The sequence below is a fragment of the Streptococcus infantis genome (assembly GCF_047463635.1).
Lineage (GTDB): Bacteria > Bacillota > Bacilli > Lactobacillales > Streptococcaceae > Streptococcus > Streptococcus infantis_W.
In genome coordinates this window covers 57672-115342 of the sequence record NZ_JASHDL010000004.1, presented here as the reverse complement: position 1 = coordinate 115342, position 57671 = coordinate 57672, and the positions used below count along the sequence as shown (strand labels likewise).

Annotated in this window: 64 protein-coding genes and 1 pseudogene (2 of these 65 cut by a window edge); 15 read left to right on the top strand and 50 right to left on the bottom strand. The window is 39.2% G+C overall.

The features are described 5' to 3' along the window. The 4 genes from QM867_RS04115 to QM867_RS04100 form a co-directional block, all read left to right on the top strand. On the top strand, positions 1-2231 hold the 3' portion of the coding sequence (locus QM867_RS04115) for an AAA family ATPase (RefSeq protein WP_414315216.1). The gene continues 22 nt to the left of window position 1, outside the view; 2231 of the gene's 2253 nt are visible here — the last part of the coding sequence; the start codon falls outside the window, past its left edge; the stop codon is at positions 2229-2231. Between the two features lie 88 nt (positions 2232-2319). Continuing rightward, positions 2320-2769, top strand: coding sequence for an NUDIX hydrolase (locus QM867_RS04110; protein WP_075231556.1), 450 nt, complete (start codon positions 2320-2322; stop codon positions 2767-2769). 63 nt (positions 2770-2832) lie between these two features. Next, complete coding sequence (locus QM867_RS04105; protein WP_000767183.1) at positions 2833-3132, top strand: DUF1827 family protein; 300 nt, start codon at positions 2833-2835, stop codon at positions 3130-3132. 118 nt (positions 3133-3250) lie between these two features. Beyond that, on the top strand, positions 3251-4636 hold the full coding sequence (locus QM867_RS04100) for an IS1182 family transposase (RefSeq protein WP_414315215.1): 1386 nt from the start codon (positions 3251-3253) through the stop codon (positions 4634-4636). A 128-nt stretch (positions 4637-4764) separates the two neighbouring features. On the opposite strand, the gene metK is transcribed toward QM867_RS04100, so the two are convergent. Together metK and QM867_RS04090 are read right to left on the bottom strand one after the other, a co-directional pair. Beyond that, positions 4765-5955, bottom strand: a complete 1191-nt coding sequence (metK, locus tag QM867_RS04095; RefSeq protein WP_414315214.1) for a methionine adenosyltransferase — start codon at positions 5953-5955, stop codon at positions 4765-4767. Between the two features lie 238 nt (positions 5956-6193). Continuing rightward, complete coding sequence (locus tag QM867_RS04090; RefSeq protein WP_248034584.1) at positions 6194-6892, bottom strand: GntR family transcriptional regulator; 699 nt, start codon at positions 6890-6892, stop codon at positions 6194-6196. 140 nt (positions 6893-7032) lie between these two features. On the opposite strand from QM867_RS04090, the gene guaA reads away from it, so the two are divergent. The 5 genes from guaA (at position 7033) to QM867_RS04065 (ending at position 13376) form a co-directional block, all read left to right on the top strand. After that, positions 7033-8595, top strand: a complete 1563-nt coding sequence (gene guaA / locus QM867_RS04085) for a glutamine-hydrolyzing GMP synthase (RefSeq protein WP_248034583.1) — start codon at positions 7033-7035, stop codon at positions 8593-8595. A gap of 246 nt (positions 8596-8841) precedes the next feature. Continuing rightward, positions 8842-9615, top strand: coding sequence for an ABC transporter ATP-binding protein (locus tag QM867_RS04080; RefSeq protein WP_004251193.1), 774 nt, complete (start codon positions 8842-8844; stop codon positions 9613-9615). Continuing rightward, positions 9605-11659 (top strand): FtsX-like permease family protein, encoded by a 2055-nt coding sequence (locus QM867_RS04075; protein WP_414315213.1) that lies wholly within the window; start codon positions 9605-9607, stop codon positions 11657-11659. Before QM867_RS04080 ends, QM867_RS04075 begins: the two co-directional genes overlap by 11 nt. 42 nt (positions 11660-11701) lie before the next feature. After that, positions 11702-12385, top strand: a complete 684-nt coding sequence (locus QM867_RS04070) for a response regulator transcription factor (protein ID WP_316108336.1) — start codon at positions 11702-11704, stop codon at positions 12383-12385. Continuing rightward, positions 12375-13376 (top strand): sensor histidine kinase, encoded by a 1002-nt coding sequence (locus QM867_RS04065; RefSeq protein ID WP_414315212.1) that lies wholly within the window; start codon positions 12375-12377, stop codon positions 13374-13376. The genes QM867_RS04070 and QM867_RS04065 overlap by 11 nt, the downstream gene beginning before the upstream one ends. Before the next feature lie 500 nt (positions 13377-13876). Here the strand turns inward: QM867_RS04065 and QM867_RS04060 are convergent, their stop codons facing one another. The 8 genes from QM867_RS04060 to QM867_RS04025 form a co-directional block, all read right to left on the bottom strand. Continuing rightward, complete coding sequence (locus QM867_RS04060; RefSeq protein ID WP_414315211.1) at positions 13877-15079, bottom strand: IS110 family transposase; 1203 nt, start codon at positions 15077-15079, stop codon at positions 13877-13879. Between the two features lie 154 nt (positions 15080-15233). Continuing rightward, positions 15234-16627 (bottom strand): IS3 family transposase gene (locus tag QM867_RS04055; RefSeq protein ID WP_414315210.1). Its coding sequence is split into 2 segments (ribosomal slippage): positions 15234-16186 and positions 16186-16627, totalling 1395 coding nucleotides; the frame shifts between segments, so codons are not numbered across the junction. Between the two features lie 221 nt (positions 16628-16848). Next, positions 16849-18114 (bottom strand): site-specific integrase, encoded by a 1266-nt coding sequence (locus QM867_RS04050; RefSeq protein WP_261026652.1) that lies wholly within the window; start codon positions 18112-18114, stop codon positions 16849-16851. Between the two features lie 96 nt (positions 18115-18210). Further along, a complete protein-coding gene (locus tag QM867_RS04045) occupies positions 18211-18474 on the bottom strand; it encodes a MerR family transcriptional regulator (protein ID WP_049538669.1) in 264 nt (87 codons plus the stop codon). Positions 18475-18552: 78 nt separating this feature from the next. After that, positions 18553-19803 carry a replication initiation factor domain-containing protein gene (locus QM867_RS04040; RefSeq protein WP_261026649.1) on the bottom strand — a complete coding sequence of 417 codons (1251 nt, stop codon included), beginning with the start codon at positions 19801-19803 and terminating at the stop codon, positions 18553-18555. 308 nt (positions 19804-20111) lie between these two features. Beyond that, the gene (locus QM867_RS04035) at positions 20112-20864 is read right to left on the bottom strand and encodes a cell division protein FtsK (RefSeq protein WP_261026648.1); all 753 of its coding nucleotides are present in this window, start codon (positions 20862-20864) and stop codon (positions 20112-20114) included. Between the two features lie 12 nt (positions 20865-20876). After that, on the bottom strand, positions 20877-21347 hold the full coding sequence (locus tag QM867_RS04030) for an RNA-binding protein (RefSeq protein ID WP_261026646.1): 471 nt from the start codon (positions 21345-21347) through the stop codon (positions 20877-20879). Between the two features lie 47 nt (positions 21348-21394). Beyond that, a complete protein-coding gene (locus tag QM867_RS04025) occupies positions 21395-21691 on the bottom strand; it encodes a hypothetical protein (protein WP_261026645.1) in 297 nt (98 codons plus the stop codon). A 410-nt stretch (positions 21692-22101) separates the two neighbouring features. Between QM867_RS04025 and QM867_RS04020 the strand changes: the two genes are divergently transcribed. Continuing rightward, on the top strand, positions 22102-23013 hold the full coding sequence (locus tag QM867_RS04020; RefSeq protein WP_261026644.1) for a hypothetical protein: 912 nt from the start codon (positions 22102-22104) through the stop codon (positions 23011-23013). A gap of 30 nt (positions 23014-23043) precedes the next feature. On the opposite strand, the gene QM867_RS04015 is transcribed toward QM867_RS04020, so the two are convergent. Further along, positions 23044-23379, bottom strand: coding sequence for a helix-turn-helix domain-containing protein (locus QM867_RS04015; RefSeq protein WP_047206714.1), 336 nt, complete (start codon positions 23377-23379; stop codon positions 23044-23046). Between the two features lie 154 nt (positions 23380-23533). Between QM867_RS04015 and QM867_RS04010 the strand changes: the two genes are divergently transcribed. Next, positions 23534-26158 (top strand): SEC10/PgrA surface exclusion domain-containing protein, encoded by a 2625-nt coding sequence (locus tag QM867_RS04010; protein ID WP_414315209.1) that lies wholly within the window; start codon positions 23534-23536, stop codon positions 26156-26158. Positions 26159-26437: 279 nt separating this feature from the next. Here QM867_RS04010 and rpmG read toward each other — a convergent pair whose 3' ends face one another. The 4 genes from rpmG to QM867_RS03990 form a co-directional block, all read right to left on the bottom strand. Next, positions 26438-26587, bottom strand: a complete 150-nt coding sequence (gene rpmG, locus QM867_RS04005) for a 50S ribosomal protein L33 (protein ID WP_001265622.1) — start codon at positions 26585-26587, stop codon at positions 26438-26440. Between the two features lie 15 nt (positions 26588-26602). Further along, positions 26603-26785: a 50S ribosomal protein L32 gene (gene rpmF, locus QM867_RS04000; protein ID WP_000290417.1), complete on the bottom strand. Its 183-nt coding sequence runs from the start codon at positions 26783-26785 to the stop codon at positions 26603-26605. A gap of 148 nt (positions 26786-26933) precedes the next feature. Beyond that, the gene (locus QM867_RS03995; RefSeq protein WP_000796543.1) at positions 26934-27134 is read right to left on the bottom strand and encodes a PTS ascorbate transporter subunit IIC; all 201 of its coding nucleotides are present in this window, start codon (positions 27132-27134) and stop codon (positions 26934-26936) included. 2 nt (positions 27135-27136) lie between these two features. Continuing rightward, positions 27137-28144, bottom strand: coding sequence for an SPFH domain-containing protein (locus QM867_RS03990; protein WP_414315208.1), 1008 nt, complete (start codon positions 28142-28144; stop codon positions 27137-27139). Between the two features lie 184 nt (positions 28145-28328). On the opposite strand from QM867_RS03990, the gene ilvD reads away from it, so the two are divergent. Beyond that, positions 28329-30032, top strand: coding sequence for a dihydroxy-acid dehydratase (ilvD, locus tag QM867_RS03985; RefSeq protein ID WP_248035870.1), 1704 nt, complete (start codon positions 28329-28331; stop codon positions 30030-30032). Between the two features lie 105 nt (positions 30033-30137). Next, positions 30138-30506, top strand: a complete 369-nt coding sequence (locus QM867_RS03980; RefSeq protein WP_414315207.1) for a glyoxalase — start codon at positions 30138-30140, stop codon at positions 30504-30506. Between the two features lie 189 nt (positions 30507-30695). Here QM867_RS03980 and QM867_RS03975 read toward each other — a convergent pair whose 3' ends face one another. From QM867_RS03975 to tgt, 3 genes are all read right to left on the bottom strand, one after another. After that, entirely contained in the window at positions 30696-31037 is a 342-nt protein-coding gene (locus QM867_RS03975; RefSeq protein ID WP_153225650.1) for a metal-sulfur cluster assembly factor, read from the bottom strand. 265 nt (positions 31038-31302) lie between these two features. Then, on the bottom strand, positions 31303-33120 hold the full coding sequence (locus tag QM867_RS03970) for an acyltransferase family protein (RefSeq protein WP_281335202.1): 1818 nt from the start codon (positions 33118-33120) through the stop codon (positions 31303-31305). Positions 33121-33252: 132 nt separating this feature from the next. Further along, positions 33253-34395, bottom strand: a complete 1143-nt coding sequence (gene tgt, locus QM867_RS03965; RefSeq protein WP_248035875.1) for a tRNA guanosine(34) transglycosylase Tgt — start codon at positions 34393-34395, stop codon at positions 33253-33255. A 436-nt stretch (positions 34396-34831) separates the two neighbouring features. On the opposite strand from tgt, the gene QM867_RS03960 reads away from it, so the two are divergent. Both QM867_RS03960 and QM867_RS03955 read left to right on the top strand, forming a co-directional pair. Then, entirely contained in the window at positions 34832-34981 is a 150-nt protein-coding gene (locus QM867_RS03960) for a hypothetical protein (RefSeq protein WP_173390505.1), read from the top strand. Positions 34982-35122: 141 nt separating this feature from the next. Then, positions 35123-35302, top strand: a complete 180-nt coding sequence (locus QM867_RS03955) for a hypothetical protein (RefSeq protein WP_070677362.1) — start codon at positions 35123-35125, stop codon at positions 35300-35302. Positions 35303-35391: 89 nt separating this feature from the next. Here the strand turns inward: QM867_RS03955 and QM867_RS03950 are convergent, their stop codons facing one another. The 32 genes and pseudogenes from QM867_RS03950 to QM867_RS03795 all read right to left on the bottom strand — a co-directional run. Then, positions 35392-36396, bottom strand: coding sequence for a GH25 family lysozyme (locus QM867_RS03950; protein ID WP_075229511.1), 1005 nt, complete (start codon positions 36394-36396; stop codon positions 35392-35394). Positions 36397-36405: 9 nt separating this feature from the next. Beyond that, a complete protein-coding gene (locus QM867_RS03945) occupies positions 36406-36684 on the bottom strand; it encodes a phage holin (protein WP_414315206.1) in 279 nt (92 codons plus the stop codon). 2 nt (positions 36685-36686) lie between these two features. Further along, positions 36687-37103 (bottom strand): phage holin family protein, encoded by a 417-nt coding sequence (locus QM867_RS03940; protein WP_075229513.1) that lies wholly within the window; start codon positions 37101-37103, stop codon positions 36687-36689. A gap of 14 nt (positions 37104-37117) precedes the next feature. After that, positions 37118-39244, bottom strand: coding sequence for an SGNH/GDSL hydrolase family protein (locus QM867_RS03935; RefSeq protein ID WP_075229514.1), 2127 nt, complete (start codon positions 39242-39244; stop codon positions 37118-37120). Beyond that, entirely contained in the window at positions 39245-40597 is a 1353-nt protein-coding gene (locus QM867_RS03930) for a phage tail protein (RefSeq protein ID WP_075229515.1), read from the bottom strand. Continuing rightward, positions 40597-41205 carry a phage tail protein gene (locus QM867_RS03925; protein ID WP_414275139.1) on the bottom strand — a complete coding sequence of 203 codons (609 nt, stop codon included), beginning with the start codon at positions 41203-41205 and terminating at the stop codon, positions 40597-40599. The genes QM867_RS03930 and QM867_RS03925 overlap by 1 nt, the downstream gene beginning before the upstream one ends. Before the next feature lie 103 nt (positions 41206-41308). Further along, positions 41309-44440, bottom strand: a complete 3132-nt coding sequence (locus QM867_RS03920; RefSeq protein WP_075229517.1) for a phage tail tape measure protein — start codon at positions 44438-44440, stop codon at positions 41309-41311. A gap of 275 nt (positions 44441-44715) precedes the next feature. Continuing rightward, positions 44716-45135 carry a hypothetical protein gene (locus QM867_RS03915; RefSeq protein ID WP_075229518.1) on the bottom strand — a complete coding sequence of 140 codons (420 nt, stop codon included), beginning with the start codon at positions 45133-45135 and terminating at the stop codon, positions 44716-44718. After that, positions 45135-45740 carry a major tail protein gene (locus QM867_RS03910; RefSeq protein WP_138030402.1) on the bottom strand — a complete coding sequence of 202 codons (606 nt, stop codon included), beginning with the start codon at positions 45738-45740 and terminating at the stop codon, positions 45135-45137. The genes QM867_RS03915 and QM867_RS03910 overlap by 1 nt, the downstream gene beginning before the upstream one ends. A gap of 13 nt (positions 45741-45753) precedes the next feature. Next, a complete protein-coding gene (locus QM867_RS03905; RefSeq protein WP_075228926.1) occupies positions 45754-46077 on the bottom strand; it encodes a hypothetical protein in 324 nt (107 codons plus the stop codon). Further along, a complete protein-coding gene (locus QM867_RS03900; protein WP_075228927.1) occupies positions 46074-46427 on the bottom strand; it encodes an HK97 gp10 family phage protein in 354 nt (117 codons plus the stop codon). Before QM867_RS03900 ends, QM867_RS03905 begins: the two co-directional genes overlap by 4 nt. Continuing rightward, positions 46408-46725 carry a phage head closure protein gene (locus tag QM867_RS03895; protein WP_054365589.1) on the bottom strand — a complete coding sequence of 106 codons (318 nt, stop codon included), beginning with the start codon at positions 46723-46725 and terminating at the stop codon, positions 46408-46410. The genes QM867_RS03900 and QM867_RS03895 overlap by 20 nt, the downstream gene beginning before the upstream one ends. Further along, the gene (locus QM867_RS03890) at positions 46722-47000 is read right to left on the bottom strand and encodes a hypothetical protein (protein ID WP_075228928.1); all 279 of its coding nucleotides are present in this window, start codon (positions 46998-47000) and stop codon (positions 46722-46724) included. Before QM867_RS03890 ends, QM867_RS03895 begins: the two co-directional genes overlap by 4 nt. Positions 47001-47003: 3 nt before the next feature. Further along, positions 47004-47285: a hypothetical protein gene (locus QM867_RS03885; RefSeq protein ID WP_075228929.1), complete on the bottom strand. Its 282-nt coding sequence runs from the start codon at positions 47283-47285 to the stop codon at positions 47004-47006. Positions 47286-47295: 10 nt separating this feature from the next. Next, positions 47296-48711 (bottom strand): phage major capsid protein, encoded by a 1416-nt coding sequence (locus QM867_RS03880; protein WP_075228930.1) that lies wholly within the window; start codon positions 48709-48711, stop codon positions 47296-47298. Next, a complete protein-coding gene (locus QM867_RS03875) occupies positions 48677-49285 on the bottom strand; it encodes an HK97 family phage prohead protease (RefSeq protein WP_054368725.1) in 609 nt (202 codons plus the stop codon). The genes QM867_RS03880 and QM867_RS03875 overlap by 35 nt, the downstream gene beginning before the upstream one ends. Beyond that, a complete protein-coding gene (locus QM867_RS03870) occupies positions 49257-50477 on the bottom strand; it encodes a phage portal protein (RefSeq protein WP_138030405.1) in 1221 nt (406 codons plus the stop codon). Before QM867_RS03870 ends, QM867_RS03875 begins: the two co-directional genes overlap by 29 nt. Then, positions 50474-52210 (bottom strand): terminase large subunit, encoded by a 1737-nt coding sequence (locus QM867_RS03865; protein WP_075228931.1) that lies wholly within the window; start codon positions 52208-52210, stop codon positions 50474-50476. The genes QM867_RS03870 and QM867_RS03865 overlap by 4 nt, the downstream gene beginning before the upstream one ends. Further along, positions 52207-52569: a P27 family phage terminase small subunit gene (locus QM867_RS03860; RefSeq protein ID WP_075228932.1), complete on the bottom strand. Its 363-nt coding sequence runs from the start codon at positions 52567-52569 to the stop codon at positions 52207-52209. Before QM867_RS03860 ends, QM867_RS03865 begins: the two co-directional genes overlap by 4 nt. Before the next feature lie 109 nt (positions 52570-52678). Next, complete coding sequence (locus QM867_RS03855) at positions 52679-52960, bottom strand: HNH endonuclease (RefSeq protein WP_263480687.1); 282 nt, start codon at positions 52958-52960, stop codon at positions 52679-52681. 55 nt (positions 52961-53015) lie between these two features. Next, a complete protein-coding gene (locus tag QM867_RS03850; protein ID WP_138030406.1) occupies positions 53016-53225 on the bottom strand; it encodes a hypothetical protein in 210 nt (69 codons plus the stop codon). Between the two features lie 305 nt (positions 53226-53530). After that, positions 53531-54079, bottom strand: a complete 549-nt coding sequence (locus QM867_RS03845) for a site-specific integrase (RefSeq protein WP_054365603.1) — start codon at positions 54077-54079, stop codon at positions 53531-53533. 208 nt (positions 54080-54287) lie between these two features. After that, positions 54288-54689: a transcriptional regulator gene (locus tag QM867_RS03840; protein ID WP_414315205.1), complete on the bottom strand. Its 402-nt coding sequence runs from the start codon at positions 54687-54689 to the stop codon at positions 54288-54290. Positions 54690-54866: 177 nt separating this feature from the next. Continuing rightward, the gene (locus QM867_RS03835; protein WP_075228936.1) at positions 54867-55127 is read right to left on the bottom strand and encodes a DUF1372 family protein; all 261 of its coding nucleotides are present in this window, start codon (positions 55125-55127) and stop codon (positions 54867-54869) included. Then, the gene (locus tag QM867_RS03830) at positions 55124-55321 is read right to left on the bottom strand and encodes a hypothetical protein (protein ID WP_075228937.1); all 198 of its coding nucleotides are present in this window, start codon (positions 55319-55321) and stop codon (positions 55124-55126) included. The genes QM867_RS03835 and QM867_RS03830 overlap by 4 nt, the downstream gene beginning before the upstream one ends. Before the next feature lie 12 nt (positions 55322-55333). Beyond that, positions 55334-55669 (bottom strand): hypothetical protein, encoded by a 336-nt coding sequence (locus QM867_RS03825; protein WP_414315204.1) that lies wholly within the window; start codon positions 55667-55669, stop codon positions 55334-55336. Further along, on the bottom strand, positions 55670-55927 hold the full coding sequence (locus QM867_RS03820; RefSeq protein WP_061665042.1) for a hypothetical protein: 258 nt from the start codon (positions 55925-55927) through the stop codon (positions 55670-55672). Next, complete coding sequence (locus QM867_RS03815) at positions 55927-56214, bottom strand: hypothetical protein (protein ID WP_061665041.1); 288 nt, start codon at positions 56212-56214, stop codon at positions 55927-55929. The genes QM867_RS03820 and QM867_RS03815 overlap by 1 nt, the downstream gene beginning before the upstream one ends. Beyond that, on the bottom strand, positions 56214-56714 hold the full coding sequence (locus tag QM867_RS03810) for a DUF1642 domain-containing protein (RefSeq protein WP_054368734.1): 501 nt from the start codon (positions 56712-56714) through the stop codon (positions 56214-56216). The genes QM867_RS03815 and QM867_RS03810 overlap by 1 nt, the downstream gene beginning before the upstream one ends. Positions 56715-56831: 117 nt before the next feature. Next, positions 56832-57143, bottom strand: a pseudogene (gene ssb, locus QM867_RS03805) (single-stranded DNA-binding protein); the annotation flags it as partial. Positions 57144-57229: 86 nt separating this feature from the next. Continuing rightward, positions 57230-57553 (bottom strand): 3-dehydroquinate synthase, encoded by a 324-nt coding sequence (locus QM867_RS03800; protein WP_083312399.1) that lies wholly within the window; start codon positions 57551-57553, stop codon positions 57230-57232. After that, positions 57550-57671, bottom strand: partial view of a hypothetical protein gene (locus QM867_RS03795; protein ID WP_180364490.1) — the 3' portion only. Its footprint extends 28 nt past the window's final position; 122 of the gene's 150 nt are visible here — the last part of the coding sequence; its start codon lies off the right edge, out of view — the gene reads right to left on this strand; its stop codon occupies positions 57550-57552. Before QM867_RS03795 ends, QM867_RS03800 begins: the two co-directional genes overlap by 4 nt.

Here is a 57671-nt window from a genome sequence, read left to right as displayed (position 1 = left end):
TCAATGACTCAACGATTCATCTTTATACCAATCTCAATGGACAACAAAAGCAAATCGATCTTTGTCAAAATTGCTACAAAATTATCAAAACAGATCCTAACAATAGCTTATTCAAGGGCATTACAGATTTAAACAACCGTGATTTTGATCCCTTTGGAGACTTCTTTAACGATCTCAACAACTTTAGACCTTCTTCTAATAACAACAATATCCCCCCAACCCAGTCAGGGGGTGGATACGGTGGAAATGGTGGCTATGGTTCCCAAAATCGTGGTCCTGCCCAAACCCCACCACCAATCCAGGAAAAAGGACTCTTGGATGAATATGGTATCAATGTAACTGAGATTGCTCGTCGTGGAAATGTTGACCCTGTTATCGGTCGTGACGAGGAAATCATCCGCGTCATTGAAATTCTTAACCGTAGAACAAAAAACAACCCAGTCCTTATCGGAGAACCTGGTGTTGGTAAGACAGCCGTTGTCGAAGGTTTAGCTCAGAAAATTGTTGACGGTGATGTCCCTCATAAACTTCAAGGGAAAGAAGTTATTCGCTTAGACGTTGTTAGCCTAGTTCAAGGCACAGGTATTCGTGGTCAATTCGAAGAACGCATGCAAAAACTCATGGAGGAAATTCGCAAACGCGATGATATCATCCTCTTCATTGACGAGATTCATGAGATTGTTGGAGCTGGTTCTGCTGGAGACGGTAATATGGATGCAGGAAATATCCTCAAACCAGCCCTAGCTCGTGGCGAACTCCAACTTGTTGGAGCTACTACCCTCAATGAATACCGCATCATCGAAAAAGATGCTGCCCTTGAACGTCGTATGCAACCGGTCAAGGTTGATGAACCAACTGTTGAAGAAACCATCATTATTCTGAAAGGTATCCAAAAGAAATACGAAGATTACCACCACGTTCAATATACCGACGGCGCTATCGAAGCAGCTGCTACTCTTTCAAATCGCTACATCCAAGACCGTTTCTTGCCAGACAAGGCCATTGATCTTCTAGATGAAGCTGGTTCAAAAATGAACTTAACCTTGAATTTTGTAGACCCTAAGGTCATCGACCAACGCTTAATCGAAGCAGAAAATCTCAAGGCACAAGCAACCCGCGATGAAGATTTTGAAAAAGCAGCCTACTTCCGTGACCAGATTGCCAAATACAAGGAAATGCAAAAGACCAAGGTAACGGATCAGGATACCCCAATCATCAGCGAAAAGACGATTGAACACATCATCGAACAAAAAACTAATATTCCAGTTGGTGATTTGAAAGAAAAAGAACAATCTCAACTCATCAACCTAGCAGATGACCTCAAGGCTCATGTTATTGGTCAAGATGATGCAGTTGATAAGATCGCTAAGGCTATCCGTCGTAACCGTGTTGGACTCGGTACTCCAAACCGTCCAATCGGTAGCTTCCTTTTTGTTGGTCCTACCGGTGTCGGTAAAACAGAACTTTCTAAACAGCTAGCCATCGAACTCTTTGGTTCTGCTGACAGCATGATTCGCTTTGACATGAGTGAATACATGGAAAAACACAGCGTGGCTAAACTCGTTGGTGCCCCTCCAGGATACGTAGGCTATGATGAAGCAGGTCAATTGACTGAAAAAGTTCGTCGTAACCCCTACTCACTGATCCTCTTGGATGAAGTTGAAAAAGCCCATCCAGATGTTATGCATATGTTCCTTCAAGTCTTGGACGATGGTCGTTTAACGGATGGTCAAGGTCGTACCGTTAGCTTTAAAGACGCCATCATTATCATGACCTCAAATGCAGGTACAGGTAAGGCAGAAGCTAGTGTTGGATTTGGTGCTGCTAGAGAAGGCCGTACTAACTCTGTTCTTGGAGAATTAGGCAACTTCTTTAGCCCAGAATTCATGAACCGTTTTGATGGCATTATCGAATTCAAGGCCCTCAGCAAGAAAAATCTCCTTCAAATCGTTGACCTTATGTTGGATGATGTGAATAAACGTCTCTCAAGTAATAATATCCATTTGGATGTAACAGATAAGGTTAAAGAAAAACTTGTAGACCTTGGTTACGATCCAAAAATGGGAGCTCGTCCACTCCGTCGTACAATCCAAGATTATATCGAAGATGCGATTACAGACTACTACCTTGAAAATCCAAGCGAGAAAAACCTCAAGGCTGTCATGACTAGCAATGGTAAAATCATGATTAAATCAAAAAATAAATTGGAAACAGTTGACTCAAATGACTAATTCCACATACTAAAAGAATGTTCTTACTTGACAGTAAGAGCATTCTTTAATATGATAGAAAGAAAGCGCACACATAAAGGAGAAATTTATGACGAATCCAACCTTTGGAGAAAAAAAAGAGGGTGTAACCTACAAAAATAGATATGGTGTTTATGCAGTCATCCCTGACTCAGCACATGAAAAGATTATCCTCGTTCAAGCTCCAAATGGTGCATGGTTCTTGCCTGGTGGCGAGATTGAAGCAGGCGAAGATCATTTTGAAGCTCTCAAACGAGAACTAATTGAAGAATTGGGTTTTACAGCTGAGATTGGCACTTATTATGGACAAGCAGATGAGTATTTCTATTCCAGCCATCGCGATACCTACTACTACAATCCAGCCTATCTCTACGAAGCTACTTCTTATCAAGAAATCCAAAAACCTTTGGAGGACTTCAATCATCTAGCTTGGTTCCCAATCGATGAAGCCATTGCTAACTTAAAGCGTGGCAGTCATAAATGGGCAATTGAAGCTTGGAAAAAACAGCATCAAGTTTAAATTAACTTTTCCAATTTTTCCAAAAAGTGCTATAATAGAAATAGAAACACAGGAGGAAAGCCTATGAAGCTCATCAACACTACTAATTCTCACTCAAACCTTGTTAAAAGCCAACTGGAGAGTACCGACGCTACACTCGTAGAAGTCTACTCTGCAGGCAATACTGATGTTATCTTTACTCAGGCACCGCTTCATTATGAAATCCTCATTTCCAATAAACATCGTGCTATCCGCGAACAAGAAATAGAAAAAATCCAAGAATTTTTCTTGAATCGCAAGATCGAAAAGCAAAATATCGATGAAGCTAATATCAAGACCCTCTACTCTGAAAAATTGATTGAAATCTCAATCCCAACAAAATAAAAATCAGTTTAACAACTGATTCAGATAGAAGACAAAGTCCTTGGAACTAAAGTTTCTAAGGGCTTTTCTTTGTGTAAAGTCGTATAATAGAGGTAAGAAGAGTTGTGAGGTGTTCCCTATGTTTCACAAAGAAAAACCTGATTATAATCGTAAGCAATATGGTTTCTATACAATAGACGAATTGGTCCCTAAAGATCACTTTCTTCGACAAGTTGATTCAAAAGTTGATTTTGACTTTATTTATGATTTGGTAGAAGATACCTATAGTCCAAATAACGGTCGTCCTAGTCTTGATCCCGTCATGTTAGTCAAAATTCCTTTGATTAAATGTTTTTATGGTATCCGTTCCATGCGCCAAACTATGAAAGAGATTGAAGTAAACGTGGCCTATCGTTGGTTTCTCGGACTAACTTTAGATGATAAGGTTCCTCATTTTACTACCTATGGGAAAAATTACAGTCGTCGTTTTCAAGATAAAGAACTCATTTCTGAGATTTTTTCCCAAGTTCTCAATCAAGCTTTGTATGCAGGTTTAATTGATCCTTCTGAAATATTTGTGGATGGTACCCATATTAAAGCGGCAGCTAATAGTCACAAGTATCGTAAGGAAATGGTGAACCAACAAGCTAAATTTATGAGTGAACAATTGGCAGTTGAGATTGATTTAGATCGGAAAAAACACGCAAAAAAGTCCTTAAAGCCCGCAAAAGAAAGTGAGGCAAAAGAAAAGAAAATCTCAACAACAGATCCCGAGTGTGGTTGGTTTCACAAGGGTGAACACAAGGAAGTATTTGCCTATTCTGCCCAAGTTGCTTGCGATAAGCATGGTTGGGCCTTAGCTTATACGGTTGAAGCAGGAAATGTTCATGACAGTCAGGCTTTCCCTGCCTTATTTTCAAAGTTAGAGCCTTTCTCCCCCCACTATATTATTGCGGATTCAGGCTACAAAACCCCAACTATTGCCCATTATTTATTAGAACGTAACATCATCCCTGTCTTCCCTTATACTCGTCCAAAGGGAGTAAAGGGGAACTTAAGGCCTAGTAATTTTGTTTATGATGCAAGTCATGACTCTTATGTCTGTCCAGAGAATCAAGTATTAAGCTATCGCACTACCACTCGAGAAGGCTACCGTGAGTATAAGAGTAATCCCAAAGTATGTGTTAATTGTCCCTTATTATCCGTTTGTACCCAAAGCAAGAATTTTCAAAAAGTAGTAACGAGACATGTCTGGAAAGATGCCCTTGAATTTTGTGAGGAGATTCGTCACCAAAGAGAAATGAAAGAGCTCTATAAGAAGCGCAAAGAAACAATTGAACGGCTTTTTGGGACGGCTAAGGAGTACCATAATTTGAGATACACTAGAGAGAAAGGAAAGTCCAAAATGGAGGATCAGGTTGGGCTTACTTTGGCGTGTTTAAATATCAAAAAACTGGTGAAATGGATAGAGAATATCCCTTTTTATTTTGTTCTAAATCCGATTTTTGAATGGAATATCAGATGATGAGACAACATATTTTTGAAAACAGAAAAATACAAACGCCAAAAATGACGTTTGTCTTCGTTCTGAATCAGTTTAACAACTGATTTTATATGCAAAAAGATTGGTAGTTGTACCAATCTTTTTTAATATTATTTAACTGCTTCTTTCAAGGCGTCAACCTTATCCAAGCGTTCCCATGGAAGATCGATATCTGTACGTCCCATGTGTCCATAAGCCGCTGTTTGACGGTAGATTGGACGTTTCAGATCCAGCATTTGGATGATTCCTGCTGGACGAAGGTCAAAGATTTGACGCGCTGCTTTTTCAAGCTTGCTTTCAGCTACTGTACCAGTACCGAAGGTATCGATACGAACAGATACAGGTTGGGCTACACCGATTGCATAAGCCAATTGAACTTCTGCTTTCTTAGCAAGTCCTGCTGCAACGATGTTTTTTGCAATGTAGCGAGCTGCATAAGAAGCTGAACGGTCAACCTTAGTCGCATCTTTACCAGAGAAGGCACCACCACCATGACGTGAGTATCCACCATAAGTATCCACGATGATCTTACGACCTGTCAAACCTGAGTCTCCTTGAGGCCCTCCAATAACGAAACGACCTGTTGGATTGATAAAGAATTTAGTCTCATCGTCAAGATAAGAAGCTGGAATGACTTCTTTGATAACCTTGTTAATCACATCTTCATGAATTTGTTCATTGCTCACTTCTGGATCGTGTTGAGTTGAAATAACGACTGTATCCACGCGCACTGGCTGGTCATTTTCATCATATTCAACAGTAACTTGAGATTTAGCATCTGGACGAAGATAGCTAATTTCACCAGACTTACGTAGTTCTGCCAAGCGACGAACCAACTTATGGCTGAGTGAGATTGGCAATGGCATGAGTTCTTCAGTTTCATTAACCGCAAAACCAAACATGAGACCTTGGTCTCCAGCTCCAATCAAATCAAGTGGATCTTGATCAGCATTTCCACGAACTTCCAAGGCTTCATTAACACCTTGGGCGATATCAGGAGATTGTTCTACCAATGATGGGTGAACTCCTACGGTCTCAGCAGAAAATCCATACTCTGTATTAGTATAGCCAATCTCTGCAATCGTATCACGTACCACACGGTTAATATCTACATAGGCATTGGTCGAAATTTCACCAAAAACATGAACTGAACCAGTATAAACAGCTGTTTCAGCAGCAACGTGGGCTTCTGGATCTTGCTCTATAATAGCATCCAAGATAGCATCTGAAATTTGGTCTGCAATCTTATCTGGATGCCCCTCAGATACAGATTCAGACGTGAATAATTTACGTTCTGACATAAAAATGTCCCCCCTTAAAAAATATTCGTTATAGAGTTACAAAGTACTGGTAGAGAATCGATAAACGACGTTCACTACCACCTTATCGGGACCATATAACCTAACTATTATAACACGAATCTTTGAAAAATACTCGTATGATTACTATTTTTCTCAGAAGGAAAATATTTTCTAATCCAAACCAACTAAAAAAACTCTTAAAGTAGATCTGATTTTACTCCAAGAGTATTGTTAAAAACTAATTATTTTCTAGATAAAACTCAAAACGTTCTCCGACGTATTGGCTCTTTACATACTCGAAAGCTGTACCATCATCAAAGTATGAAACCTGAGTAAGCCCTAAAATAGCATGTCCCTTTTCCACTTCCAGATAATGAGCAATTTTTTCCTTGGCTAAGCGAGCATATATAGTCTGGTGAGATTTACCAATCCGATAACCATGTTTCTGCAAGGTTTGAAAGAAGTGCTTGGTTACTTCTTCTTTCTTAAAATTTTTGATAAATTTCTCAGGGATAGAAGCCACCTCGTAGACTACAGGAACTTGATCTGCATAACGAACACGTTCCATCCGGATAATATTTTCAGTAGCCTTAATCCCTAATTTTTCAACTTCTTGCTCATTAGGAATCGTTCGACGATAGGAAATCAGATGACTCGATGGTGTTTTACCCTGTGCTTTTACAATCTCCGTAAAACTAGTTGTTCCACGCATTTTTTCCTGAACACGAGTACTAGAAACAAAGGTCCCACTACCCACACGACGCTCCAAAACCCCCTCCTCGACCAAAAGGGAGATGGCTTGACGCAGAGTCATACGGCTAACTTCAAATTCCTCAGATAAATCTCGCTCACTTGGAAGTCTTTCCCCAATTTTCCAACTTCCCTCATCAATGTCTTTCTTGATTTGGTCGTGGATTTTCATATAAGCTGGTAACATGCTTGCTCACTTCTTTTCTTTATTTTTTCCATTGTACCCTATCTCATAGGGAAAAGTCAAACCGCACTTGTTTGGTTGGTAATTCTAACCCTTTTATGATAGAATATTCAAGAAGATATTTCTTTTAAGAAAGGGAAAAGATGAGCAACATTTCAACTGATTTGCAAGATGTCGAAAAGATCATCGTACTGGACTATGGTAGCCAGTACAACCAACTCATCTCACGTCGTATCCGTGAGATTGGTGTCTTTTCAGAACTAAAAAGTCACAAGATTTCGGCTGACGAAGTCCGTGCTATCAATCCTATCGGGATTGTACTTTCAGGTGGTCCAAACTCTGTTTACGAAGAAGGATCGTTTGATATTGATCCAGAGATTTTTGAACTTGGAATTCCGATTTTGGGAATCTGCTATGGTATGCAGCTATTGACTCACAAGCTTGGTGGTAAGGTTGTTCCTGCAGGCGATGCTGGTAACCGTGAATACGGTCAATCAACATTGACTCACACAGAATCAGCTCTTTTTGCGGGTACTCCAGATGAGCAACTTGTCTTGATGAGCCATGGGGATGCTGTTACAGAAATTCCTGCTGATTTTGTCCGTACTGGAACTTCTGCTGACTGTCCTTACGCGTCTATTGAAAATCCAGACAAGAAAATCTATGGTATCCAATTCCACCCTGAAGTTCGCCACTCAGTACACGGTTATGATATCCTCCGAAACTTTGCCTTGAACATCTGTGGTGCCAAAGGCGACTGGACAATGGATAACTTCATCGATATGCAAATCAAACAAATCCGTGAGAAAGTTGGAGACAAACGTGTTCTCCTCGGACTTTCTGGTGGTGTTGACTCTTCTGTTGTTGGGGTTCTTCTCCAAAAAGCCATCGGGGATCAATTGATCTGTATCTTTGTAGACCACGGTCTTCTCCGTAAAGGTGAAGCTGACCAAGTTATGGATATGCTTGGTGGTAAGTTTGGTTTGAACATTGTCAAAGCAGATGCTGCCAAACGTTTCCTTGATAAATTGGCTGGTGTATCTGATCCTGAACAAAAACGGAAGATTATCGGTAACGAGTTTGTTTATGTCTTTGATGACGAAGCAAGCAAACTAACAGATGTGAAATTCCTTGCTCAAGGAACTCTTTATACAGATGTGATTGAGTCTGGTACTGATACTGCTCAAACCATCAAGTCTCACCACAACGTGGGTGGACTTCCTGAAGATATGCAGTTTGAACTCATCGAGCCTTTAAATACTCTTTACAAGGATGAAGTTCGTGCCCTCGGTACTGAACTTGGCATGCCAGACCACATCGTATGGCGCCAACCATTCCCAGGTCCAGGACTTGCTATCCGTGTCATGGGTGAAATCACTGCAGAGAAACTTGAAACAGTTCGTGAATCAGACGCTATCCTTCGTGAAGAAATTGCCAAAGCAGGTCTTGACCGCGATATCTGGCAATATTTCACTGTTAACACTGGCGTTCGTTCAGTAGGTGTTATGGGAGATGGCCGTACTTACGACTATACCATCGCTATCCGTGCCATCACTTCTATCGATGGAATGACAGCTGACTTCGCTAAGATCCCTTGGGAAGTCCTCCAAAAGATCTCTGTCCGCATCGTAAACGAAGTTGACCACGTTAACCGTATCGTCTACGATATCACAAGTAAACCACCTGCAACCGTTGAGTGGGAGTAGAGTTTCCTATAAAATAATAAATAATACTGCTGGAGCATGGACTACAGTGGTATTATTTTTTATAATTTCAATATTAGGAAAATTTCTCGACTCTCAACTCCTCTTTTTAAATCCTTGAAACCATGCTATAATATAGTAAGTATAGCTCCAATAACCTAATGATAAAGATTTCTTACATCATCCGTAAGTGTTATTCTACTCTGATTCATATTATAATGAAAGTAACAAAAGATGGAGGTGTTTCACATGGAAACAATTTTACGAGTAGAATCATTAAAAAAGCATTATGGAAAAGAGCCGAATATCACCAAAGCCTTGAACGGTATATCTTTTCAAGTTGTCAAAGGTGAGTTCTTAGGGATTATGGGGAGCAGTGGTTCTGGGAAAACAACCCTTCTTAACTGTCTCGCTACTATCATCAAACCAACTGACGGCTCCATTCAAATGCAAGAAAAAGATTTAGGTCAGTTAAAAGGTAGTCAGTTAGCTGATTATCGTGGCAAGGAAATTGGTTACCTCTTTCAAAATTTTGAGCTTTTGGACAATCTGACAGCCAAAGAAAATATTTTACTCCCCTTGTCTTTGCACAAGGTCGATGCCAACGAAAGCAAGGTTCGGTTAGAATTGCTTTCCCAATATCTAGATATTTCTGAACTTCTGGATAAGTTCCCATCTCAATTATCAGGTGGTCAACGGCAAAGGGTAGCTGCTGCGCGTGCCTTGATTTTAGACCCTAAGATTGTATTTGCAGATGAGCCCACAGGAGCTTTGGATTCAAAAAATGCGACCATTTTGATGCAAAAATTATCCGAAATGAATCAAGTGGAAGAAACCACCATTCTCATGGTGACCCACGATTCAGTCGCTGCCAGTTTTTGCAACCGCATCTTGTTTATCCAAGACGGAAAACTATTCCATGAAATTCGACGCGATTATCCAAGAGAAAGTCAAGAAGATTTTTACCACAGAATACTAAAGGTCATGTCTGCACTGGCTGGAGGTGATGGCAATGTTTTCTAAATTAGTCTCAAGAAATAGCAAGAGGGATCGAAAGAATAATGGCTTGTATTTCAGTTCCATGGTTCTTTCTATTATCTCCTTTTACATCATCCTTTCTTTGTCCCATCAAGATGTGATGATCTTTCTCAAACAAATAGAGAGTGACGCTGTAAATAAACTCTTTAGCATGATTCCCATTCTTTATGTAGCAACCCTCTTTATTCTCTTTTTTCTAGTCTACTTCGCAAGCAGTATGCAGATGGAAAGGAGAAAACATGAATTTGGTGTCTATCTCACACTGGGAATGCGAAGAAGCAAACTGTTCCTGCTACTCCTACTCGAGGATTTGAGAAACAGTGTCCTTGCCCTTGGAATAGGCCTTCCAATTTCTATCTTGATTTCAGAACTAATCAGCCTAATAACCGCTAAAATTGTGGGACTAGGGATTATTGAACATCAATTTTCTCTATCTACCACAGCTCTACTCTATACAGTCATCGGCTTCCTAGCCGTAAAATTAGCTGTTTTTGTCCTTTTAAGTGCAAAGACGGCCAATATGGAAATCGGAAACCTGCTTACCTATTCACCCTCTGGAATGAAGAAACTACTCCCCAAGGGGGTGTACCTTCTTGCTTCTGTCCTCGGAATTTTGCTTCTAGGAACAGCCTATTACATGGGTATGAGTGGACGAGCTTGGGAGAGTGTCATAACCATGGGCATCACTGTTTTCTTGGGGACTCTAGGAACTATCCTCCTCTTCTTTGGTATGCGTTTATTTATAGACTTTTTGGTCAAGCTTGGAAACAATCGAAAACTTCATGCCTATAATTTTAGACAGATTCAGGAATTAGTTATCCAGCGCTCAACTATACTGGCCATCTGCTCCCTCTTAATCTTCTCTGCCTTGTGCCTCTTTGGAGCAGGTGTTGCCATTGCAAGTGGCAATTCAGGCAATCAAACCCACGTATTTGATTATACATTTAGAGATAGCAAGCAGGATACAGATGAAAATCTTGATGTAAGTACAGTAAAAAAAGAGCTTGAAGCTGCTGGACTAGAATCACAGTTTTCAAAGATTCTGCAAATTAAAGTAGGCAAACCAAAAGAACTCGAGTCCGTGTCCTTTGAACAGTTCATCAAGGTATTGAAAGAGCAAAAAGAAAGTAAAAACAAGGAAGTCTTAGTCCATAATTTCCAGAAGTATATAAGTTGCCACCTTTTGCCACTCTCTGAATACAATGAGCTTAGAAAGGCTGCCAGTCTCCCTCCTCTAGAATTAACAAACAAGGAAGCCTACTTGTATATGGGGAAAGATTTTCTCCCAGATGAAAGTCTCGTCAACTCTGTTCTGAAAACAAATCCTCAAATCAAAGTCATGGGAAATGATGTAAAATTGATTGGCGAGGTGGAGTCTTTGCCAATCGTAACGGATCGTGAGATAACCCTCTCTGTCGCTCTCATAGTCCCAGATGAAGTCTTTATGAACTATACAGACGGTCGCTACTCGAACTATGTCAGCGGTATCTTAGCTCCTGAACTAGTCAAGGAAAAAGGCCTGATGAGAGCTATCTCAGATACCAATGAAAAGCTAAATCAAACCTCTCTTGGTTATGAAAGCTATATACAAAATATGGGAAGACAATTATTTTACATTATCTCTGCCAGCTATATCACCATCTATCTGGCTATCATCTTCCTTGTTGTCGCAAATACAATTATCGGCGTTCAGTTTTTGATGGGACAAAGACAATCCTACAGACGATACCAGACCTTAATCCATCTTGGAGCAAACTACGAAACTCTTTGTAAATCTTCAGAAAAACAAATCAATTGGTATTTTGGTCTACCAATAGCTCTTGCACTTATCAGTAGTAGCTTCGGAGTGAGCTCCCTCCTCACAGGAATAGTACCAGCCAGTGCAAGAATGGCCATGGGGCAGAAATTTATCACAGCCATGGTGATAATACTACTGTTAGCTGGATTTGAAGTCATCTATATAAGAATTGTAAAGAAAAATAGCAACAAGTACTTGTTGTCATTAATGGAACCCAAAAGAGATGAATAAGGTAGAATAAGGTAGAATAAAATAGGAAAAGGAGGAGCCGATATGAAGCATATTCTGGTTATTGAAGACGAAGCCTTGATTCGAGATGAAATTGTCATTTTGTTAGAGAAAGCGGGTTATCAAGTTGATAAGTTGACTGACTTCAAAGATACAAGCCAGCAAGTATTGCAATACGATACGGATTTAATCATACTGGATTTGAATTTACCAGGAGAAACAGGTTTTCAAATTTGTAAAAATCTCAAGTCCAAACGCTCTGTGCCCATATTGGTTCTCACCTCCCGTGAACAACTAAAAGATGAGATTTACGCCCTAAAATTAGGGGCTGACGAGTACTTAACAAAACCTTTCAAGAAAGAAAGATTCTTGGCTCGTATAGAAAACATCTTGAAACGCTATGAAGGTAGACAAAATTTGCTTGAAAAAGATAATTTCCTGCTGGATAGAAATACCTATACTCTTTATATCAACGGACATTCGATTTTACTCCCTCAAAATCAAGGGAAATTGTTAGAAACATTATTAGTGGCAACTGATTCTGTCGTCACAAAAGAAGAACTAAGCATGAAACTGTGGAATACAACTGAGTTCATCGATGAAAATGCTCTACAAGTAAACATTGCAAGGCTGAAAAAGGTGATGAAACAGGTTGGCATTGCCCTTAAAGTCAAGTCCGTCAGAGGTATTGGTTACAAGCTAGAAGAGGTAAGTCCAGATGAAACATAATCTAAAATATCTAGCTAGTTATCTGCCTTGGTTACTTGTTCTCTTAGCATTTGATCTATTTACAGCTGTCCTGCTTTGGCTTTCAGATGTGAGAATGTTTCAAGCTCTCATCCTTCTCTATATTTTAGCCACCGTCCTACTTTTTTTCATCCTATCTTTCTTACTTATAAGAAAAGAAAGAAAAAAAGCCGCTGCCTATAAATCCTTCATAGCCAATCCTAAGATCGATACTGAGCTTGAATTATTGAATTTATCAAGTGCCTCAGAGAAAGAAAGCATTGAAAAAATAGCAGATACACTTTATCAAAAGCAGGCTCAAATAGGAAAACTCAACTCATTACTAGCCGAGTACGAGGACTATGTTGAAAAATGGGCGCATGAGATTAAACTTCCTTTATCGCTTCTTTCCCTCCTTTTAGACAATCAAAGTGACCAACTACCTGAGGATACTGCTTTTAAATTGGACTATGTGAAAAATCAAATCCAAGGAAATGTATCACAGATCTTATTCTACTACAGGGTGAAAAGTGAGAAAAATGATTTTCTATTTGAAGACCTTGACCTAGAAGAGTGTATCCAAGATCTTTTGGAGAACTTTGATCCCTTGCTCAAAGAAAAGAATTTTACGATTAAGTTAGAGAACATACAAGGAATCTGCTACACCGATCAACGCAGTTTTGGATTTATCCTGTCTCAAATACTAGCCAACGCCCTTAAATATAGCTCTGACAAACCAGAACTCAAGATTTCTATGTCAAGTGACAAGGGGCGCAAAACCCTGATTATTTGTGATAATGGGTGTGGAGTTAAAGCTTGCGACCTCCCTCATATCTTTGAAAAAGGATTTACAGGTGATTCAGGAGAGACAAGGAAAAAATCAACAGGCATGGGTCTCTATCTTGTCAAACAATTAGCAGATGCTTTAAAAATCGACATCGTAGTAAAATCCGAATGGATGCATGGATTTGAAATCTCTCTTTCTATTTCGTAATTTTTCGATTAAGAAAATTGCCTAGTCATAGAAAGCACATATTTTATACAAAAAAGAAAGCTGTACTGACCCCCAAAAATTGAACAAATAATTATTGAAAGGATTTAGTTCTGTATTGCACAGGGCTAAGTCCTTTTCTACCATTTGTCAAGTATATCAAGGTATTTGATGAAAAATAGTTTGATTTCCATAGTCAAACTAAGGAAATTGTCTTTTTCTGAACTAAAGTTTAGTGAAAAAAGTGTACACTAAACCAACACCTTATCTGGTGATTTTTTTGATAAGGCGTTACAATAATATGGCATAAACAATTTTACCGATTTTCTACCATTTGTCAAGTATATCAAGGTATTTGATGAAAAATAGTTTGATTTCCATAGTCAAACTAAGGAAATTGTCTTTTTCTGAACTAAAGTTTAGTGAAAAAAGTGTACACTAAACCAACACCTTATCTGGTGATTTTTTTGATAAGGCGTTACAATAATATGGCATAAACAATTTTACCGATTTTGGGTAGAAGTATAATCGTAAAGTTTGTTATGCGTTATAAGGTAATACATTGTTCTAATGAGACGATGTATAGAGGCAATCGTGTGTGGTTTGGTTGAAGTCACTTGCGATTGTCTTTTCCGTTTCTCATAGAAGTCTGCGATATGACAGGGATTGGTGTGGCTAGCTGAAGCGATGTTATGAATGCACTTAAAGAGAATCTTTCTGGCATAGGGATTCCCACGTTTAGTGATATGTTCCTTGGCTAGAAAGTTTCCAGATTCATAGTGTCTGAGGTCAATGCCGATAAAAGCATTGATTTGATTGGCAGAGTGAAATCGACGAATGTCACCAAGTTCGCCAATAATACTTGTCGCTGTGGTTTCAGCTATTCCAGGAATAGAGAGAAGAATCTCGTATTCTGGCAAAGATTGAGCCAATGCTACCATCTCCTCTAAAACACCTTGTCTGTGTTCAGAAAGCCTAAGTAACTCCCCTGCATAGTATTTGACCTCTTCTATCACTGGAGAGGTTTTCTTAACCGCACAATAAGACTGATTAGCTAGTTTTGTAAGCTTATCTACTAAGTAAGTCACACGTTTTTCAGAGATGCGTTTTGCCGTAGACTGACGGATGATAGCTGTTAATGTGGCGTCATCTGACTCCAGTACAAAACTATTACATGGAAAAGTCATGACCAAGTTCCAATATTGTTCCCCAGTTGGTGCCGACAATATGTTTTCCAATTCAGGAAAAGTGACCTGTAAAACCTTGTGCAGACGGTTTTTAGCGCAGACGATATCCTCAGTAAGATTCTGATAGAAACGGCTGAGATCGCGTAATTCTTGATAAAGCGCTTCTTGGACATAGCTTGGTTTACGATTGAGGATGAACTGAGACGCAGCTAGTTTTTCAGCGTCAATCTTATCGGTTTTACGTACTCGTAAGCTATCTAGTTGTTTTTTGGATTCTAAGGGATTGAGCCGTGTATAAGCGTAACTATTATCCTCAAAGAAGGCCTGAAGACGACGAGAATAGACACCAGTCGCCTCGAAGATAATCTCTGGCTCGTGAACAGTCTTCAAGTCCCCAAGTAGTCGATTAAATCCGATGGCATCATTGGGAATGGTATAGCCATGTACTTTTTCTCCATTGACCAAGATGGCCACTTCTGAGCTTGCTTTACTCACGTCAATCCCAAAAACTACTCGCATGATATTACCTCTTTGTCTTGAATGATTCCTTGCTTTAGTGATGTCATTTTCAATACTCGACGTTTTTCGTCCCACATACTTTGATAACATTCTTCCTAAAACAGGTGTCTTGTCAGTTTTAGTTACGACGTCTAGCGCCAAAGGACTTATCGACTTAACAAGACACCACTACTTTAACATAACGAAAAAGTAGTGAGTACTTTCTCCCGTCGGAGATTTCCTCACTACTAATCTTAGTATGTTTTAGTTTTACCTTAATTCGTTTGTTGTTGTAGTAATCAATATAGTCTACAATAGCTTGTTCCAAGTGCTCAAGTGACTGAAACGTATTCTCATAACCATAAAACATTTCAGTCTTAAGAATGCCAAAGAAAGATTCCATCATACCGTTATCTGGGCTATTCCCCTTACGTGACATAGATGGTTGGATTCCCTTATTCTTTAAAAAATGATGATAAAAATCGTGTTGGTATTGCCATCCTTGGTCACTATGGAGAATCGTATTCTCATAGTACTTCTCTGTGAAGGCCTGGTTTAACATAGCTTCCACTTGTTCTAAGTTTGGTGAAGTTGAAAGATTATAGGCGATAATTTCGCTATTAAAGCCATCTAAAACTGGTGATAAGTAGAGTTTTTGACTGCTTGCTGGAATGGCAAATTCTGTCACATCTGTGTAGCACTTTTCCATTGGTTTGGCGGCTTCAAATTGGCGTTGAATAAGGTTATCTGCTTTCTTACCAACGTCTCCTTTATGAGAAGAATATTTTCGTTTCTGTCGCATTTTAGCTTGTAAATTGAGTACTTTCATCAAGCGTTGAACTCTTTTATGATTTACCAGATAACCACGATTTCTTAGTTCTAAATGAATCCGACGATAACCATAATTTCCCTTATGTTCGATAAAAATGGATTGAATTTCAGCTTTAAGCTCTTGGTCCTTATCTGGTTTGTCTAGCTGTTTCAAGTGATAGTAGTAGGTCGAACGAGCTAGTTTAATGGCTTTTAGAAGAATATCTAACGAAAACTCAGTCATTAATTCTTGAACAATTTCTGTCTTTCTTCTTTCTCTTTTTCCTCCTTCAATCGGAGTTCTCTCAACTTTTTTAGGATGGCATTCTCCGCTCTCAGGTACTCATTTTCTGCTTGAAGACGTTCTAATTCTGTCCTCTCTTCAGGTCTCGTTTTTAGCTTATGTCCCATTTTAGGTATTCTCCCTCTTGTTTTCTCAACAATAGTATACCCGTTTTTCTTGTATTGTGCTAGCCAATTAAGAAGTATCGTACGACTTGGGAGGCCGTATTCAAGTGAAACTCTATCTTTAGTCCAGCCTTCATGTAAGACTTTATTAATCATTTCTTGTTTTAAATCAGGAGAATAGTAACGATTTTTTCCTTTTTTGACGAATTCTATTCCGTAACGATCAATCAATTTAATCATGTACCTAATATTAGAATTGTTTATCCCAAATTTATTTGAAAGCTTCTCTAAGCTATATCCTTGTTTTCTAAGTTCATAGATTTGAACTTTATCATCATAAGTTAATTTCATAATAAAAATACCCCAAAAGTTAGATTTTTATGTCTAACTTTTGGGGTGCAGTTCAAAATCAGCGTTTTTCTTATGTATTGATTTGTATTGAATGCTTACTTCACTTCTGTAAGGAATACTTAAAATCTATTTTAGTTGTGATAAACCCTATTAAATCAATGTTTATAAGCTATTGATTTGGATAAAACTGTCAGAGGTTGCCAAAAAGGTTGCCATGAATTTTATGAGGTTAGCTCTGCAATTTTATTTAGATAAATATCTACCGCTTGTGTTTGATTTTTAGGGGCAAGCTCGGCATATATGTCCATAGTAGTTTTGATAGACTTATGTCCCATACGAACCTGTAACTCTTTCCAGTTCATACCTGCATTTAACATCATAGAAGCGTGTGTGTGGCGGAATAAGTGAAAACCATAGTCAGGTAGACCAACTTCTTGTAATCGTCTTTTGAGTGTCGCACGTTCATTCCTATCGCACATATAATTTCCGTAAATAGTTGGGAAAATCAACTTACTTTTTGAAAGACCGTTCTTCTTGAAATAAAGATTCATTTCATCATGGAAGTTTTGAAGTTGCTCAATAATTTGGTACGGAACAGCTATTTTTCTATTGCCCGAATCAGATTTAGGAGTATTTTTACAAACAACCTTTCCTTTTAATCCTAACTTAGGTTTCGCATTTTTCCAAACAAGAGTTTTAGTGACTAATATTTCAGAACTTTCAAAATCAAGGTCATAGATAGTCAAAGCTAATAGCTCATTGATTCTCATTCCTGAAGCAAGTAGACTGTCGCAGATAACTTTAAATCGCCGATTAGCCCTAGTATTAGATAAAGTATCAACGAAATTTAGCCAGATAGTTAAATCTTCATCATGAAGAACCATAATGCGTTTTTGATTGCTTTTAGGTTTTGGGGGAATTTTGATAGATTGAGCAGGATTATACTTTAATTCAAAGTGTGTTATGCCAAAATCGAAAATCTCTCTTAATTTGTGAGCGATTGCTCCGAAGTCTTTTGCGCTTCCTTTTTTAGCTCGCTTATTGCCGGCATCGACAGATTTTTTCGATTTTTGGGCAAGCTCGTTAATCCAATTTTGTATATCGGAAGAAGTGATTTTATCTGGTTGATAGTGTCCGAATTTGGGTAATATATAGGTATCAAGATAATTTCTCACTCGATTGAGAGTATTATCTGAACTAACCCAAGTTTCGTAGTTTGAAAACCAAAGTTCAGCTAATTCTAATAATGTAGAGATACTAAAAGATTCTTGTCTTGTTGAACCGCTTTCTTCAAAATCAAGTTTAGCTTGTGTAATTTTGCGATCTAAGGACCTCAGGGTTTTCGCTGTTATTGTTGTTTTTACAGGTTTTCCTGTTTTTGTATCTAAACCTAGATAAATACTCTTTGCTGAATAACTAATCTCGCCATTGTCCTTTACTTTCTTGAGGACGATTTTCCCTTTATGGATAATTTTTTCTATATTCATTGCTGCTCTCTTCAATCAATCGAAGAATTGAAAAAAGCTAAAATAGATAGTATCTCACTTTCTTTTTTGATACTCCTATTTTAGCATATTTCACTTCTAGTTGTGACTTAAAAACTCTAAAACGGTATCAATATGATAGTAAACGGTTCTAGTACCCTCAATAGGTGGTTCTAAACGTTTAAGACCTCTATTTTCCCATGACCTCAATGTATTTGGAGATATACTCAGTAAATCTAATAACTCTTTTTGAGTATAAATAATGCCAGTTCTATTTTTTTCACTATTTAAATGTTTTAGTAGGTCAATCACGGTAAGAAGCATGAGTTCGATTTGCTTTAAATCAAAATTATTGCTAGACATACTATTCTCTCTTTCTTTGGTAAATATAATTGAAATATGAGATAATAGCAGTAGGGGTAAGCTACTGCTTATCTCTTGCTAATCCGCAACATCACTTTTAGGCTTCTTGGCGGAATCTTTAGGAGTGATGTTGTTTTTTTGGTTAAAGATTTGAAAGGCATCTTCCAGAAAATCTTTAAAATTTAGTTTTGACAGTTCATCACCGAATTTGTTTAACCATATCCCAACATCTGGATTTGGGATATAGTTGAATTCGTATTCTTGAACTAACCTGATGATGAAGTGATTACGGGCTTGCGTACCCCAAATTTCCTCAATTTTCCTTAGAAGTGGATAAAATCCGCTACCTTTTAACAAATAAGAAATGGTTGCTAATAAATCATTATTTCGGGAGTTTAAGGATTCAAGCTCTGGGAAGATACCAAAACCTTTAAGTAAATCACTAGTGAATGGCAACAGTTGACCAGTCTCTGCATCATGGAAACAATATTTATCAATCATTTTGTTGACAATGAGCTTGCTCAAATCTTGAGAGCTATCAATAGCAAGCAACAAGGTTAGAATTTGATTGCTATATGTACCTTTGTAGGAAGCCTCCATGCGTACCCAAGAATTGCAATACTTAGTTAAGTGCATATAGCGACCTTGATTGTCTAATTGTTCCTGATACTTGTTATAGATCCGCAACAGAGCATTTACATTCTTTTTCTTGCTACCAATATATATCGTTTGCGCCTGACCATTTACTTCTTGAGCGCTAATGTTAGAAATATTTTTACGTCCTTTATGATTGGTGATAATATATTTTTTGATTTTTAACCCTTGGTAAAGGTCATTGACAGCCATTGGATAATTAAAGTAATCAATAGCAAGGTCAATACGAGAAAGGCGCAAATCATAATAGTCAGCGTACAGCAGTTGTGCTATATTGTGAACGTCAATTGCTTCACTATAATAGTCTTGATAGGAGGCTTTATAGTGAGACAAAGCTGATGCAGAAATTTTTAGGATAATTCCCATAGTGAAGTTAGTCTGATGCCAAGCAATCGCAAAGTAATAGGGGAGATTCTGAAAGGTAAATCCCTCTGTATAACCTGCTGGTGGGTTTTTTAGTGGAATATAATTTCCAAAGAGAACTGGGAGGGATAGCTTTTCTGCTACTGTTTCAGACAGCGATAAAGCAATTTGATGCCAATTATCAGGATATTCTCCTACAGTATCTTCTGTCGGTTGGATGACAAATGTAGCTTCATCGACACTGGTCATAATGACTGGGTTATGGTCGTTATCTTTTTGAAGATACTTTTCAATTTCATTTTTACAAATCATTTTATTTTCTTTCTATCCGCCTAAAGAGTGAAAGTTAACTGGGCGGAAAATATTGCTTTAGTTAACTATTTATTGTAATGTAGCGAAATTTCTACGCTTTTATTCTCTCACAGTTTCAAGAAGTAATCACCCTAAATAAAAAGTTATAGAATAACGTTGATATAACAGCATTTTAAGGGAATTGAGCATTTTACCCTAAAGTGGAATTTACATAGCTTTAGAACAAGGTCAAATGGAACGGGGGTCTTTACATGTCCCCCGTATAACAGCCAGCTAAAGCTGGCGAGGCTGTAAGACCATCTGATTCTCTAAAGTGAATCAGGGTCAACAGCCTCTTCATCAAGAAAATAGCAGTCTGAACGTTGAATAGCCTCCCGAATCAGTTTTTCTAAAGGAGGTAAATTGTGACTTGGTACAAGTATATGACGACTATCTTGCCCATCTATCTTCATGTAGCCGACACCTCTTGGATTGTTTCGCACAATGTCATCTTTTTCATCAGAGAAGAGCATTGAGACCGTTTCTTTAGATAATTTGCCTAGTGCAATTACTGTACCTATAGAATCACGTGACAACCCCAAGCTTGCTTTATGGGCATCTTGCTGGGAAATAATGACAAAAATTGAAAAGGACCGTCCTAGTTGAATAAGGCGAGTATAGTCTTTAATAGCTTGTTCACGCTCCTTTTTGTCTAGGCTATTTTGCCACGCATTGAACTCATCGAAGCAAACCACTACAAATTCTCTGGAACTATCGATTCCTTTTTGGCGATTTTCAAGGATTTTTAATCCTAGAGTAAGTAATTCTGAAACCTCATCAAATCGCTTAAATCCTTTACAGCCATTTAGAAAGGCAAAGTCTGTATCAGCTTTGTAATCACCAATAAGGAACGTTGCTTCTGGGTAGGTACAAGCAAACCTTGCTAAAAAGACCTTTGTTGCATAGGTCTTACCTGAGCCTGAGGAGCCTACCAAAAGAGCGTGAGGTACACGCTCAACTGGTATATCCCAGAAAAAATGATTTCTGTACTCAAATAGATTTTTATCAAGAAAGCATTTCATCTGTTAATACTCCTATTTAGAAGTGTAAGAAAACTGAATTCCCAAATTTAGATAATACTGATTATTATACCGTAACAGTTTTCCAAATTGAGGCGTAACAGAAAGCCACTGCCCTTTGTCTGACCAGCTTTCATAGGTTGTAGATTCAGCTAGGTATTTGTTAAACTGTATTAAAAAGACTTGTTGAACATAGCTTTCTTCATTGATGTCAGGTTTCTTTGATAACATAATTGGAAAACTAACAATGTGAGAGCTATTGTCATCGTTACTTTGCAAGAATCGAGTGTAGCGACTATCAAAAAGAAGTTTTTGACCTGAAACAGTGGCGCTTTCTTCAATTATCTGTTCAATATCTGCTGTGATTGTTGGAAGGTTTAACTGAAGCGTCTGATCCTGTTTCTGCTTTTCTCTAATTTCACTTACCCTAAGAGCTAAATAAAGAAATCCAGCAAATAAGATAATCAACCAAGATATAAACGACATATAATGATTCCTTTCTAAGGATAAGGGGAGATACTCCCCATTACCCATTAAACCAATTCAATAAAAGCAGACTTAGCTTTTACTGAGAGCGCAGCACGATTCCCATTGGTGTAGGCGTTGATAGAAACACCTTCAAGAACAATTTCTACTTTTTCATCAAATAAAGTCGCAAAGTCAGATACATTAACCATATCAACTTTAATATTTGTTTGATTGAATCGGCCGTCTGGAGTTCGTACACCGATGGTTAATTGAGTTTGACCAGTGCTGAGACCAGAAGCATAGTCTTTTAGTTCTGATGCGCCAATAAGACGACCTTGCATTGTTGTTTGTGTAGCTTCCATAGGCTACCTCATTTCTAACCGTTTTATTAAATACATCAAAAAATTCACGGCTTTTCAAATTTATTGAAGATATGTATTGTGTGATAGCTACCTCACATCTTAATTATTCCATAAAAACTGATAAGACTTTACCTAAATTCACTTAAAATATAAATAATAATTTTTCTTGGTTTTTTTAAAGATTTTTTTCTGTTCTCACTATTGTTTAAAGCTTGCTACATAGCACTTTCAGTGGAATAGAATTTATTATTTATCGAGATTATTTGGTTCAAAAAAAAAATAAATTTTTGTAAGATTTTTATTGAAAACGTTTTACCCTAAACTTTTATAAAAATCCGTTAATATCTTGACGTTTAAAATGTATTAATGCTAAAATGATACATAAACTTTTTGTGTAAAGGATGTTTACTATGGAAGAAAAAAAAGAAGAACGCATGCTTGTTGCAGTTACAGTTAATTTGATGCACAATATGGAAGAATTTAAAGAGTTCAAAAAAGAACAAAGGATTAGTGGAGATTATGAAGCCAAAACTGCTTATCTAGAAAAAAAGGTTAACGTGAGCGACAAGACGGCAGAAAATTTGTTGTCTGGTAAGGTAGTTTCTAAAAATAATTATTTAGCTATTTTTCCTTCCTTTGATAAAGATAATACAAACGAAAAATTTACTGCATTAGAAAGATTTGCAGAGACTATTGTGGATGAAATAGGGAAGGAAAATGAAGATTATATTACAGAAGTATCTAATATAATCACTAATAAATTAGAAAAACTTGATTTAAGAAATATGGCAAAAGCTGTATTATCAGATGATAAACAAGCAGAATCATTAAAAAACTCCATAGCATCAAGCTTAAAAAATGTAGAGTTCCCAAATAAGAAAACTAAAAATAATGACTACGCTCTAATTGTATGGATTGATTACTTTTATAAGCATATCTCTAAACAAGATAATCTATTTGAAATTATTAGCAAATTAGATACGCTGTCGAAAGCCATTGAATATCTTCCTCTTGTTGAAAAACTATTGGAGTCTGAAGAAAATATTGAAATATTATCTCGATTAGATAATCGTCTTGATTCATTTATGTTAGTTGAACGTCTAGAAGAGTTAGGTTTATTGGATTGCATTGAAAAAGCAACTAATGGACTAGCGGGGATGAATGAATTTAACATTAAATTTGGAAAAACTTATGATAAATTTGTTTTACTAAATTGGCTATTCAATAATGCTAAGAAATCATTGAATGGTGAAGATATACCTAAATTTATTCACAGTCAGACTAAAACAGAGCATGATATAAAGAGAGAAACTAAAAATTAAATTAAAAAGCCAAGTTCAAAAATACTTGGCTTAATTTATTTGTTTTAATATATCTCGGAGAGCCTTTATAGTAGGTTCTCTTTTTTCTGTCGGTAGATTTCTAATATCTTCAATGAGTTGTGAAAACTCTCCGCTTTGATTTTGATTTTCAATATTAAAAAAAGTATTCATGTCAACTTCAAGTGCTTGTATAATTTTTTCAATGGTTTCAAGCTTAACGTTTAATTGTTTATTTTCTAACCTATATATATAGTTAAAACCCAAATCAGCTTTTTCTGCTAGATATTCTTGCGTCATCCCACTTTTCAGTCTTAGAAGTCTGATTTGTTTTGCAACAAATTCTCTTAAATTTATTTTTTCCGTCATGATAGTACCTCATAACTATCATACAAGTTTATCTCATTAAACAAATCATTATCAAAAGACTGAAATAGTTTCGAAAATAATATTTAAAAGACTGTAAAGTATGGTATAATATTATTTATAAAACAGTCTTTTAAGACATAAAGGAGTTTATACGATGGAATTCAACACACAAGGTCACGGAACCATCAAGAAATTGCGTACAGGCGCAGTCGTTTCTACGTTAGCACTTACAGCCTTTGGGGTATCCTCTGGGGTATCAGCTAGTGAGACAGAAGTTGCGGTTAATGAGCCTGTAACTAAGGTAGTTGCTAAGGACGAGGTTAAACCTAAAGTTCCCACCCAACAAGACATAGATACGGCTAAGGCTGAATCAGATAAGGCTAATCAGGATGTAGCTAAGCAGAAAGAAGTTGTTTCAACTACTGAAGCAAACATTGCTAATGCAGAAAAGACTATTGCTGACACTACTAAAAAGGTAGAAGAGGCTAAGTCTGTTACACCTGAAAAGGTAGCTGAGGCTAAGTCTGACGCTGACAAGAAAGCTAACGAGCTTGCTACGGCTGAAAAGACCGTAGCTGATGCTGATAAGTCTGTTTCGGCTACTGCTGAAAAGGTAGCTGACCAAACTAAGGTAGTATCTAATGCTGAGAAAACTGCCACTGATACTGCTAATAAGGTAGCTGACGCTCAGAAAAAAGTAGATTCTCTTTCATCTACTACTGATGTTGCTCCACTTGAAAAAGAGGTAGTTACACTTACTAACCAAGTTAGTGAAGACACTCAAGCAGTAGAGACTGCTCAGACTAACCTTGATAATGGTAAAAAAGCTCAATCTAACAAAGACCTAGCTATCAAAGACGCTCAAACTGGGGTATCTCAAGCTGAAACTAACCTCAGCCAAGCTACTACAGCCCTTGCTAACGCTAAGGCTGACCAATCTAACAAAGATAAGGCAGTTACTTCTGCTAAAGCTGACCTCGACCGTGCCAAAGAAGAGCTTGCAGATGTTACAGCTGGGCAATATACTATTTCTCTAGGTTCAGAGTATGTTGCTCTTCTTAAAGAGTACTTTGCTAACCCTACTAAAGAACTTTCAGAAAAATTAAAAGCACTTGCTTTCAAAGAGTACGAAAAGTTTGGTAAAATTACTTTCGAAGACGGTGAAGTCTATCGTTATGATTTAACTTACCCTCAAGCATCTAAGAAAGACCAAAACACAAAAGTCGACATCAATAACCTTGATTTTGAGACTCGCAAAGAGCTTTCAGTATTCGCAGCAGACCTTATCAATCAAATTCGTAAACAATTCGGTACTAAAGATGTAGTAGTGACGGAAGATGCTATTCGTATTGCTAACGAAATTGCTCGTAAGTCAACAGAAGAGTATGGTCACGACTTTAAAGCTTTGAACGAAGTTGGTAAAGATAACGGTGTTCTTCTTGGTGAGTTGGCAGGTTTCAGTGACGATACAACTACAACTCTAGCAGATGTTAAGGAACGTATATATGATGATATCCTCTCAATGTTATTCAATGACGCTCATGCTAAGTGGGGACATGCAACAAGTTTGTCAGGGGTATTGCCAAAAGATAAGTACGCAGGGTACATGCAATACACTGGTCTTGGTTTCCGTTCTAATGCTACATTTACCTCTGTAATCCACTATGTCAAGATTTCAGATAATATGGTTTCTGCTGATGCAAAATTCGACAAAACCAAAGTCGTAATCGCCCCAAGCACTGCCGAGAAAGTTGCCAAACTACAGGAAAAACTCTCACTGGCTCAATCAACTTATGATGACACAGTCAAAGCCTCTCAAGAAGCTAAATCAGCAGTTCAGTCAGCCCAAACTGCTTACACTAACGCTGAGACAGCTCTTGCTAATGCTCGTACTCATCTTTCTGATTTGGTAGGCAACAAGATTGATGTTCCATCACTTGAAAAGGCTCTTGCTGACGCTAAAGACAAACTATCTACTGACACTGAAGCTTTGCAAACTGCTAAGGAATCACTCGCTCTTGCTAAGTCAAATGCTACTGATAAGGCTAAGGCGCTTGCTGAAGCTAAAACAGCTCTTGAAACTGCTAAGGCAGAACAAGCTACTGCTGACCAATCTCTTGTTACTGCTAAAGGTGGGTTGGAAGTCCTTACTAAGGCTCATGATGTAGCAGTCTTGGCTCGTAAGTCAGCTGGTCAAGACCTTGCTCGAAAACGTGAAGCATCTAAAGAGGCTACTGACACTCATACAGTTCTTGAACTTGCCCTTACTAAACGTGATGAAGTCCTTAAAGCTTTAGACAAAGAGCTTACTGATGCTAAATCTAAGCTTGGTGTACTTCGTGCTGAGTTGGAAACTGCTAAGGACGAGTTGGCTCGTCTTGAGGGTATCGCTGAAGTTAAGGCACGTGGGTATGAGAACTTTAAGCAACTAAAAGCCGACCATGAAGCATACCTTGCTGAGCAACAACGCTTGCAAGCCTTGAAAGATAAGACAGATGCAATTCGTAAAGCGGGTGGTCAACCTAAAGAAGTTCTTGACGCTAACGGTAAAGTAGTTGATGTTGTGGATGGGAAGGCTCAAAATAAGGTTGTAGTTGCGACAGTAGGAACTAAAGACGATAAAACATATCAAGCTCCTGCAAAAGCTACAAATGCAAAAGCAGAACCTAGGAAACAACTTCCAAATACAGGAACTAAGGGATCGATGCTAGGATTATTAGGCTTGGGGTTACTAGCAAGTTTAGGATTAGGGTATACCAAAAAGAACTTAAGAAAGTAAAAAATAAAAAATCTTCTTACTTATTGTAGGAAGATTTTTTTGGATTCCTAAAATTTATTGAAAAGACTGCGCTATTCCAACAATTTTTAGGAATGGAAAAAGTCCTAGAAAATTCTTAGGACTTTACATTCTTCGATTGTTGACTTTCTTTTTTATTTCAAAAAAGGTTGCCAAAAAGGTTGCCATAGAACTGATTTCAAATGATTTGTAATGAAATTCAATATTTCAAAAACCGCATGAAATCAAGGCTTTCAGCATGTACTGAAATATAATGAAACCTTATTTAACTTCTGTAAACACAACGTGCTTGCGAAGTTTTGGTGAGTATTTCTTCAATTGAAGACGGTCTGGAGTGTTACGTTTGTTTTTAGAAGTAAGGTACAAGCGTTCACCAGATTCTTTGTGTTCAAGTGTAATATTTACGCGCATGGTATCTCCCTTCTATTATTCAGCTGATGCAGCTTTAGCGATCTTACGTCCTTTGTAGTATCCTTTAAGTGATACACGGTGTGAACGTGAGTAATCTCCAGTAGTTTCGTCAAAGTTTACAGATGGTGCTGTTACTTTGTAGTGTGTACGACGTTTGTTTTTCTTCGCTTTTGAAGTGCGACGTGCAGGTACTGCCATTTTGATTTCTCCTTTTAAGATATAAATTCAGTTAGGTTTGATTTTCATCAACTTTAATAGTATATCAAAACTTTTTTGTAAAGTAAAGTTACTTGACAAAAAAAGATAAAAAAATTTTCCTATCCACTATTCTGGATAGGAAAATAGATTAAATATCAATCTCGAAGGGTTCATCAATGGTTTCTGAGACGTATTTCCCGTCTTTCTTTCGTTGCTTGACACATTCTGTAAGAAGATATTCAATTTGCCCGTTGACTGATCGAAAATCATCTTCTGCCCATGATGCGAGTGCAGCGTATAACTTATTCGAAAGTCGAAGGGGGATTTGCTTTTTTTTAGCTTCTGCCATTTCTAATAAAGGCTTCCTGTATTGACAATTGGTTGTGCATCATGATTGCCACAGAGAACGACTAGGAGATTTGAAACCATAGCAGCTTTTCGTTCTTCGTCAAGTTCTACTAATTCTCCTTCATTGAGACGTTCTAGTGCCATTTCAACCATTCCTACAGCGCCATCAACAATCATCTTACGTGCATCAATAATGGCTGATGCTTGTTGACGTTGAAGCATGACAGCTGCAATTTCCGGTGCATAAGCTAGGTAAGTAATACGTGCTTCAAGGATTTCCAAACCAGCGTCCTCTACACGACTTTGGATTTCTTCACGAATGCGACTAGCTACAATCTCACTAGAACCGCGGAGGCTTCCTTCATCGGCTTGCCCATCACCTGTAGTATCCACATTCGGAGACACATCGTAAGGATAGATGCGAACAATATTACGAAGGGCGCTATCACACTGCAATGACAGGTATTCTTTGTAGTTATCTACGTTGAAGACTGCTTTAGCCGTATCGACCACTCTCCAAGTAACAGCGATTCCGATTTCAACAGGGTTCCCTAGGCAATCGTTAATCTTTTGACGAGAATTACTTAAAGTCATAACTTTGAGGGAAATCTGTTTCTTGCCAATTTCAAGATTTACGTCATTACCATTTGATGATTTCATCCCTGAAAAAGGAGATTTTGTGCTAACATCACCACTTTGTCCGAGTCGAGTGTGGATTGCAGGATTGACCGCTATACTGAAGGGATTGACAAAGTAAAAACCAGGTTCTTTGATGGTCCCAGTATAGTTACCAAAGAGGGTCAAAACCAGTGCTTCTTGAGGTTTCACAACTTTTAAACCAGCATGAGCTAGACCTGCAATTAAGCTTAATAAAAGTCCGATAATAATTCCAAAAACGTTTTCCGAACCAGCACCCATGATAAATATAAAGAAACCAAGTACGAGTGCCAACTCGATAAGTATCAAGGCTACTACACCATTTGGTTTTGAATTGATTAGTTTTTCAGTCATCAGAATGACCTCCTGCATTTGATATCTAAATGATATCACTTTAATTTTAAATGTCAATAAAAAAATGCAATATTTTTTAAGAAGATTTCAATGTATTGAATTTTCTGAAAATTCAAGAATTTTCTTCTGTTCATTGCTTTTAAAATGTGCTATAATGGTAAAAACTGAAATGGGAGGGAACTTAATGACAGAATTAGATAAACGTCATCGCAGTAGCATCTATGATAGCATGGTTAAATCACCAAACCGTGCCATGCTTCGTGCGACTGGTATGACAGATAAGGACTTTGAAACACCGATTGTGGGAGTCATTTCGACTTGGGCAGAAAATACACCATGTAATATCCACTTGCATGACTTTGGGAAATTGGCTAAAGAAGGTGTCAAATCTGCTGGTGCTTGGCCGGTTCAATTTGGAACCATTACGGTAGCAGATGGGATTGCCATGGGGACGCCTGGTATGCGCTTCTCTCTAACGTCACGTGATATCATTGCGGACTCTATCGAAGCTGCTATGGGCGGTCACAACGTGGATGCCTTTGTGGCTATCGGTGGTTGTGACAAGAACATGCCTGGTTCTATGATTGCCATTGCCAATATGGATATCCCTGCTATTTTCGCCTACGGTGGTACGATTGCCCCTGGAAAACTAGATGGTAAAGACATCGACTTGGTTTCTGTATTTGAAGGTATCGGAAAATGGAACCACGGTGATATGACGGCTGAAGACGTCAAACGTCTCGAGTGTAACGCCTGCCCTGGCCCTGGTGGTTGTGGTGGTATGTATACTGCAAACACTATGGCTACTGCTATCGAAGTTTTGGGGATGAGCTTGCCAGGTTCTTCTTCTCACCCAGCTGAATCTGCTGATAAGAAAGAAGACATCGAAGCAGCCGGTCGTGCAGTTGTCAAAATGCTTGAACTTGGTATCAAACCTTCAGATATCTTGACTCGTGAGGCCTTTGAAGATGCCATTACAGTGACAATGGCTCTCGGTGGCTCTACAAACGCTACTCTTCACTTGCTCGCCATTGCCCACGCAGCTAATGTTGACTTGTCACTTGAAGACTTTAATACCATCCAAGAACGTGTGCCTCACTTGGCCGATTTGAAACCTTCTGGTCAGTATGTCTTCCAAGACCTTTACGAAGTTGGTGGTGTGCCTGCAGTTATGAAGTACTTGTTGGCGAATGGATTCCTTCATGGAGACCGTATCACATGTACTGGTAAAACTGTCGCTGAAAACTTGGCTGATTTTGCAGACCTCACACCAGGGCAAAAAGTCATTATGCCACTTGAAAATCCTAAACGTGCGGACGGTCCATTGATCATCTTGAACGGTAATCTTGCTCCTGACGGTGCAGTTGCCAAGGTATCAGGTGTTAAAGTTCGTCGTCACGTTGGGCCAGCCAAGGTATTTGACTCAGAAGAAGATGCTATCCAAGCTGTCTTGTCAGATGAAATCGTTGATGGCGACGTTGTCGTTGTTCGTTTCGTTGGACCTAAGGGTGGTCCTGGCATGCCTGAGATGCTATCACTTTCATCAATGATTGTTGGTAAAGGTCAAGGAGACAAGGTTGCCCTCTTGACAGACGGACGCTTCTCTGGTGGAACTTATGGTCTGGTTGTCGGACATATCGCCCCTGAAGCCCAGGATGGAGGACCAATTGCCTACCTCCGTACAGGCGATATCGTCACTGTCGACCAAGATACTAAAGAAATTTCTATGGCCGTATCCGAAGAAGAACTTGAAAAACGTAAGGCAGAAACAACCTTGCCACCACTCTATAGCCGTGGTGTCCTTGGTAAGTATGCCCACACCGTATCTTCTGCATCACGTGGTGCCGTGACAGATTTCTGGAATATGGAACAATCTGGTAAAAAATAACTAGAAAATAAGCAGTCGCTAAATGACTGCTTTTTCTAATCCTTTGTCTTATCTCGTGAAATGTGATAAGATAATTGCTCTAACTATGATTATGAAGGAGAGACAATGTTTTCAAAAAATACAGGAATTATGCTCTACGTAGATGATATAGCAGCTGAGAGAGACTTTTGGTCTGCTATCGGTTTTGAAGTTTTTAATCAATCAGAAATTATGGGGTTTGAAACTTTTGAAATGAAACCTCACACGGACAGTACACTGACTTTTACTGTCTACGCCAAAGACTTTATTCGTCAGGTATCGCCAGAGGTAGTTGATATGAAACCTAGCCTACTCTTTGAATCAGCGGACCTTTGCAGTCTTCACGAGCGCATAGCTGCAGTGACTGATACCACAAGTTCGATCAATACCCAACCTTTCCCTCACTTTAACTTTGCAAACCCAAGTGGACACTATTTCGCAGTTAAAGGAATCTAATAACAAAAAGGAGGTTGGGACAAAAAATCCCTACCTCACTTTTTATTAGCAATTAAACTTTGACGCGGTAGCTGATTGAACTTTTTGTTCGTCTTTTAGACTCCAAAAAGCTCCTAATCATCCTCGCGGGGCTGGGACTACGAAATCGAGACTTTGTCTATCGATTTCTGTCCCACCGCCTCTTGTATTTTAGCGTGGTGGTAGACCAAGCGCTATGCGGCCATAGCGACTGATGCGTGTAATCTTCCAGGCAGGCGACCAGGTAACTTCAACCCTGACATCTTCAATCCCTTCAATCTGTTTCAAGCCTGCCACGATTTCGATGGGTAAACTTTCTGCACAGTCACAGGCAGTATCGGTGAAGGTCATGACAATTGTACAAAGACCAGCCTCGTCCAAATGAATCTCGTAAATCAAGCCAAGATTATAGACATCTAGTTCCACATCTGTATCGTAAACTTTTTCTAGCTTGTCAATGATTTGATCCCCTAATGCTAAAGCACGATCATTGATTTTGATATCTTCTCTCATTGCATTCCCTCCATTTGTAAACTGCACCTATTTTCTCATAATTCTGACAATTTGGCAAGTCTTTCCCAATCAAGACTGGATTCGCCATAAAAACTACAGACTAGAAATTAGTCATAGTTTGGACCCAACTGCCCAAAGAGCTAACAACCTAAAGCAAGGGGATATTGGCATAGGTTAGAGAAATAAACTCAGACAATGATTGAGCTTCTAAGACATACTTTCTAAAAAGAAAAAGTAGAGAACGGTCATCTCTACTTTTTAAATATTATTTTGACTTCACAGGTTTATCTGCCAAGGCCTTGATAGCTGATGCTATCGTTTCTGCGTAGAGCTTAGCTCCCTCTTCTAGTTTGGCATTATCACTTCCAAAGTGAACCTGATCCGTTCCTTTCCAGATGTCTGGATGATCTTTAGATACTTGATTCCAGTCTGCAACCTCAATGTAAGGATACTTTTGAGCCACTTCACGCACATAGCTAGCATACTGTTCTACATAAGGCTGAGTTGCTTGAGTTGTATCACCCTCATAAGGTGTCATAAGTACAAGTTGATGTCCCTTGGGTAGATTCGTTATCAAAGAATCGATATCAGCCTTATAATCCTCAGGGTTATTCACTCCAGTAGCAATAACGACTATTTTAGGGAGGACTTTATTCTGACTGTGATTGAGCATAATAGCATTGGCTTGCTTGGTATTTCTACTTACTTGACCATCTGTCTGAGCGTCTGGTAGAACCTCTTTAAGTCCAGGTGTTGCACGCAAGGTTACAGAATCTCCAATGATGGATACACCTTCGGCAATATTGTAGCGACTTGCTTCTGCTTGATCCGCCATGGTTTTCGTACGGGTAATATTGGTTTGGGCTTGATTGAGGCCATTTACCATCAAATCCGTTTCAAAAGCGCCTACTTGGGGGGCAATAAGCATCACAATCAGTGTCAGCAAGCCAAGAAATCCGACGCTACCCGCAAAGATTGGTTGAATATGCGGAATTTCTTTTACCTTTTGCAATAAGCTACTGTTCTTCCCTGCAATGAAAGGTTCAATCACATAGAAGGAAAGGCTTGCAAAGAGATAAGAAAAGATAGTGGTGAGAATCACTGCTAGTATATTTCCCATTAATTGGGAGAAAATAATATAAAACGGCCAGTGGAAGAGATATACTGCGTAACTGGTATCAGCTAGGAAGCTAATCACCCTTGGCTCCTCAATATTTGGTGTTTTCTCATGCAAGACTCGAGTAGCAAGAATCATAGCAAGTGCAGCTAAACTTGCCAACAAGAAGCCAAGCAAGTAGGCAAAGAGATAATTGAATTTCACGAAGAAGGTCAATAAGAGCAAAACTCCGAGACCTGCCCCGAATACTAGCAAGGTCTTTTTCAAATCCCAGGTATTATTTAAACGCTTAACAAGAGTAGTCGTTTGACGAACACCTACCAAAGATGCCAAAATACTGCCTAGAAAGAAAGGATAGACGTGAGTAAAGCTAGAAAAGTAGAGCGTCGAGTAGGAAGAAACGATAAAGCTACCGATAAACATTGAAAGAAAACCGATGATAAAGACAGCTGATGATAGAAGAAAGACTAGACCTCTTAATTGTCCAGATGATTTTACCCGCTTGGACAAGAACCAAACCGCCAAGCCCCACAAGATATAGTAATGAACCTCAACAGCCAAGCTCCAATTATGAACAAATAAATGAGGAATGAACTGAGATTCATAACTTCCCCCTGTTAACATTTCATAGAAGTTGGTCATAAAACCAAGGACACCAGCAATCTGACCACCAATCCCGGCTATATAATCCTGGCGAACCAAGAAAGTAAAGGGCATAACGACGAGGATCATCAAGACGACTGGAGGGAAAATACGATAGAAACGTCTCCTGAAAAATCCTAAGATATCGATTTTCCCTTTTTGTCCAAATTCTTCTAATAAAAGTGACGTAATTAGGAAACCTGAAAAGGTGAAAAAGACGTCAACCCCGAAGAAACCTCCTGGGAAAACCGTCTGAAAAAAATGGTACAAGAGTACCAAGAGTAAGCCTGTAATCCTAATCAAGGAAAACCATTTTATACGCATACGAGTTTATTCTCCGTTCATTAGAGTAGTTAAAAAACCATCTAATGTTCATTCCATACTACCTTTATTTTATCAAAAAAAGAAGAAAAATCCTAAGAGAAAACTTAGGATTTTAGCTTTGGTCTACTAATCTTAGAAATTACGACCTGATTTATTGTAGCCATATTTTTCAACAAAATGCTCACGGAATTCCAAGAGATTATCATCCATAATAGCCTGACGAACCTGCTTCATAAGGTTGAGCAAGAAGTAAAGGTTATGGTAACTTGTCAAACGAATACCAAAGGTCTCATCGGCCTTGAGCAAGTGACGAAGGTAGGCACGGGTGTAGTTCTTACATGTGTAGCAATCGCACTCAGGATCAAGTGGGGTAAAGTCCTCCGCAAACTGGGCATTCTTGACAACCAAACGTCCTTGGCTAGTCATACAAGTTCCGTTACGAGCGATACGAGTCGGCAAGACACAGTCAAACATATCGACCCCACGAATAACCCCATCAATCAAGCTATCTGGCGCTCCCACTCCCATCAAGTAGCGAGGTTTGTTTTCAGGAAGAAGTTGAGTGGTGAAGTCCAAAACTGCATTCATCTCTTCATGAGTTTCACCTACTGCCAACCCTCCGATAGAGTATCCAGGGAAGTCCATGCTAACAAGGTCGCGAGCTGATTGACGACGAAGATCTTCAAATCCTGCGCCTTGCACAATCCCAAATAATCCTTGGTCATGGGGACGACGATGAGCTTTTAATCCACGCTCAGCCCAACGGCTTGTACGTTCGATTGACTTCTTCACATAATCATAAGGCTGATAAAATTGAGGACATTCGTCAAAGGACATCATAATGTCTGACCCTAGATTGTTCTGGATAGAAATAGCTTTTTCTGGCGAAAGGAACATCTTAGAACCGTTGAGGTGGTTCTTGAAGGTTACTCCTTCTTCTGTGATATTACGGCTATCCGCTAGGGAATACACTTGAAAACCACCGCTATCTGTCAAGATAGGCTGATCCCAGTTCATGAACTTATGAAGCCCACCTGCACGTGCAATGAGTTCATCTCCAGGACGAAGCCACAAGTGATAGGTGTTAGAGAGGATAATCCCTGACCCCATCTCTTTCAATTCTTCTGGCGATTGGGTTTTGACCGTTGCTTGAGTCCCAACCGGCATAAACATAGGAGTTGGGAAGGTTCCGTGTGGCGTGATAATCTCACCCAGACGAGCTCCCGTGTGTTTTTCTTTCTTAATCAAACGGTATTTGATTGGTGAATCTGACATTTTTTACCTCCGAAGCTGGGAAAGACAGTCCCAGTTCTTACTTTGTGCCCAAGGGCATACTGTATGATTCTATCAAAAAAAACAGGAACTGTCACGAACTATGGTATAAGTGACAAATGTTTTTCAATGCTTTCTGTTGCTTATCAATAGTTGAGTTTTTGCTTATTTTTATTTAAAATCATTTCCGTTGATTTTCGTCATTTTTTTAAATCGTATTCATCTTCGTATTCATTTTCATACTCACCTTTGCCCGTATAGTTGAGAAGGCTGCAATTTAGTTCTAATAGTTTACATTGGAGGGGTGTCCCTCCAACTCCCCGACCTCTGGACAAGGTCTATTTTTTTGAAAAAATTTAAAAAAACTTCATCAAAACGCTTGACTTTCTCGGTGTACCGTGATATAATATAATCAAGATAAGGAAAGGAGGTGAGGAAGTTGAACAAAGAAGATTGGCTTAGGTTACTTGAAAAGGCGATAGACAATATCCCTGAAACGGTAACTGCTATAGCAAGTCTGGTGACTGCAATAACAGTCGCAAGACAAAACAAAAAGCGTAAACCCGAATCCCGCAAAAGAAAAAGGTAAACGCTAAGAGGTGGGGGCGAAAGCCCCTCACACCTCTATTTTATCAAATGAAAAGAGGAAAAGCAATGGTTAGTGCAATAGCTATTTTTATAATTGCAATCAATGTATATATCTATCTAAAAAATAAAAAGGACAAATAATATGAGAAAAGTTATTCAAGAATTATTAGACAGTTCAATGTCTACATCTGCTATTTCGCAAGGCGCTGGAGTTCCATGGACTACTGTTTCTGACCTTAGAAAAGGAAAAACAAGCATGGACAAAATGGCCCTTCTCACAGCAGAAAAACTTTATGAATTTGCTACAGCTGATAAGCAGTGATTTCGGTCACTGCTTTTATTATTGCAAACAAAAAAGCCCGCAAGCCTGAGCCTGCGGGTCATTAAGAAGAAAAATAGAATCTCCTTTCTTTATTTAGTGGTAACAATTAGTCCATCAGGTAATACATTAAATGCTGGTTTGTCTGAACGACTGCCATCTTCGTTGACGTAGTACCAGCCTCCTTCGACTTTGACAAGTTCTTTTGAAGACATTTCGCCATTCTCTTCTTTGAGATGGTATAGTTTGTCCTTGTATTGAACCCAGCCAGTGACCATTGCTCCTGAAGCATCAAGATAGTACCATTTGCCATTCACAAACACCCAACCAATGGCCATTGCCCCATTTTCTTTGAGGTAGTACCACTTATCATTTTCTTTGAACCATTGACTGGTTAGACAATATCCTTTAGCATCAAAGTAGTACCACACACCGCCGATTTTTTCCCATTCTTCTTTTGGGTAAGATCCGTCAGGGTGTTCCCACCACCAACCAGTATCATTTCTTTTCCATTTTGGCTCGGCTTCTTCGTCATCTAGTAAAACAATGTTCTTGTCGTATGGATTTGAAGAATATTGCCACCATCGAATCCCATCCATGCTAGGAAAATACTCAAAATCAGCATTTCCATCATTTAGCCCATACCCGGCAATCCAAAGGCTGTTTGGGAATTTCGCAAGAATCTGCTCATAATAGATATTATTGAGCGTGAATGGCTTGTAGCTGTAATAGATTGGCTCATAGCCATTTTCTTTGAGGATTTCCATAAAGCGAATACATGCATCTGTATTTGCCTGTTTATCTCCGCTAGCGTGATCTTCGTAATCAAGACACAAGTATTTTACTTTTTGAGGTACATTATCAAGGAAGTAACGTGCCTCTCGTTCAGCTTCTTCGATGTCACCTCCAAACCATGCGAAATGATAAAATCCAACAGGGGTTGATTGCTCAACTTGAGCATGTCGGCAAGGGTTCAGATAGCTTGTACTTTCAGAAATCTTGATGATGGTATTTTGTGTACCCATTTCTTCCAAAATCCCTGTAATATCGTATCCATTGTGGCTGGATACGTCGATGAATAAGTCGTTTTTCTTCATTGTCCTCTCCTAGTTTTGGACTGGCTCTTGATAGTCAAGAGCGCGTTTGCTGTCAGAAATTCCTGCAGTTGTTGGGTCTGGAATGATATTTAGGATATTTACAATCGTCAACCCCACAAGATAAGGGTTCGCAAAGAATTTGCCAAGCAAGTCTAAAATGACTCCCCAACTGACCAAATCTTCTAGTTTAAGATTGAAATATGCGAGAATCGGCAAAGCTAAAGCAAATGCCACTCGCAATAAAAATGTTTTGTTTTTTAAGTTAAAACGTACTTTCCAGTTAATCATGTTTATTCTCCTTTGTTTTTGTCGTCATCTTTTTCAAGTAATCGCTGAAATGCTTTTAAAATCGGCTGAAAAAGAGTAACGTTTCCTTTTAATTTTCGATAATTTTCAATAAGTGATTGAAATGTGAATGCGATGTATCCGAGATAAATCGAATACAAGAATGCGAAGCCTGTTTTTTCAGGTAAAAGCACGGACATCGGAATAAGGATCATCAGTAAGAGAACTCCTAAAATCTTGCGAAGGAGCCCATTGATGCCGATTTTGCTCTTATACTCGATGTCAGGGTTTGCGATAGCAGCAATCGTTCCTGTCACAAAATCAATGATTTCCATTGAGACAATCAATGCCAGGGCGTACAATACCAATCCGTCTTCGGTCTGAACGACGCTTCTTAAAAAATTGAAAAATTCGATCTGCATACAACCTCCTTTGTCTATACTTCTTTCAGATTAAATTTCAAGCCACGGAATTTACTAGCAACTCCAGTGACGTTTTTAGCTGAAATTCGATAAAATCCGATATCGAGCACAGCTCCGTCTGATAATGACTGCCCATTTGATGTCACAATCACGTTGTCTCCAAAATAGCGGATAATTGACGGACGTTCAATATAAACCGAAACCTCAAACATTGTCTTTATTTGAGTAGAATTTAGTTGTCCTTCTAAATCGAAACCATCAGTTCTAGTAATCCACTTCACATCTTTTTGTTCATCTGTCAAGTAATCTGAATAATTCAAATCAGATGCCACTTTGTTATTCTGATACCCGATTTTACTAATCCCTGAAACAAATACCGTTTGAGGAATCAACTGACTAGCTAAAAATTCTGCCCCTTTTTGATGACCAAGATCTCCAAAGTGACACATGTCTGGAATTAAATCCTTGAGCTTGTATTCTGAATGGTTCAAAATATTACTTGTGCCAGCGTTATAATCAATGAATGGTAATCCTAATTCTTCGGCTAAATCCTTCTTGATGTTGTCAGCAATCGCATTAATCTTCGAACCAAATCGTTTGTAATTCTCAAATTCAGCTTGAGTGCTCATTAGTACAGGTTTAATCCCTTTCGCCAACAATCGATTGATAACATTTATATGATCGTCACGAAATGATTTAATCTTACTCACGTCGTACACCATATCGTTGATGCCCATTGCAATGAACGCATAATCAATGGATTCAGGTATCGGAGATAGAACAGCATCCAGATTTTGACGAAGCCAATAAATGGTTTTTCCTGAAAATCCTCGATTATAAATTTTATGATCAAAATTGTAACCACGTTGTTGATTAATAATATTATTAAGTATTCCAGAATATGTATTATTTCCTTCTTTTAGATTATTAATATTATCGTTGTTGCTGGTGTAATTTGAAGTCCTCCAACCATCCGTCGTGCTATCTCCCAGCGTCACAATAACAGTTTTTTTAGTCTGAAGGTCGACAATCAATTCTTCTAATTGCCATGCATTATTTAATAACGATTTTGTACTCTGAATAAAATTATTACTAGAATAATGCGTGAGTTCTTCAAGATATACTGATGCAATCAAAATGTCTGTATTCTTGCTTGTAAAAGTTGCTCCATTAGACATCACTGAACTCTTTACTAGCTTAAACTTATTTTCTATAGTATCCAAAATAAGATGATGTAAGAATCCACTGCTAAGTTGAAGATTTTCATGCTCTTTTATCGAGTAGTAACTTGTCCCTTTTGAAACAATAATCTCATTCTGTTCTCCAAAACCATTAAAACTAAACGTTTTTGAATAATTGTCATAGATTATTTTGCCTTGTACAACCGAACCGATTAAGCTATCCTGCGTATATTCTGAGTAGCCAATTGTCTTAACGAACATAGAATTAACTGGATAATGTAAAGTACCCTTATACATAATAGCAAGTATGACTTGCGTTGACGTGATGTTCTTAACGTTCGCCAAAGTCATCACGGTTAACCCTTTATTTTGGAAGTCGTAAACAACATATTCTGACAATCCAGTTGGTTCGTAACTAATGCTCAAATTAGCATTTGGAGCATAATTTTTATTTCCAAACGAAATCCATGTATCTTTTTTTAAGGATACTGTTTTAGTCTTACGATCAATAGTTAATAATCCGTCGAAAATTACGCCGAACTGATTAGGAACGCCGTCAGTTGGCGATTGATATGAACCACCATCCGCCCATGAACTTCCGTCCCAATAATTCCAGTGGCCGTTATCAGTTGTAACATAAATACCTTTATCACCAGATGGCTTTGCTGAACGTAAAGCTGAAACATTTGGATATGTTCCTTTAGGAGTTCCGTCTAGAATATTATTAAGCATAGCTTTTATTTCAGCTTCGTCTGCTTTTGAATTGATAATATTATCAATCGTAGAGAATCTATCGGATAGATGGTCAAAGGTGCCTCTGGCCTTAGCCACTTCCATATTTGTGTTGCCATCAAATGTTGCATCTTCATAGACTCGTTCTATACCGTCATGAATAGCTTGTCGAACATCGCGACCAAAAACTCCTTCCTTGATAACTTTTAAATATTGGTCAATTCCCATTTAAACTTTCCTTTCTAGATTTTCAATTCGTTTCAATATATCATCTAAGTCAACTTTCTTTGAAATTAGCAAATAATCCAGTTTTTTCTTATCTTGAGTAGATAAGAGTTGGCTAGACTGTTCGTTCACGGTATTATTGACAGTTTCAACTGTCTCTGCAGCTGCATTAGCAATAACTCGCACTTCTTCCAATCTTGCCTGTTGCTCTTTAAGCTGATTAGTTGTAACTAATTGCCGAGTTCGCTTACGAATATTATCTGACTGCCACTCTTCCGCAGACTTAAATTTTTCTCCAATCGTCAAACTAGATCTCTCAACATTTAACAAATCAATCTGTCGAGCAACAACTCTCAGTCGCTCGTCGATAAACATAACAGGATTGATAACCCTATATGTGTTACCTTCCTCAAACTCGTCAAAATTCGGGTTGATGTGCGATAAGTTGACTGCTGAAACAGAGTATTGATAAGCTACAGCTTTTTGAGTGGCTAGCTGGCTTTCTCCTGCCTGTTTTAGAGCAACAGGGTTCTCTATGTCATCAAACGTGGCAGTCTCCATTTTGATACCATACTCGGCAATCAAATCAGGTCTATCGATGTAGTCTTTTCCGTTGTTGACTGAGGCAATGCTGACACGCTGATTTGTCTCACTATTTTGCTTGCCATATACAAGCAGGCGAGATACGATGCCCTCTGGGTTGATATGCTGCTTTAATGACAATAGATTGACAGAGAGCTTGATTTCCGTGTCGCTGTCAACACCAATCTGCTTCTTAAAATCAAGATATCTCTTCCCATTCTCCTTGCGAATTTGTAGTTCCAGTCCATACTCGTTCAGGATAAGGTCTGTCAATGTGGCAAAAGTCGACTTGGCAGGGTCTACATCGGCTTCCATGTGGTCGCCTGTTGCGATTAGGTCTGTCAAATCACCTGGCAAAAATTCCTTATAAGATTCCAGGTTGTCATTGTGGAATTTCAAGACTTGTTTTACAAAATCAGATTTCTTCCCGCGGTAAATTTGTTGCCTTTGTTTGCTGTCGTTCAGAAAATCAAGCTCCGATTTGGCATTGTATGCAAATGTAAACACTCCACTTTCTGCCATGTCATTTGTGATTGGGGCTATACGACCGTAAAATACTTCTCTACCTGTCCGCATATTGACTACTTGTACCATGGTCTGTAAAGGCTTGATAAGAGCCTTGTAACCAGCGTTGTTTGGCAAAAACTGGAAATCAAACTGGGCAATCTTATTGATTTCAAACTTAATAATGGCCGACAAGAGCTTATTCCCGCCGGCCATTGAATCGTGTATCGGTGTCACGTTGGCACCATTAATCAAACTAACTGCATACATCAAATCAGCTCCTTAAACCATTTGAACGAGATTCTGCCGTTTCCTTTGATGCGAATTTCATTCTCTTTTTCGAGTGTGAAAAAGTCATATACACGACTACCTGGAATAATACTGAACTGTTGATTCCGCATAGTCAATGTCATGTTGCTGGTCGACGTAATCTCTGGTCGTGCCAAGCTGATGCCTGTGTTGACCAATAGAATATCAAGCGAACCTTTAACATCGAAAGCAATATCTTGGAATGCGTCTAGTTCAAAGTTAAATTCATCCCAGATATCGCTTCCTTCAGCTTTCTCGGAAATCATGAAGGGATAGGCTGTGAATGTGATTTTTAGCACACCATGCGCCCAATCCTCTTCAAAAGCACTATCCCCTTGGACTTCGGCTAGGAAATAAAAACCAGGAATTGCATCGTCATATAGAGGTGCGAGTCCAGTAGTACCCATTAGCCAGTTAATAGCACTTGTTTTAGCCATATTCATGGCTTCTTTCGTGCCATAGATTGTATTCTTGATTTTGATTTGATAGGTCAAGGTCCTCTGTTCGTAGAGCTGCCCGCCGTAAACCGTTGAAAAATCATATTTTTCATTTGAAAATGGAATTGGCACCAGTACCTTCTTTTTGTTAGGGATGCTAATTGACCGTTCATTTAACAAAAGCAAGCCTTCATCTTCAAATGAGTGCCTGCCATTGTATCTAATTCCGTAGTGTTTAGCCAACTGTGCCTCCTCCTTCGATAATTTGAATACGCTGTGCTTGGGCATCTGAAACATATCCCACAATCAATTGAGCGAATGTTTTGCCGTCAATATTTAAAATGATTGGTTGTGGATTTGGTTGTTCCACGTTCACAATAATCTTGTCTTTGACAGTAGACATGATATGATCTGCTATCATTCCAAGTGTGCTTTCGTTTAATGGCAATACCGCTTCTTTACCAGCCTCTCCACCACCCATCAGCCCATTACTGTTCATGCCGAAAATGGTTGGTTTGGTTAAAATACCACCTTTGGCAAACCATGTAATATCAATAGATGGCAATGACCCCTTACCACCGAATCCCCACGGTGCCTCGCCACCGCTGATGTTGAAGCGTGGTAGTTTCGGTCTAGGTAGTGACCATTCAAAGTTAAAGAAACCCTTCATAGCATTGATAGCATTGGAAACAGCATCTCTAGCACCGTTAATGGTATTCGTAATAGTATCTCTAATACCATTCCAAACACTGTTTACAGTATTAAAAATGCCAGACATTATACCACTAATTGTGCTCGATATTCCGTTAAATACATTAGAAATAGTATTGGAAATCGAGGTTACTATATTGCTGATGAATGACAATATGCTATTCCAAATTGTGGATACTATATTGAAAATCATGTTGAGTACAAATTGGATATAGGTCACAATCGCTTGCCAAGTTCTTTGAATGTATTGCTGAATAGCTGTGAGAACTGTCTCAATGATGGACTTGATTGCATTGATTAAGCCGTCTACAACACCTCTCATCGTCTCCCATGCGCCAGACCAGTCACCGTTAATCGCCTGCATAACTGCCTTGATGATTCCAAGTACAGTGTTGATTGCTGTCTCTACAATTGTTTTGATGACTGTCCAGACTGTCTCGATGACTAGTTGGATATTCGACCAAGCGGCTTGAATGAGTGGCTGTAAAGCTGTCATGACTGTGTTAATGACAGATAAGATGGCATTCCAGACTATTTCTGCGGACGACTTGATCAACTCTTGATTTTCCGTCCACCAGTCCACAACCACTCCAAACATGCTCATGATGAAGTCAGAGATTTCACTTACCACACTATTGATAACTTCCAGGATAGCATTCCATACAGTGGTTACTAATTCACGAAATCCCTCATTAGTCTCCCAGAGATATTTAATCCCAATAATGAGCCCTGTGATTGCTGCTGCTATTAATGCTACGGTTCCGATTATAGGTAGTGCTGCTGTAATCATTGCTCCGATGGATGTTTCAAGTGCGACTGCTGCTGCTTGCAAGGTTAAGAATATCGGGACTAGAATCCCAGCGACTGTGACTACACCTCCCAAAATCACGATGAATTCTTTTACTGGACCAGGTAGACCACTGAACCACTCTGCCATATCTTTGACTATGTTTCCCAGCACTTCAAATACAGGGGCTAGAACTTCAGCAATTGCTGCGCCTAGTTCGGACATAGCTAGCGTGACTGAGTTTTGTGCTGTCTTAAATTTATCAATTGGATCCAGAGTAGCTTCAAATGTCTTTGAAACCGCTCCTACTGAGTATTCAGCAGATTCAGCGAATGATTGGAAGTCAAAAGAACCACGCTTGATTGCGTCAATCATTTGAGGTGCTTTCTTAGCACCAAATATTTCCATTGCTAGTCCCATTGCTTCAGTTTCGCTAGTAGTGTTTTTTATCTTATCAATTGTTTCGATAAGACCTTCTTTCAAAGTTTTACCTTCTTTAGCATAAGTTCCTGCTGCTTTTGTTAAACCTGACAAAGCACCTGAAGCATCTACACCACTTGTTTCAAATTGCCCAAGTAGTGCTACACCTTCTTCAAAAGAAAGGCCTAGCATTTTAATCTGTGGTGCGCCTTCAATAGCTTTCTTCATCAAGTCATCAACAGATACACCAGTCGATTGAGCTGTGTAGGTTGTAGAGTCTAGGACTTTCGCTAAATCACTAGTTGATAGCTCGTAAGCTTCCAAGGCTTTACTTGCTGAAATAGTTGAATTGGTAATGTCTGTACCGTTGATTTCAGCAAACTTAATCATCTCTATGGAAACATCTTTGAGAGCATCACCAGTCAGTCCAAACTGTGTATTGACCTCTCCGACTGCTTCACCAGCCTTACTGAAATCTGTCGGGATCGTTGTTGCGATGTTTGAAGCAATATCTTGCATTTCTTTCAAACTATCACCTGTCGCACCAGTTTTGGTCACAATAGTGTCCATGCCTTCATCAACTTGCCTGAAGGCTTCTAGTGCATTCTTCCCAAAATCCACAAGTTTCTGACTAATGTCAGCAAGCTTTTCTGAGAATTGATTAAGTAGTTCAGCTTTTAGAAGATTGTTTGTTTCAATTAGGGTTCCAGTTGCTTGTTTGCCAGCACTACCCAAACTCTTCATCTCCTGAGAAAGATTTGAGTACGCTGCTTTAGCTTGATTCAGTTGTGCTTCCATTTTGTTAGCTTCAACCGAATTTTCACCATACTCTTGCTTGGTTAACTCTAACTGCTTCTCAAGATTTTCAATCTGCTTAGCAACGATAGTGGATTGAGCACCTACTTTTTTCTGTGCCAGAGCTAGTTTTTCAGATTCGCTAGCATTTGCTCCTAACTGGCTTTCTTGCAATTTAAACGAGCTGACAACTTTTTCAGACTCACTTGCAAGGCGATTCTGCTCTTTCTGCAAGTTCTGAAGCTGACTTTTATTGCTTTGGGTAGCATTTCCGTTTTCTGCAAGTGCCTGGTTAACGTTTGCTAGTTTGCCTTCGTAACCTTTCAGGACATTCTTAGTAGTTTCAACTTCACGTTGAAAAGCTCGATACTGCTCTTCACCAATCTTTCCTTCTGCAAATTGCTTCTGGACCTGCTCCTCTGCAGTCTTCAAAGTTTCGAGTTTCTCTTTAGCGTTGGAAACCTGTTTTACCAAGAGTTCCTGTTTCTGGCTAAGCAAGACAACGTTACCAGGGTCAAATTTCAAGCCTTTATCAATTTCTTTGATTTCCTTGCTGGCATCAGAGGCAGACTTATTGACATTTTTTAAGGCCTTATCTAAGCCGGTTGTGTCGCCACCAATTTCAATATTGATACCCTTAATTTTTCCTGCCATGTGTTCTCCTTTCTTTAAAAATAAAAGTGCTGAGAGAGCGATTCTAGCAACGTTTTCCTTGAGTTAACAAGGTATTCATCGTAGAAATTCTCTCAAAGCACTTTAGAAATTATCAATATCGTCTTGTGTAGCTCTTCTTGTCTTAACTTCGGTCTGTTTGTCTGGATCACGAAGATTGACATAGTCTGTTTGGTAGTCAAGGGCCATGCCAAGTGTGATGTGTTGTAGCTCCTCTACTGACAGACCGACTTCTTTACAGCAGGATAAATAGGACTCTACTGTAAAAAGTTCATCACTTGCAGATTCGCTGTCATCGAAGGCTTTTTTGTGTTCATGTTTGCCTCCAGCATTTCCATTAAGACAGGAGCGACGTCTTGGACAGGGAAATATTCCAAATCCATGTAAAAATTGTCGTAAGGCTTGACCGTAGGGTCTCCCGATTTCACAAAAGTCCAAAACAGTCGGTTAAAGAAAGTCATATCGAAATCTTTCAACATGGACATGTCTAGCTTACTGACATCAATTTCTTTCTGTTCTTGTGACAAAGCCACCATTTTCAATAGGGCGTCGCCCTGGAACATGTTCATCAAGTCCTGGAAATAGTCACGACCAAATTGATTTTTGTAAGCAATTGGTGTATAGCCATTAGTCACCAACCGAAATTCTTGGTCCCCAATTTGATAAAGTCGTTCCATTAGCCACCTACCCCTTCTGTCGCTCCAAATGTCACGCCGTCTGCAGGTTTATAGACATTTGTAAACCAGCCGTCGTAAACTTCTTTGGTTGTGTTTGCTGTTGTCCGAGTCTTAACAGCTTTATCAGATGATCGTGGGACTGATGTAAAGGAAAGTTCCGTAGTGTTCGGGTCTCCTGACTTAGTTTTGGAACCCTGCTTTGGTCGAGTAACTGTACACTTGTACATTACGTGACGAGTAGCATTCTTATCCCCCTCAATTTGGAACATCATCGCAAAGGCTGCTTTCTCCGCATCAGCAAACTCAGACTGTGTTCCGTCTGAAGCTAGCTTCTCCCCTAAAATTTCAGTTTGGAAATACTCGGTCAAGCGAGCAATTGTCAATGTACCTGTGTAGCCCTTGTTGGTTGAGCCGCCATAGTAGGTCACGTTGTCTGCTTGGAAATCAATCGTTTCTCCTTGTGGTTCAATTGTCAACTCGACGGCCCCAGGTAGTGCTTGTGGAGTGTCGTAAGTCAAATTGCCTAGGGCATCCTCTGAGGTAATTTTGGCAATATGGACTTTCTCCAAACCAAATTCAATTTTGTTTTCTTTTTTTTTCGTCATGTTCTTCTCCTTCTTAAATTAGACTGACATCATATATGACTTGATAGAGCCCTTCTGACTCAATGTACATCTCATCAGAAAACTCAAAAAAGAGCTTGTTTTGATTAAACAGGCTCTTTAATGTATCTTCCAATGCTTCATTTTTCTTATCAGTAATCAGTTCTACCGTAACTGATTTGATAGTGTGATACGCTTCATTATCAGCATTGAGATTATCCTCTCCATCCTGATAATAGACTGCGTAGGGTGGTTTAGGTTTTTCCCCTTTCCTGAATTGACGGTAACGGCACGGTATTCCCAATTCATTCATGACAGCTGCAAATTCTGATAGTTTCATTGGCCAATTCTCCTGATGAGTTCTTCAAATTCGGCAATAGCTTCTTCTTCCACTGGTGCGATATGGACCTGCGGGCTCGTTCGTCCACCATCACGGTTGACATGCCCATTTTCAAGTAAATGGGTTAGGCGATAGTCAGGTCCTCTGACATATGCCACATAAGTTCCGTTCTTTAATCGTTTCTTGGCCCATTTCTTTCTATAGTTTCCTGTCATCTTTGGGCTGCTGACCCTTAACTTGGCTACAGCTTTATCGACAACATCGCTAGCAGCTTCATCAACTTCTTGCTCAACTTCTTCCGACCACTCTTCCAGTGCAGACATGATTTCGCTAGTTAGATCCAGTGCCATTTTTTACTACCTCACAAGTCAATTCGATGATATCCCCATTTTCAAATGTCTTGATGACCTCGTATCTCACTCCTTCAAAATCCACATACACCTGATTGTCATACTCAAAATCGTGGACCTCAAGTACCATGGAAGGATTCATGTTGGCTTGTGATGCAAAATAATACTCTGACCGTGTGAGAGACCGCTTATTGCATGATACCTCAACACCTACCTCTTTGTAGGTTGGTTGTAGCAACTCATCCAATGTCGGCTCTTCAGAAAGCGAAATTAGGGTGCAATCTTCATTCCATCTCATGACTCTGCCTGCTTCCTATATGTGATTTGATAGTCGTGCAGTTTCTGCTGTAGATAGCGTGGCATGGTTGGCTGGTCTTTGTTGATGTACTGGTAGTATGTCCAATCGGCAACGAAGGTAACATGGTGAGGTAGATTCAGGTCAATGGCAATGCCCTTGACTTGTTCTAACTCATCAATAGAGCTTTTGATAAGCTTCATTAGATATTCGTCGCGTTTGTCGGACTTGATACCTTCTTTCATTTTAACCAGTTTCAAGACATCTGAATCTTCCATGGCTTACTCGCTTTCTTCAAAAGATTTTCGAGTTGTAGTGGTTTCTGAGGACAGCTCGCTTGCTAACTCGGACACAGGTTCAGAAACACTTTCACTTACTGATTCGGAGTGCAGTATTTCTGTTTCATCCAAAACAGCTACAAGCGGTTCTTTATTCAAATCGTTCAGATAGTCTACTCGGTCTTTTGCCGTCACAAACTCCTCATCTTTTCTCCGAAGGCCAATTGGAGATTGGCTATCGGAAAAAGTTACGAGTGCTTTAACTCTTACATCAACTGAATTCATGGTTTACCTCCTAACCTGGTGTGTTAGCCCTGTCTGCAGCGAATGTCACATCTGTTGGTGCTGGGGCAACTGCTCCATCTTTACCTGATGCATTGACTGCCACGAAAGCCTCACCAAAGATTGGACGCCCGTCATAACGTGCAATGCCCTTGAAGACAGTATTGTCCTCGATGAATTGAGCATGTTCAGATTGGGCCATGGTTGCTCCCTCACGTTCTGCTAAAATGTAAAGAGAGCCAAAGCCACCGATAATATGTCCATCTGGGATGAAATTTAGTTCTTCAACATCACCGCCAATGACAGGTAATGTATTGTCAAGACCTGACGCGATTGCTGCAGCCGAGTTGAAACTCATCAACTTAATTTTCAAGTCTTGATGTGTTTTGCGAGACATAGCCCAGAAGACATTGCCGTCTGAGTAGTCGGCATCAATGACATTTAGCTTAGTAGCCAATTCCTGATAATATTTTATAGGATCAGTGATTTTAGTAGGTACTACTGACAAGTGAGTAGAATGCAGGTCAGTCCAATCTGGCTCATTCTTACCCCAGTAGTTAGGTTTCTGGGTTTCTGCCAAGCGAGTCACAATACCAACAGGCATCTTAGTCCCTTTACCGTAAAGGATAGCCTTATCAAGAGCAAGACCAATGGCTTGAGCGAGACCCAAAAGAATTTCGTTAGCAAGGTTGAGGTCTGAGTCCTTCAAGATGGAATTAGGGACAGCTGTAAAGCCACCAACCTTGTAGCCGTCAACTTCGACTTGATTGAATTTGAAATCAACTTCATTGAGTTTTCCAATCATCTCCGTCCAGATACCTTCTGGGATTGTACCAGCGATGTTCTGACGAGCTTCGCCCTTCACAGGTTTGAGCCAAACTTTAGTGATCAGTTTTGAATATTGGTCCATGTTGTTGCGAAGCAACTCCAAGAACACTTCTGGAATGGTCAATTCTGAACCATTGACAGCACGTTTTTCTTGGATAAGGCTGCGTGTGTTTTCTAGGAATGACTTGACTTCGCTGCGTTCTACCAATTCAGCCATAGCAGTGCGAGTCAATCCACCAAAATATTTGTTTCGTGTCATAGTTGAGAGTTCTCCTTTTTGTTTGTTTCGGTTTTCAGGTTCAGCAGCAGGTTCTTCTTTGGGTTCATCTTTAGGCTCCTTGCCTTCCAATGCAGCCAATTCTTCTTCAAGTTCGTCAATTTCGGATTGGATAGCATCGACTTTGTCTTGATATTCAGCTTGTTCCTTTGTCAAAGTGTCGATTTCTTCTTCGACAGCCTTGATTTCTTCGTCAGACCGTGCTTCTTCGATGGCTACTTCAAGCTGAGCACTGCGTTCATCAAAGTTATTACCGTCGTTCAGATCAGACAAGCTTTCTTTCAAGACCTTAATTTTGCGACGGAGCATGAGTTGTTTTAGCATGGGTTAATTTCTCCTTTAATTGTTTTTTTCGGACTTCCAAGGTCCGATTTTGTAGATTTTCAAAATCTCGTTTCCGAGCTTGAACACTAGTAGCTTCATATGCTGGGAAAGTTACGATAGATACTTCATGTAGGTCAATCTTCTCAATTGTCCACTTGATTGTTCCATCTTCACGGAATTCTGTTGATTCTTCGATGATGTTAAAACCAAATGAACATTGATCCACATCTCCACGTTGAACACGAGCATACAGATTAAGTGCATCAGTATCTTGTTCGTTGATAACAACACGGGCCCATAGTCCCTTGTCATCAGCTTCCAAAGTCAATGTACCAGCCTTATTACGACCAAGTACAAGCTCTGTATTGTGATTGATAAGCGCTCGAATATCATTCTCGAGAGTATCATCAAATGCGCCACTTTTGATTTCTTCAAAAGCACCTGGCCACAATTCTGTTTCAGAGCCATAGACTGCAAAATAACCTTCAATTACTTTCTCTTGTTGGCCTTCTTGTTGTTCACGAACAGCAAGTTCAGATTTAAAGCTACGAGTCAGATAGGTTGTTCTCTCCACTTATTTCTCCTTTCTCTAGTTTTTTCTGATCGCCAATCTTGTCCGCTGGAATAAAGTTTTCCAAAATGACAAGCTGGTCCAACCCTTCTTTTGGTGGCAAGTTTATCCAATTACGGACTTCATTCCCTTCCATCAATCCACGAATATAGAGATTTGAGCCAATTTCCGACAAAGCCTTGAGGTCGTAAGTCAGTAGACTTCTCCAGTTCAAAATAAAATAGTGATGTGGAGAAAGTAGCAACTTGGCTGTCAGTTCCTGTTGAATAATCTCAGCGATGGAGCGTATGCGAGTGGTGACAAAGTTATCAAACTCAGCTTTATCGAATTTACCGACACCGACAAAAAAGGCTGGTACTTGTAAGATATTGGCAATGGTTGTCTTATCTACTTCCACACTGTCCTTGATGGCAATGTCATTCAGACTAAGTGGTTTGATTTGCTGGACATCTATCATCTCAGCAGGAATAATCCATGGCTTGCCAGCCGTAGAGTTTTTTAGGTACATGTCAAATACCTTGTCACGACCTTCTTCCGAAGCAAGCTCTGCCGTATTGGCATCCGTCTTGACAATCAGAGATGGCATATACTTCCCAGACATAAATTCATTTTTTGTATCCGAAGCCTGCTTGAGATTTTTCAGCAGGTCAGCCATGACAACCCTATACCCTTGCCCAAGCCAAGGCTTTTCAGGGTGGACATTCATGGCAAAGTGTAGCACTTCGTCAGGTCCATACACTTCTTGGTAATCATAGACAACTTGATAGTCAAAGCTGGTCCCGTCAAATCGTATTTTTGATGGTGGCAATGGTTTCAAGTCAGCAATCAAGCCATCTTTGTCAATGATTGGATAGACAACGCTATTCCCATCGCCTTCCAAAAGCATTGACCTGACAATGTTGGCTACCCACTTCTTACGGCTCATCCACTTGTAAGGATTGACATCAATCTTGCGAGATAGCTCATTCTTGAGCCGAATGTCGCCTTTTTCTGTGTTCTCCATCAAGTGGATGGTCATGGACGAAACCATGTCAGCAATCCTATCAACCGCCGTCCGAACTTCTGGACAATCAGCAAGCCGAATATAACCCTGTGACATGGATTTTTTGAAAAAATCCTCTGACACAAAGACTTGCATAGCAGATGATGGCTCAGACCGAATTTGATTTGTGTTGTTTTTCTTTCGTTTTTTCAATTTCTTCCTCCGTTCAACCAAGCAGAAGCGTTGCCTGATTTCTCGCTATCTTCTAGCATTTGACAAGCAGCAAACACCGACGCATCGAATAAGTCAATACGCATAGACTTCTCGACCTTTTCATACTGGATCATGTCATCGACCTTTTCAATCCCACGGACATTTCCGACACAATACTCATATGCGTCAGAATGGCAATAGTAAAATTTCCCGTTGAGTGACTTGGTTTCAATTCGTCTGAAGCCTTCCGACTTTTTCCAGAAATACTGTGGAGCATCCACAATCTTGAACTTGGCCTTTTTCATACCTGAGAAGAACTCACGACCGAACTTCTTATCAAATCCCACACGTTGGATTTTGAAACCCATATCCCTCATACTGACAAACCAATTCACGATGTCGTCATAGGAAACTGTTGGAGTGTTTGACATGGTCAACCATCCATCTTGTTCCCAACCAAACAATGGAATACCATCATCATTAGCCTTCTGATGTGCAGCAGTAATTGGGAAGAATGCATGAGTGATAACAATGTCCACATCTTCATAAGTTCCGTATAGAGCTGCAGCAGTCAAATCATGAAGCTTGGACAAGTCTGCACCACCATACCATTTGATAGGCAACTTAACCAAGTCTTCCAAGGTCCAGTCATAATTCAAATCAGAGTTGATAAAGTCCTGAACATTGAAATATGCCGTCATTGAGTTAGTGAAGACATTGAGGGTCTTGTTAAAGAATTCATTCCGTGTCTGTGGATCAGCCAATGCGACCTCTGCATCGTGGACAAGTTCCTTGAGCTCGACCGTCACACCAAGCGACGGATTGGCTTGCTGGATGTAGATTGGGTTAGTGAAATCGACTATTTTCCCATCTTTATCGGTATCCGCATCACAGATAAACAAGAAATAACTGTCATCTTCCACAGTTCCATCAAGAACCTTGTCGCAGTACTTCAACCGCTGGGCTAAGAAACCGTTTGGCTTGTCCCCTGCAGTCGTGATGGCCATAAGCAACTTATTCCGATAAGCCCTCTGGGCATTTTTCATCAGCGTGTACTTCTTGGATGACTTCATCCCGTGGATCTCATCTAGGATGATGATGTTCCCGTTGAATGAGTCCAGATTGTCTTCTTCAGCAGCAAGAGCATTGATGGTGAAAGAGCCTTTGGAAAACTCCTTACGGATTACATGCTCATTGTTGTTATCCTTGATTTTGATGGACTTATCTTTCCAGAACTTGACTGTATGCGTTAAAAAGTCAAAACTCTCTCGTGTTTGTTTGAGAGAGTTGGCTAGGATATACACATTTGAGCCACTTTGGTTATCTAAGATAGCAGCTGTCAAAGCCAGGGCAGAGGCAAATGGTGTTTTACCGTTTTTCCGTGGCAACATAAAAAGCGCTTCAGTGAAACGCCTTATTGTTGTATTTTTACGATAAAAACCAAAGAGATTGACGATACAGAAAATCTGCCAAGGTTGCAAAATGAAAGGGGCATTTGTTAAGGGCATACCCTCCAAGGATTCGCCTTTCCTGTGTACAACCAAACCCTGAATGAATTTTACTACAAAATCAAACTGCTCATTTCTAAAATCAAACTTGTCGCTTGCAAGGTCATCGAGAAACCTCTGGCAAGCCTTTATTCTCCTCTTGCCAGCAATTATCTTGCCAGAGACTACATCAGTTGCATAGTCCACCGCTATTTTGAAGTTGGGTGAATTGTTTTTGATCATCATAGCAGATTAGCAATCATGCCTTCCAGACCTCCAGCATCCTTTGGTTTAGGTGGTTCGATTCCGACAGCCTTTGGATTTAAGCCAAGTCTATCCGAATAGGTAACAATATCCTTGCGAAGATTTTCCATGGACTGAACCAACGGTGTCTTTCTCTCAACAATGGTGCCTCTACCTGTTTCATGCTCTTCTGTGAACTGTGACCCATTAGCCAAGAACTCTTCCCGAGCGTTCTGGTAGTCATAGAGCAAGCCAGAATAAATTTCGATGATATCATCATAATGCTTTGAGTAGGTCCCCATTTCTTTCATGGACTTCACAATTCTGTTTTTGATTGTGCTTTGTCCTTTAGGCCTTGCCAAAAACTCCCCTCCTTCCAAAAATTTCGTGTAAAAATGTGACAAAAATCCTCACAGAATCGTAGAGGGGGAAAAAGTTCCCCTTCCCGGTCCCCAACGGCACAAAGTGATTTTAATTTTGAGGGGGGGCTTTGTGAATGACTGAAAGATTTTTATAAAATTCATCAAAAAATTTTTTTCGTTTTCTTTGCCACCACAAGCCCTGCCCTACAACTTTGTCGTTGGTTCTATCGTGAAAGGTTCCGTGTACTTTGTTAGTCAGACTAATAACATTCCAAGATACAAACTCCAGTTCTGGATATTCTGATACTGGATAAATGTGATGTACCATTTCAGCTGGAACAGTCTTGCCGTATCTCAACGATTCTTGACAGAGATACTTGTCACGTTTCATTGTACGACTTCGGAATTTATCCCAGCGACTAGACTTCAGCGTTTTACGAACAGGTTTAAATGTCACTGACTACCTCCAGCTTCACTTGGACAACCACATAATTACGACCACATCCTCTTTTCTCGAGCTCAAGTGTTGCCTTAAGTTTGCTTGAATAAGTCAAGGCTTGTCTATCACTTGTCCTTTGGTGTGGAGGAGAATATCTATAGTCAGTTCCATAAACAAATTTTCCTGTCTGTTTATTCATGATGCAAAATGTTCTCATGTTCCACTATCCTCATCAACAGAAAAGGACAACTCGTCCAGCTGTCCTACTTGTTTACAAAAATTCATGATACAAATATAACACGAAAATCGTGAGAAAAATAGTACCCTTTTTTCTCATTTTTCAAAAACTACTTGACAAGTTCTCTGCTTGATAGTTCCTAAAATAAAACTATACCATTTTCCCTCTCAATCATCTTTAACCTATATTGTGTCACTTTCGCTTTTTTCTCAAAAGTCTTGTAAACAAAAGGTTTTCCAGCTTTCTTATTTTTCAATCTGACACTACTGCAATATGTCACATTCTTATGTTCCTAAACGGAAATTTGCTAAGGCTCGGTCCTGTTGGTCTTGGTTGATACCGATGTATCTTTTGGTAATTGCTGCGCTAGCATGATTGAACAATTCCATGAGCATGGCAATATCCTTGTACTTCTGATAATAGTGATAGCCAAAAGTTTTTCGCATGGTATGCGTTCCAACATTTTCAACTCCACAATCTTCAGCAGCTATCTTGATAATGCTGTATGCTGCCTGTCTTGTCAACGGCTTGTTCTTTCCTTTGCGACTTTGGAATAAGTAATCGCCGACACGTTTGCCTTTGATGTGTTTATCCATTTCCCGTTTGAGAAAAGCATTCATCTTGACCTTGCGACGTTTCTTTGTTTTTCTTTCTATCAGCAAAAGATACCAGCCACGGACATTAGACACCTTTAGATTCAGAATGTCGGAAATGCGTAAGCCTGTGTTAATCCCTGTCAAGAATATCAAATAGTTGCGATAGTCCCAATCTTTTAGATAATCACACATGATGTCGATGTCTTCCTTGTTGCGAATTGGTTCAACATAGTTCATAGCCTTTTCCCTCCTTTCTTGCAGATAAATGAAAAAGCCAGTGCATTTCTGCAACTGACCTGTAAATCTGTCGGGCGAGTTCTGGTTATTCTTGAAAGGTGTTCCTCTGAAAACGAAAGGCTCTTGTGGGTATCTATCCGTCTTCTCGTTCCGACACTATCATAATACCAAGATTTTCATGAGAAAAATAGTAGCCTTTTTTCTCATTTTACAATTCCCCTTTTAATATTGCATACTGCTCCAAGATAATTCTACGACGGCGATAGATTGTTGCATTGCTTAAAAATTTCTGGTCTGCAATTTCTTCCCAGCGTAGTTGTGGGTACTGCCAGCGTAGATTGAAGATTTCCTTGTCTTCGTCGATTAGGTTAGAAAGTAGCTTGTCCACAATCTCCTTGAAGCCTTCCAGGAACTTTAATGTCGGATCATCTGCGAGCTTGACCGCGATGGTTTCTGTTGGTTTGCTGATTCCGATTGAAGGCCCACCTTGGCTGTCTGGGTTTCTGGTAGTTAGCTCCAGCCTGCGTAAATCTATGGTTCGCTGGATACCTCGGAACTTGAATAGTTCTTGGTCCAGTAGTTGAAGTTCCTTGTTGCTCAATTTCTTCAAATTTTACCTCCGAATTTTCTAAATAATTAAATAAGCTATCGAACATTTTAGAAAAAGCATTACTGATGTCAGAAACTATCTGCTTTATCATTTCGTACAGTTCATCTTCCAAAAATCTAATACGCTCTGCCATTGCTTCTTGGATGATGATGTAAGTTGGTTTCTTGTACTTTGTCATTACAATCTTACCTCATCTCCAATTTTCACTTTCTCATACACTTCGTTCGTAACTACGAACACCCCGTAGTCACGAATGGTAATTGTGTATAGCTTGCCATGTCGTCCTTTCTCAACAACTTTGCCGAAAATCTCTGCGCCTCGATTATCTGTCTTGTAGATAACCATCGGCTTCTTTTGTTCTAGTTCTGCAATCCTACCCATCTGCCAAATATTTAATCCAGCAGACAATAAAATCCAGATTGCGATAAAACGTTTCATTCTGTGTCCTCTCTTCCATCTCTTACTTTTTTCAAATAATATTTATATATTTCATTGTTGGTATGTTCATTTACTAACTTTTCAAGTGCTTTATTGACCACTTCTGATAGGCTTCTATAACCACCATATTCTCTTATAGCTTCAACATGATCATACAGCTCTTTGGTAAGCGTTGCTTGTATCTTTCTAGCCATCACTCCACCTCCTCATTTTTCTAACGTTTTGATTACATTTTCAATCTGTTCTTTCTTCTTATGCAACTCTTCCAAACTTTTTACTTCTAATGCTTTTTTAATAATTTCAAGTTGTTCAATTTCTTTTTTAAACTTGATTAGTTCTTGAACTTCTCGTGCATAGTCCCTAAAATTTTTTGCCCAGTCATATTCTTCCCAACCAAAAACTCTTGAAATTTCTTGGTTTAAGTCTTTGTATTTTCTTTCTAAATCTCTATTGACCATTGCTTGAGAATACATAATATAAAATGTCATAGCTGAAATCAGCAAACAAGCAAAGAACATTCCCCAAAACATGAAATTTTCCATTTATTCCACCTCATTTCTCAATTCAAAATCAATTCCATATAAGAGCAAATCATTTTGAAAGTCAACGAATGCTTCAATCATCTCAGCTTCTTGAAAGTCGTATTCCTCAACCGTATTTAAGAAATCATCAATATCATTTCTTTGCACACTTCCGTGCTCTGTCTTTGTGTGTTCCATGGCTTGTTCATAGCCATCAACATCAATTGTGTAGCAGATTCTGCCAGCTGAATAATCATATTTGTAATTCTTGATAATCATCACTCAACCTCCTCAAAATAACTATGAAATTTACTTAAATTGATAATAGCAACCTCTTCAACAGAATGCTTCTTAATGTCAAAGTCTGGATCATTTTTCCCAAACTCTTTCTTTATCGCTTTTTCAGCAAGCGATGGTAAAGCGAATATACTTGCTCCATTTTTTAAGGCAAGCGCTTGACCGTGTTTATTTACTATTCTATAACCCACATCAAACGGTCTGATTTTCGCAGGGATTTTTATGCGTTTGTTTTCAGTTTTTATTGCTTGTTCAATGGTTTGTACCATCACTCCACCTCCTCGACTTCAAACAATGGACTATTAAACACTTCACTAAAACCAGCATCTTCTAATTCTTTTCGGGTGTGGTGTGTGCCATAAAGTGAGTTTTCTTCCCGGTCTGAGAAAAGCCATTTGTTTGAATGTTTTTCACGGTTCAAAGTTTCGTGATTTCCACAAATGCCTTTCACCTTTACCCGATATCTCTTCTCTTTCTCGACCTCGTAGCCATCCAGCCATGCACGAGCGGCTAAATCAAACGGTCGTTCTTGCATAAACCATTTACCAACTTCTTCATTTGTGAAATCAAAATCGAAGAAGTCTGCTACGTCTTTGCAAGATTTTCTAGCTTCCTCAATCCAACCTGCCACAAACTGCGGTACTACGACTTTTTCTGGTTCGTCTAGTTGTTTCACTAAATCTAAAACATCGTCCAAAGCAACATAATACTTTTCTCCATACAATTTATCTAAACTTCCAATTTTCTCAATCAATTCCTGTTTATTCATCTTACTACCTCCCTAAAACGGCAACCCATCATCTGAAATATCCATTGGTTCGCTTTGGCCATAGCTTGGTGGCATCTGGTTTTCCATGCTTGACTGGTTAGCAGTATTATCCTTCTTTTCAAGCGTTTGAAAACTTTCAGCTACCACTTCCGTCACATAGACACGTTGGCCTTGCTGATTATCATAACTACGAGTCTGGATGCGGCCTGTGATTCCTACCAGATTCCCTTTTTTGCACCAATTTGCGAAATTTTCAACCTGCTAGCGCCACATGATGCAACTGATAAAATCAGCTTCACGATCACCTGCCTGATTCTTAAAATTGCGATTCACTGCCAAACTGAATGTCGCAACTGCAACATTTGATGGTGTGTATCGTAACTCAGGGTCACGAGTCAAGCGACCTACTAACACAACATTATTGATCATCTTTCTTTTCCTTCCCTGTCACACATTCAACAACTGAGTAACCGATAAAAAAGCACAGAAAAGTTATTCCAAATTCTTTAATAAATTCAATCATTTTCTTCCCCTCCTTCATTTTCTGAAACGGCATTTTGTGTAAAATTGTTGCCAATTTCATAGTATTTGTATTCCTCTGCTGTCACTTCAAATGTTTCTTCAACTTTCTTATTACCTGCATATCCTGAAACGATCAGAATGTATTTTCTTTTGGTTCTTGTTGGCACAAGTACCGAACTTTTTCCTGTCATAACGGGTATGAACGTTGTGTGAGGTTCATCAATGTACTTATCTACCACTGTCCCACTCGAAATCTGGTGACATGCCACGAGGAAGAATGCGAGTAAAACAACACATAGGATTTTAAAATATCTCACTCCTTATCCTCCAGACTAACAGTTATAGCTTGTTTAGCTTCTTCGGAGATAAAAATAAGTGTTTCTCCTTTTTTTAAGTTTTTTAAATCCTTCTTTGTGAATTTCACTTTATGGACTT

Bases quoted from the DNA above. Each gene is read 5' to 3' on its own strand.
- QM867_RS03910 (WP_138030402.1), bottom strand. From the start codon at position 45,740: ATGACGAAAAAAAAAGAAAACAAAATTGAATTTGGTTTGGAGAAAGTC.
- QM867_RS03865 (WP_075228931.1), bottom strand. From the start codon at position 52,210: ATGATGATCAAAAACAATTCACCCAACTTCAAAATAGCGGTGGACTAT.
- metK (WP_414315214.1), bottom strand. From the start codon at position 5,955: ATGTCAGAACGTAAATTATTCACGTCTGAATCTGTATCTGAGGGGCAT.
- QM867_RS03940 (WP_075229513.1), bottom strand. From the start codon at position 37,103: ATGCAGATCGAATTTTTCAATTTTTTAAGAAGCGTCGTTCAGACCGAA.
- QM867_RS04025 (WP_261026645.1), bottom strand. From the start codon at position 21,691: ATGGAAGCTACACAAACAACAATGCAAGGTCGTCTTATTGGCGCATCA.
- QM867_RS03915 (WP_075229518.1), bottom strand. From the start codon at position 45,135: ATGGAACGACTTTATCAAATTGGGGACCAAGAATTTCGGTTGGTGACT.
- QM867_RS03830 (WP_075228937.1), bottom strand. From the start codon at position 55,321: ATGGCTAGAAAGATACAAGCAACGCTTACCAAAGAGCTGTATGATCAT.
- QM867_RS03845 (WP_054365603.1), bottom strand. From the start codon at position 54,079: ATGAACTATGTTGAACCAATTCGCAACAAGGAAGACATCGACATCATG.
- QM867_RS03955 (WP_070677362.1), top strand. From the start codon at position 35,123: ATGAGAAAAGTTATTCAAGAATTATTAGACAGTTCAATGTCTACATCT.
- QM867_RS03835 (WP_075228936.1), bottom strand. From the start codon at position 55,127: ATGAAACGTTTTATCGCAATCTGGATTTTATTGTCTGCTGGATTAAAT.
- guaA (WP_248034583.1), top strand. From the start codon at position 7,033: ATGAGCAACATTTCAACTGATTTGCAAGATGTCGAAAAGATCATCGTA.
- QM867_RS04045 (WP_049538669.1), bottom strand. From the start codon at position 18,474: ATGTCTAGCAATAATTTTGATTTAAAGCAAATCGAACTCATGCTTCTT.
- QM867_RS03890 (WP_075228928.1), bottom strand. From the start codon at position 47,000: ATGGAAGATTCAGATGTCTTGAAACTGGTTAAAATGAAAGAAGGTATC.
- QM867_RS04035 (WP_261026648.1), bottom strand. From the start codon at position 20,864: ATGAAATGCTTTCTTGATAAAAATCTATTTGAGTACAGAAATCATTTT.
- QM867_RS03810 (WP_054368734.1), bottom strand. From the start codon at position 56,714: ATGAATAAACAGGAATTGATTGAGAAAATTGGAAGTTTAGATAAATTG.
- QM867_RS03950 (WP_075229511.1), bottom strand. From the start codon at position 36,396: ATGAAGAAAAACGACTTATTCATCGACGTATCCAGCCACAATGGATAC.
- QM867_RS04010 (WP_414315209.1), top strand. From the start codon at position 23,534: ATGGAATTCAACACACAAGGTCACGGAACCATCAAGAAATTGCGTACA.
- ilvD (WP_248035870.1), top strand. From the start codon at position 28,329: ATGACAGAATTAGATAAACGTCATCGCAGTAGCATCTATGATAGCATG.
- QM867_RS03935 (WP_075229514.1), bottom strand. From the start codon at position 39,244: ATGGGAATTGACCAATATTTAAAAGTTATCAAGGAAGGAGTTTTTGGT.
- QM867_RS03850 (WP_138030406.1), bottom strand. From the start codon at position 53,225: ATGAGAACATTTTGCATCATGAATAAACAGACAGGAAAATTTGTTTAT.
- QM867_RS04065 (WP_414315212.1), top strand. From the start codon at position 12,375: ATGAAACATAATCTAAAATATCTAGCTAGTTATCTGCCTTGGTTACTT.
- QM867_RS03820 (WP_061665042.1), bottom strand. From the start codon at position 55,927: ATGATTATCAAGAATTACAAATATGATTATTCAGCTGGCAGAATCTGC.
- QM867_RS04020 (WP_261026644.1), top strand. From the start codon at position 22,102: ATGGAAGAAAAAAAAGAAGAACGCATGCTTGTTGCAGTTACAGTTAAT.
- QM867_RS04090 (WP_248034584.1), bottom strand. From the start codon at position 6,892: ATGTTACCAGCTTATATGAAAATCCACGACCAAATCAAGAAAGACATT.
- QM867_RS04030 (WP_261026646.1), bottom strand. From the start codon at position 21,347: ATGTCGTTTATATCTTGGTTGATTATCTTATTTGCTGGATTTCTTTAT.
- QM867_RS03970 (WP_281335202.1), bottom strand. From the start codon at position 33,120: ATGCGTATAAAATGGTTTTCCTTGATTAGGATTACAGGCTTACTCTTG.
- rpmF (WP_000290417.1), bottom strand. From the start codon at position 26,785: ATGGCAGTACCTGCACGTCGCACTTCAAAAGCGAAGAAAAACAAACGT.
- QM867_RS04080 (WP_004251193.1), top strand. From the start codon at position 8,842: ATGGAAACAATTTTACGAGTAGAATCATTAAAAAAGCATTATGGAAAA.
- QM867_RS04105 (WP_000767183.1), top strand. From the start codon at position 2,833: ATGAAGCTCATCAACACTACTAATTCTCACTCAAACCTTGTTAAAAGC.
- QM867_RS03825 (WP_414315204.1), bottom strand. From the start codon at position 55,669: ATGGAAAATTTCATGTTTTGGGGAATGTTCTTTGCTTGTTTGCTGATT.
- QM867_RS03920 (WP_075229517.1), bottom strand. From the start codon at position 44,440: ATGGCAGGAAAAATTAAGGGTATCAATATTGAAATTGGTGGCGACACA.
- QM867_RS03895 (WP_054365589.1), bottom strand. From the start codon at position 46,725: ATGAGATGGAATGAAGATTGCACCCTAATTTCGCTTTCTGAAGAGCCG.
- QM867_RS03980 (WP_414315207.1), top strand. From the start codon at position 30,138: ATGTTTTCAAAAAATACAGGAATTATGCTCTACGTAGATGATATAGCA.
- QM867_RS04015 (WP_047206714.1), bottom strand. From the start codon at position 23,379: ATGACGGAAAAAATAAATTTAAGAGAATTTGTTGCAAAACAAATCAGA.
- QM867_RS03880 (WP_075228930.1), bottom strand. From the start codon at position 48,711: ATGCTAAAACAACTCATGCTCCGTCGCAAAATTAAGGTCTTGAAAGAA.
- QM867_RS03990 (WP_414315208.1), bottom strand. From the start codon at position 28,144: ATGACTGAAAAACTAATCAATTCAAAACCAAATGGTGTAGTAGCCTTG.
- QM867_RS04110 (WP_075231556.1), top strand. From the start codon at position 2,320: ATGACGAATCCAACCTTTGGAGAAAAAAAAGAGGGTGTAACCTACAAA.
- QM867_RS03815 (WP_061665041.1), bottom strand. From the start codon at position 56,214: ATGGTACAAACCATTGAACAAGCAATAAAAACTGAAAACAAACGCATA.
- QM867_RS04070 (WP_316108336.1), top strand. From the start codon at position 11,702: ATGAAGCATATTCTGGTTATTGAAGACGAAGCCTTGATTCGAGATGAA.
- QM867_RS04050 (WP_261026652.1), bottom strand. From the start codon at position 18,114: ATGAATATAGAAAAAATTATCCATAAAGGGAAAATCGTCCTCAAGAAA.
- QM867_RS04075 (WP_414315213.1), top strand. From the start codon at position 9,605: ATGTTTTCTAAATTAGTCTCAAGAAATAGCAAGAGGGATCGAAAGAAT.
- tgt (WP_248035875.1), bottom strand. From the start codon at position 34,395: ATGTCAGATTCACCAATCAAATACCGTTTGATTAAGAAAGAAAAACAC.
- QM867_RS04100 (WP_414315215.1), top strand. From the start codon at position 3,251: ATGTTTCACAAAGAAAAACCTGATTATAATCGTAAGCAATATGGTTTC.
- QM867_RS03905 (WP_075228926.1), bottom strand. From the start codon at position 46,077: ATGAAACTATCAGAATTTGCAGCTGTCATGAATGAATTGGGAATACCG.
- QM867_RS03900 (WP_075228927.1), bottom strand. From the start codon at position 46,427: ATGGCACTGGATCTAACTAGCGAAATCATGTCTGCACTGGAAGAGTGG.
- QM867_RS04060 (WP_414315211.1), bottom strand. From the start codon at position 15,079: ATGCGAGTAGTTTTTGGGATTGACGTGAGTAAAGCAAGCTCAGAAGTG.
- QM867_RS03855 (WP_263480687.1), bottom strand. From the start codon at position 52,960: ATGAAACGTGACAAGTATCTCTGTCAAGAATCGTTGAGATACGGCAAG.
- rpmG (WP_001265622.1), bottom strand. From the start codon at position 26,587: ATGCGCGTAAATATTACACTTGAACACAAAGAATCTGGTGAACGCTTG.
- QM867_RS03945 (WP_414315206.1), bottom strand. From the start codon at position 36,684: ATGATTAACTGGAAAGTACGTTTTAACTTAAAAAACAAAACATTTTTA.
- QM867_RS04040 (WP_261026649.1), bottom strand. From the start codon at position 19,803: ATGATTTGTAAAAATGAAATTGAAAAGTATCTTCAAAAAGATAACGAC.
- QM867_RS03975 (WP_153225650.1), bottom strand. From the start codon at position 31,037: ATGAGAGAAGATATCAAAATCAATGATCGTGCTTTAGCATTAGGGGAT.
- QM867_RS03995 (WP_000796543.1), bottom strand. From the start codon at position 27,134: ATGGCAGAAGCTAAAAAAAAGCAAATCCCCCTTCGACTTTCGAATAAG.
- QM867_RS03930 (WP_075229515.1), bottom strand. From the start codon at position 40,597: ATGTATGCAGTTAGTTTGATTAATGGTGCCAACGTGACACCGATACAC.
- QM867_RS03885 (WP_075228929.1), bottom strand. From the start codon at position 47,285: ATGAATTCAGTTGATGTAAGAGTTAAAGCACTCGTAACTTTTTCCGAT.